The 57,671-nt window shown below is 39.6% G+C and carries 51 protein-coding genes and 2 other annotated features (1 of these 53 only partly in view); of the genes, 3 read left to right on the top strand and 48 right to left on the bottom strand.

Features of this window, described 5'->3' with window-relative positions; translation table 11 throughout:
• Positions 1-38 precede the first annotated feature (38 nt).
• The 24 genes from uvrC to ACI48O_RS07950 form a co-directional block, all read right to left on the bottom strand.
• Positions 39-1,811: an excinuclease ABC subunit UvrC gene (gene uvrC / locus ACI48O_RS08065; RefSeq protein ID WP_435561217.1), complete on the bottom strand. Its 1,773-nt coding sequence runs from the start codon at positions 1,809-1,811 to the stop codon at positions 39-41.
• Between the two features lie 2 nt (positions 1,812-1,813).
• Positions 1,814-3,292, bottom strand: coding sequence for a hypothetical protein (locus ACI48O_RS08060; protein ID WP_435561216.1), 1,479 nt, complete (start codon positions 3,290-3,292; stop codon positions 1,814-1,816).
• A 76-nt stretch (positions 3,293-3,368) separates the two neighbouring features.
• Positions 3,369-4,295, bottom strand: a complete 927-nt coding sequence (locus ACI48O_RS08055; protein ID WP_435561215.1) for an FTR1 family iron permease — start codon at positions 4,293-4,295, stop codon at positions 3,369-3,371.
• A gap of 31 nt (positions 4,296-4,326) precedes the next feature.
• A complete protein-coding gene (locus ACI48O_RS08050) occupies positions 4,327-5,091 on the bottom strand; it encodes a hypothetical protein (protein ID WP_435561213.1) in 765 nt (254 codons plus the stop codon).
• Positions 5,092-5,856, bottom strand: coding sequence for a glycosyltransferase family 2 protein (locus tag ACI48O_RS08045; protein ID WP_435561212.1), 765 nt, complete (start codon positions 5,854-5,856; stop codon positions 5,092-5,094).
• Positions 5,849-7,324 (bottom strand): alkaline phosphatase family protein, encoded by a 1,476-nt coding sequence (locus ACI48O_RS08040; protein ID WP_435561211.1) that lies wholly within the window; start codon positions 7,322-7,324, stop codon positions 5,849-5,851. The genes ACI48O_RS08045 and ACI48O_RS08040 overlap by 8 nt, the downstream gene beginning before the upstream one ends.
• The gene (locus tag ACI48O_RS08035; protein WP_435561210.1) at positions 7,321-8,262 is read right to left on the bottom strand and encodes a lysylphosphatidylglycerol synthase transmembrane domain-containing protein; all 942 of its coding nucleotides are present in this window, start codon (positions 8,260-8,262) and stop codon (positions 7,321-7,323) included. Before ACI48O_RS08035 ends, ACI48O_RS08040 begins: the two co-directional genes overlap by 4 nt.
• Positions 8,249-9,196: an NAD-dependent epimerase/dehydratase family protein gene (locus tag ACI48O_RS08030; RefSeq protein ID WP_435561209.1), complete on the bottom strand. Its 948-nt coding sequence runs from the start codon at positions 9,194-9,196 to the stop codon at positions 8,249-8,251. The genes ACI48O_RS08035 and ACI48O_RS08030 overlap by 14 nt, the downstream gene beginning before the upstream one ends.
• Positions 9,197-9,276: 80 nt before the next feature.
• On the bottom strand, positions 9,277-10,452 hold the full coding sequence (locus ACI48O_RS08025) for a hypothetical protein (RefSeq protein WP_435561208.1): 1,176 nt from the start codon (positions 10,450-10,452) through the stop codon (positions 9,277-9,279).
• A 201-nt stretch (positions 10,453-10,653) separates the two neighbouring features.
• On the bottom strand, positions 10,654-11,964 hold the full coding sequence (locus ACI48O_RS08020) for a UDP-glucose dehydrogenase family protein (protein WP_435561207.1): 1,311 nt from the start codon (positions 11,962-11,964) through the stop codon (positions 10,654-10,656).
• A 152-nt stretch (positions 11,965-12,116) separates the two neighbouring features.
• Positions 12,117-12,431: a thioredoxin gene (gene trxA / locus ACI48O_RS08015; protein ID WP_435561206.1), complete on the bottom strand. Its 315-nt coding sequence runs from the start codon at positions 12,429-12,431 to the stop codon at positions 12,117-12,119.
• A gap of 185 nt (positions 12,432-12,616) precedes the next feature.
• Positions 12,617-13,594 (bottom strand): electron transfer flavoprotein subunit alpha/FixB family protein, encoded by a 978-nt coding sequence (locus ACI48O_RS08010; protein WP_435561205.1) that lies wholly within the window; start codon positions 13,592-13,594, stop codon positions 12,617-12,619.
• A gap of 61 nt (positions 13,595-13,655) precedes the next feature.
• Positions 13,656-14,429, bottom strand: a complete 774-nt coding sequence (locus ACI48O_RS08005; protein ID WP_435561204.1) for an electron transfer flavoprotein subunit beta/FixA family protein — start codon at positions 14,427-14,429, stop codon at positions 13,656-13,658.
• An 87-nt stretch (positions 14,430-14,516) separates the two neighbouring features.
• Positions 14,517-15,290 (bottom strand): enoyl-CoA hydratase, encoded by a 774-nt coding sequence (locus tag ACI48O_RS08000; RefSeq protein ID WP_435561203.1) that lies wholly within the window; start codon positions 15,288-15,290, stop codon positions 14,517-14,519.
• Positions 15,291-15,332: 42 nt separating this feature from the next.
• The gene (locus ACI48O_RS07995) at positions 15,333-15,917 is read right to left on the bottom strand and encodes a TetR/AcrR family transcriptional regulator (protein ID WP_435561202.1); all 585 of its coding nucleotides are present in this window, start codon (positions 15,915-15,917) and stop codon (positions 15,333-15,335) included.
• A 461-nt stretch (positions 15,918-16,378) separates the two neighbouring features.
• Positions 16,379-18,082 (bottom strand): long-chain-fatty-acid--CoA ligase, encoded by a 1,704-nt coding sequence (locus tag ACI48O_RS07990; RefSeq protein ID WP_435561201.1) that lies wholly within the window; start codon positions 18,080-18,082, stop codon positions 16,379-16,381.
• A gap of 354 nt (positions 18,083-18,436) precedes the next feature.
• A complete protein-coding gene (locus ACI48O_RS07985; protein ID WP_435561200.1) occupies positions 18,437-18,844 on the bottom strand; it encodes a DUF350 domain-containing protein in 408 nt (135 codons plus the stop codon).
• 17 nt (positions 18,845-18,861) lie between these two features.
• Positions 18,862-21,219 (bottom strand): endonuclease MutS2, encoded by a 2,358-nt coding sequence (locus ACI48O_RS07980; RefSeq protein WP_435561199.1) that lies wholly within the window; start codon positions 21,217-21,219, stop codon positions 18,862-18,864.
• Positions 21,220-21,388: 169 nt separating this feature from the next.
• Positions 21,389-23,101 carry a DNA polymerase/3'-5' exonuclease PolX gene (gene polX / locus ACI48O_RS07975; protein ID WP_435561198.1) on the bottom strand — a complete coding sequence of 571 codons (1,713 nt, stop codon included), beginning with the start codon at positions 23,099-23,101 and terminating at the stop codon, positions 21,389-21,391.
• Positions 23,102-23,199: 98 nt separating this feature from the next.
• Positions 23,200-23,733 (bottom strand): CvpA family protein, encoded by a 534-nt coding sequence (locus tag ACI48O_RS07970; RefSeq protein ID WP_435561197.1) that lies wholly within the window; start codon positions 23,731-23,733, stop codon positions 23,200-23,202.
• A 14-nt stretch (positions 23,734-23,747) separates the two neighbouring features.
• Complete coding sequence (zapA, locus tag ACI48O_RS07965) at positions 23,748-23,999, bottom strand: cell division protein ZapA (RefSeq protein ID WP_435561196.1); 252 nt, start codon at positions 23,997-23,999, stop codon at positions 23,748-23,750.
• A 162-nt stretch (positions 24,000-24,161) separates the two neighbouring features.
• Positions 24,162-26,576, bottom strand: coding sequence for a phenylalanine--tRNA ligase subunit beta (gene pheT / locus ACI48O_RS07960; RefSeq protein ID WP_435561195.1), 2,415 nt, complete (start codon positions 26,574-26,576; stop codon positions 24,162-24,164).
• A gap of 18 nt (positions 26,577-26,594) precedes the next feature.
• Entirely contained in the window at positions 26,595-27,638 is a 1,044-nt protein-coding gene (pheS, locus tag ACI48O_RS07955; protein ID WP_435561194.1) for a phenylalanine--tRNA ligase subunit alpha, read from the bottom strand.
• A 264-nt stretch (positions 27,639-27,902) separates the two neighbouring features.
• Positions 27,903-28,168 (bottom strand) — a binding site (T-box leader).
• Positions 28,169-28,223: 55 nt separating this feature from the next.
• Positions 28,224-28,982, bottom strand: coding sequence for a TrmH family RNA methyltransferase (locus ACI48O_RS07950; protein ID WP_435561339.1), 759 nt, complete (start codon positions 28,980-28,982; stop codon positions 28,224-28,226).
• A 123-nt stretch (positions 28,983-29,105) separates the two neighbouring features.
• Here ACI48O_RS07950 and sspI point away from each other — a divergent pair, with 123 nt between their 5' ends.
• Positions 29,106-29,315, top strand: a complete 210-nt coding sequence (gene sspI, locus ACI48O_RS07945) for a small acid-soluble spore protein SspI (RefSeq protein ID WP_435561193.1) — start codon at positions 29,106-29,108, stop codon at positions 29,313-29,315.
• Between the two features lie 51 nt (positions 29,316-29,366).
• Here sspI and ACI48O_RS07940 read toward each other — a convergent pair whose 3' ends face one another.
• From ACI48O_RS07940 to ACI48O_RS07920, 5 genes are all read right to left on the bottom strand, one after another.
• The gene (locus ACI48O_RS07940; RefSeq protein ID WP_435561192.1) at positions 29,367-30,452 is read right to left on the bottom strand and encodes a M42 family metallopeptidase; all 1,086 of its coding nucleotides are present in this window, start codon (positions 30,450-30,452) and stop codon (positions 29,367-29,369) included.
• 76 nt (positions 30,453-30,528) lie between these two features.
• A complete protein-coding gene (locus ACI48O_RS07935; RefSeq protein ID WP_435561191.1) occupies positions 30,529-31,020 on the bottom strand; it encodes a dUTP diphosphatase in 492 nt (163 codons plus the stop codon).
• A gap of 15 nt (positions 31,021-31,035) precedes the next feature.
• Entirely contained in the window at positions 31,036-32,643 is a 1,608-nt protein-coding gene (locus tag ACI48O_RS07930; protein ID WP_435561190.1) for an aminotransferase class V-fold PLP-dependent enzyme, read from the bottom strand.
• Positions 32,627-33,199, bottom strand: coding sequence for a glycerol-3-phosphate acyltransferase (locus ACI48O_RS07925; protein WP_435561189.1), 573 nt, complete (start codon positions 33,197-33,199; stop codon positions 32,627-32,629). The genes ACI48O_RS07930 and ACI48O_RS07925 overlap by 17 nt, the downstream gene beginning before the upstream one ends.
• A 172-nt stretch (positions 33,200-33,371) precedes the next feature.
• Positions 33,372-33,647, bottom strand: coding sequence for a DUF1294 domain-containing protein (locus ACI48O_RS07920; protein WP_435561188.1), 276 nt, complete (start codon positions 33,645-33,647; stop codon positions 33,372-33,374).
• An 85-nt stretch (positions 33,648-33,732) separates the two neighbouring features.
• On the opposite strand from ACI48O_RS07920, the gene ACI48O_RS07915 reads away from it, so the two are divergent.
• Complete coding sequence (locus ACI48O_RS07915; protein WP_435561187.1) at positions 33,733-34,647, top strand: nuclease-related domain-containing protein; 915 nt, start codon at positions 33,733-33,735, stop codon at positions 34,645-34,647.
• 742 nt (positions 34,648-35,389) lie between these two features.
• On the opposite strand, the gene rplT is transcribed toward ACI48O_RS07915, so the two are convergent.
• From rplT to ACI48O_RS07820, 19 genes are all read right to left on the bottom strand, one after another.
• Positions 35,390-35,749, bottom strand: a complete 360-nt coding sequence (gene rplT, locus ACI48O_RS07910; protein WP_435561186.1) for a 50S ribosomal protein L20 — start codon at positions 35,747-35,749, stop codon at positions 35,390-35,392.
• Positions 35,750-35,786: 37 nt separating this feature from the next.
• Positions 35,787-35,987, bottom strand: coding sequence for a 50S ribosomal protein L35 (gene rpmI / locus ACI48O_RS07905; RefSeq protein WP_318508081.1), 201 nt, complete (start codon positions 35,985-35,987; stop codon positions 35,787-35,789).
• Between the two features lie 16 nt (positions 35,988-36,003).
• On the bottom strand, positions 36,004-36,507 hold the full coding sequence (gene infC, locus ACI48O_RS07900; protein WP_435561185.1) for a translation initiation factor IF-3: 504 nt from the start codon (positions 36,505-36,507) through the stop codon (positions 36,004-36,006).
• A gap of 154 nt (positions 36,508-36,661) precedes the next feature.
• Positions 36,662-36,794 (bottom strand) — a sequence feature (ribosomal protein L20 leader region).
• A 144-nt stretch (positions 36,795-36,938) separates the two neighbouring features.
• Positions 36,939-38,873, bottom strand: a complete 1,935-nt coding sequence (thrS, locus tag ACI48O_RS07895) for a threonine--tRNA ligase (RefSeq protein WP_435561184.1) — start codon at positions 38,871-38,873, stop codon at positions 36,939-36,941.
• Positions 38,874-39,342: 469 nt separating this feature from the next.
• Positions 39,343-40,200, bottom strand: coding sequence for a putative sporulation protein YtxC (gene ytxC / locus ACI48O_RS07890; protein WP_435561183.1), 858 nt, complete (start codon positions 40,198-40,200; stop codon positions 39,343-39,345).
• Positions 40,201-40,331: 131 nt separating this feature from the next.
• Entirely contained in the window at positions 40,332-41,270 is a 939-nt protein-coding gene (dnaI, locus tag ACI48O_RS07885) for a primosomal protein DnaI (protein ID WP_435561182.1), read from the bottom strand.
• 7 nt (positions 41,271-41,277) lie between these two features.
• Positions 41,278-42,684 carry a replication initiation and membrane attachment family protein gene (locus ACI48O_RS07880; RefSeq protein ID WP_435561181.1) on the bottom strand — a complete coding sequence of 469 codons (1,407 nt, stop codon included), beginning with the start codon at positions 42,682-42,684 and terminating at the stop codon, positions 41,278-41,280.
• A gap of 58 nt (positions 42,685-42,742) precedes the next feature.
• Positions 42,743-43,201, bottom strand: a complete 459-nt coding sequence (gene nrdR / locus ACI48O_RS07875) for a transcriptional regulator NrdR (protein ID WP_435561180.1) — start codon at positions 43,199-43,201, stop codon at positions 42,743-42,745.
• Between the two features lie 163 nt (positions 43,202-43,364).
• A complete protein-coding gene (locus tag ACI48O_RS07870) occupies positions 43,365-44,396 on the bottom strand; it encodes a glyceraldehyde-3-phosphate dehydrogenase (protein WP_435561179.1) in 1,032 nt (343 codons plus the stop codon).
• Positions 44,397-44,724: 328 nt separating this feature from the next.
• A complete protein-coding gene (coaE, locus tag ACI48O_RS07865) occupies positions 44,725-45,345 on the bottom strand; it encodes a dephospho-CoA kinase (RefSeq protein ID WP_435561178.1) in 621 nt (206 codons plus the stop codon).
• A 23-nt stretch (positions 45,346-45,368) separates the two neighbouring features.
• Positions 45,369-46,001, bottom strand: a complete 633-nt coding sequence (gene ytaF / locus ACI48O_RS07860) for a sporulation membrane protein YtaF (RefSeq protein WP_435561177.1) — start codon at positions 45,999-46,001, stop codon at positions 45,369-45,371.
• Between the two features lie 87 nt (positions 46,002-46,088).
• The gene (mutM, locus tag ACI48O_RS07855; protein WP_435561176.1) at positions 46,089-46,919 is read right to left on the bottom strand and encodes a DNA-formamidopyrimidine glycosylase; all 831 of its coding nucleotides are present in this window, start codon (positions 46,917-46,919) and stop codon (positions 46,089-46,091) included.
• Between the two features lie 242 nt (positions 46,920-47,161).
• On the bottom strand, positions 47,162-49,798 hold the full coding sequence (gene polA / locus ACI48O_RS07850; RefSeq protein WP_435561175.1) for a DNA polymerase I: 2,637 nt from the start codon (positions 49,796-49,798) through the stop codon (positions 47,162-47,164).
• Positions 49,799-49,986: 188 nt separating this feature from the next.
• Complete coding sequence (gene pnpS / locus ACI48O_RS07845; RefSeq protein WP_435561174.1) at positions 49,987-51,759, bottom strand: two-component system histidine kinase PnpS; 1,773 nt, start codon at positions 51,757-51,759, stop codon at positions 49,987-49,989.
• Positions 51,756-52,472 carry a response regulator transcription factor gene (locus ACI48O_RS07840; protein ID WP_435561173.1) on the bottom strand — a complete coding sequence of 239 codons (717 nt, stop codon included), beginning with the start codon at positions 52,470-52,472 and terminating at the stop codon, positions 51,756-51,758. Before ACI48O_RS07840 ends, pnpS begins: the two co-directional genes overlap by 4 nt.
• A 237-nt stretch (positions 52,473-52,709) precedes the next feature.
• Entirely contained in the window at positions 52,710-53,648 is a 939-nt protein-coding gene (gene mdh, locus ACI48O_RS07835) for a malate dehydrogenase (protein WP_435561172.1), read from the bottom strand.
• A gap of 148 nt (positions 53,649-53,796) precedes the next feature.
• Positions 53,797-55,065 (bottom strand): NADP-dependent isocitrate dehydrogenase, encoded by a 1,269-nt coding sequence (icd, locus tag ACI48O_RS07830; RefSeq protein WP_435561171.1) that lies wholly within the window; start codon positions 55,063-55,065, stop codon positions 53,797-53,799.
• 185 nt (positions 55,066-55,250) lie between these two features.
• A complete protein-coding gene (gene citZ / locus ACI48O_RS07825; RefSeq protein WP_435561170.1) occupies positions 55,251-56,366 on the bottom strand; it encodes a citrate synthase in 1,116 nt (371 codons plus the stop codon).
• A gap of 481 nt (positions 56,367-56,847) precedes the next feature.
• Entirely contained in the window at positions 56,848-57,315 is a 468-nt protein-coding gene (locus ACI48O_RS07820; RefSeq protein ID WP_435561169.1) for a DUF441 domain-containing protein, read from the bottom strand.
• Positions 57,316-57,453: 138 nt separating this feature from the next.
• On the opposite strand from ACI48O_RS07820, the gene ytvI reads away from it, so the two are divergent.
• Positions 57,454-57,671, top strand: the 5' portion of a protein-coding gene (gene ytvI, locus ACI48O_RS07815) for a sporulation integral membrane protein YtvI (protein ID WP_435561168.1). Its footprint extends 892 nt past the window's final position; the window shows 218 of its 1,110 coding nt (coding positions 1-218); it begins with the start codon at positions 57,454-57,456; its stop codon lies off the right edge, out of view.

Below are 57,671 nucleotides of genomic sequence, written 5' to 3'. Positions count from 1 at the left end.
TTTAACATTATAGCATGTGTAAATATTATTTAGCAATACTAAGAATTTAATTTTTCTAAAAGCTCTTCCGCAACATTTGCAGGAATACCTAGGGAAACAATTTGTTCGATACTGGCTTCTTTCATTTTTTTCACTGACCCGAAGCTTTTTAACAAAAGCTTCTTTCGTTTTTCACCGATACCCTGGATATCATCAAGCAAGGATTGAAACGCATTCTTTCCTCTAAGCTGACGATGAAAGGTAATGGCGAAACGGTGAACCTCGTCTTGAATGCGCTGCAATAAATAGAACTCTTGACTATTTCGGGCAAGTGGAACAATTTGCAGCGGATTTCCAAATAAAAGCTGGGATGTCTTATGCTTGTCATCTTTAACAAGACCGCTGATCGGAATATCAAGCCCAAGTTCATTTTCTAAAACATCTCGCACTGCTTCAACATGCCCTTTTCCACCATCAATTATGATTAAATCCGGCAGAGGAAGATTTTCCTTAAGAACTCTCGAATATCTTCTTCTCGTAACTTCTCGCATTGATTCATAATCGTCTGGACCGGTTACTGATTTTATCTTATATTTTCTGTATTCGTTTTTCTTCGGTTTCCCGTCAATAAAAACAACAAGTGCAGACACGGGATCTGTTCCTTGAATATTAGAATTATCAAAGGCTTCTATTCGATGAGGAGTAAAAATCCCCATCGTCTCCCCTAAATTTTCCACTGCCAGGATTGTCCTTTGCTCATCCCGTTCAATTAACGAAAACTTTTCCTTCAACGCGATCGACGCGTTTTTTTCAGCTAATTTGACAAGGTCTTTTTTCTGACCGCGCCGTGGTATTAATACCTTTATACCGAGGAGCTGTTCCGCCAGATTGGTATCAACTGTATCGGCAACTAATATTTCCTTTGGTTTAAAATGATTCGTCTTCTCATAAAATTGACCAAGGAAAGTTAAGATTTCCTCTTCTGGCTCATCAAAAATCGGAAACATAGAAACGTCACGTTCAATTAGTTTTCCTTGACGGATAAAAAATACTTGAACACACATCCACCCTTTGTCAACCCGATAGCCAAATACATCACGGTCCGTAAAATCCGTCATCGTCATTTTTTGTTTTTCCATAATCGTTTCAATATGGATAATTTTATCCCGAAATTCTTTGGCCCGTTCAAAATCAAGCAATTCTGCTGCTTCCGACATTTTTTCAGTCAGCTCTTTTTTGATCTCCTTATATCCACCGTTTAAAAAACGAGTGATTTCATCGGTCAATGTTTTATATTCTTGTTCACTTACATCCTTTATGCAAGGAGCTAAGCACTGACCCATATGGTAATAGAGACAAACCCGATCTGGAAGATTGGAACATTTTCTAAGCGGGTAGATTCGATCCAATAATTTCTTTGTTTCATTAGCCGCCTGCACATTAGGATACGGTCCAAAATACTTTCCTTTATCCTTTTTCACCTTTCGAGTGGTGATAAGGCGGGGATGACGTTCTGCTGTCAGCTTTATAAACGGATACGTCTTATCATCCTTTAGCATGACATTATATTTAGGATCATATTTTTTTATTAAATTAATTTCAAGCAGCAATGCCTCAATATTTGAAGAGGTAACAATATATTCAAAGTCCTCAATTTCATTAACAAGCCGCAATGTCTTTCCATCATGCGACCCCGTGAAATAGGAGCGGACACGATTTTTTAAAACTTTAGCTTTCCCAACATAAATGACGGTTCCTTGTCTATCTTTCATTAGATAGCAACCAGGTTGATCAGGTAAAAGGGTGAGCTTATTTTTAATCATTTCGTTCATTACTATTTCACCCCAGGATGTTTTTTCCAGCGATAAATCGTTACTTCATTATAAATAGGATCAAATAATTCATTCGAATGAAATTCTTCTATCTTTTCGATCTGTTTATCTACTTTGATTCCTTGTTGCCTAAAACCAGCGACCACTTTATCTGTTAATAAAACAGTATGGTCGGAATAATTGGAAATATCCTGTTTGAAAACCTCATATGTTTGAATCCGTTTATGAAGGAATGGGACATCAAGGTATTGGAAAACCCTTGTTTCTTCCCAAGTATAGACGATAAACGGATCTTCAAGCTTGCTTAAAAATTCTCCTGCTTGGTGTACTGCTGGAGTCTTCGTCGCTTGCTCCTTGATTAACATGGTTGAATATCCTGTTTGTACGATTAGTATGACAATGGAAAGAGCAACGAGCAAGCCCTTTTGTTTACTCTTATACAATAGAAGGAAAACGATCCAAACCCCAAATCCTGCCAATGGAAGGATATGTCTTGGTTTATCAATATTTTGGGCAAGGTAAGCCCAAATAAAATAACATAAAAATAGCAAGATTGGAAGATGAAAATGAACATCCCCAATAAAATCCTTCCACTTCAATTTTTTGATAAAAACGATAAATAATAGCAAATACAAGGATAATAATAGTTTCGAATGTGCTGAGAAACCACTCCACAAAAGGTTTTCCAAGATAAGTGCTTTCAGCCGAATGAACATGGATGGATCCACTGTCGATACCGTTCCGCCCCAATCGTTAAAATGCCCGCTCGTAAAAGCAAGAGCCAGTTTGATGAACCCTATCAAACCACCCTCAGAAATGGCAATCGCCCCTACCCATATTCCTTGAAACAAAGCAGCTAAAACGACATATACTAGCAGCATTTTATTCGTTAGTTGTCGTCTCTTCCACTTAATGATAAACAGATAGACAATACCGACTGCAAACGGAAGATAGGAAAGGCGAATCCCTAACAAAACACTGAAAAGCCACAACGGTAAAATGACTGGAAAAATATTGCTGCGCCCTAACGCAAATTGGATACTCCAAACAAACCACCATAAGCAAGCAATGGCCGCACCCTCTGACATCGGTTGATTGACCATCGTTACCGTATAGCTTCCAGTATAGATGATCGCAGTTACAAGCAGGCTATACTTTTTTGTAACGGTATTTCTCATCAACAAATAAATGGGAACGATAGCACTGCCATACACTAAAATATTAAAAACAGTTAATGCCTCTGTTGGGTTTTTTATAATAGTCGAGACCAGCATGCCGCCTAAAATAAAATAAGGATAGCCTGGAAAATGCGGCTGCATTGCCATAATATCGTACCTGACTAAAGCAAGTGCAAAATCCACTTGATCCCAAGAGGCTGCATAGGTATTTCTAAATTGTAATTGAACGATCAGCAAATAAAAAATCATCAAAACACTTACTAGTTGAATTAGTCTTAAAAGTATCTTTCCTTCGGGTTTCATCGAGTCACCTCCTGCTTTGAAAAAATTCCTAATATGCAAAGAGTACAAGGGTCCTCCTTGTACTCTTGCTTGCAGATTATTTTCTTGATGTATTCGTTTTTAACTCCATTACACTATGATTACTTAAAGCCTCTTGTTCACCTTGATTATTTTGAAAGGAGGTTAATAGGTAAATCCCAACAAAATAGCCGATATAGGCAATGACTTCCTCAATCGATGGCATCGAAGAATATCCAAATAGGGCTTTTAGGAAAATTCCAACATCCCCAGAAAGCAGCGGTTCGACCCCATGATCCCGGATATAATGGTCATAATCGATTGGATGTTCTGGCAGAAGCCAGGTAATATCATAAACATGTGGAATAACACTGCCGATCAAATTGATATCCTGCATCATCGAAATGGCTTGAACCAATAATCCAGCAGAAATTAAAATAATGAAAGCTCCCGTTACCTTAAAGAAGGTTTTAAGCGGAATATGCATCGTTCCCCTAAAAAAGAAATAGGAAATCACTGCTGCGATGATGACTCCAGTGATGGCGCCCCAGCCTTGCATCGCCGCACCAATATTTCCACCTGTAATGGCAGCAAAGAAAAAGACGGTTTCCACACCTTCACGTAAAACAACCAGAAATGAATGGATCACCATTCCAACAACATTCCCGGTTGAAATAAATTTCTCCATCTTTCCTTCCATATTGCCCTTTAAGTCACGACTGTGCTTCGCCATCCAAAAAACCATTTGCGTTAACAATATCGTGGAAATCACCATAATTCCAACTTTTAAGTAGATTTCACTGCCCATTGCCGCAAAGCCCGTGAAAACAACTTGAAAGAGCATGGCTACACCAACACTTGCTAAAACTGCAAGACCAGCTCCAAGCCAAACATATTTCGTATATTGCTTGTGATCCATTCTTTTTAAGTAAGTAGTGATAATCCCAACGATTAATAACGCTTCTAAGACTTCGCGAAAGGTAATCAGCAGAGCTTGAATTTCCACAGTGTATTCTCCTCCCTCACCTGTTGTCCGTTCAACCTTTTTTCTTTTTTCTTACAAGAGTAAAACTAACAATTCCAACCATTACACCAATAATAATCAATAATGGAAGCCAGTTCTTTAGGTTCGATAAATCGGTCCAATCCTTTTTACCAGAGTTTGTTTCTAATTCTGTTGCTCTTTCGCTAAAATGACCAACCTCAAGGCTTTCCATATTAAACTTAGCTTGGAGAGCAGCAAGAATCTCTTCTTTACTTGACTTAAAAGCCTCCAAATCTGATTCTTGTTTGCCAACACCGAACAAACCAGGATTTCCAAGCGATTTTAAGGCGAGCTCGAATTGTGAGCGGATCGTTTGATCAAGCTCAGGGTCAGCTGATTCCACCTTTGGTGAAAGAGCCTCATATGTAGCAAATCCTTTTGCCAGAAGTTTTTTACTTGTGTCGTATTCAGCGAACTTCCCTTCAATACTTTCCAGTCTTCTAGCAATATTTAATACTAATAATTTTTCCATATTATTAATAACATTTTCTTTATCCTCTTCCTCGATATTCTTTAAAATTACCTCGGAAGGTTCTTTTCCCATATGCATGTCGACTTCTTCTTGTACCGTTCCATAAACTTCTTTTGCTGCTGCATAATCTGGAGGGTTTTTATCAAGCTTAAGCTGCATTTCTTTATATACTTCCGCAATCTTTTCCTCGTTTGGATCACCATAAGAATAGGCAAAAGCATGATGAAGGAAGATTTGGTTTACAAGGACAAACACTAAAACGCTAAGCAAAGTGAATTTTTTCATTTAGTAACCTCCTACATCACCATAGCGTTCAATACTATGATGATCCTGTGATTCTATTTTTACCTTTTTTACCGGTCGAACCATCTCTTTTAGAATGGCCGGGAGGACCGATCCAACATATGACTTAAACTTGATAAATGATTGCCCAGTCGTTCTTACATGATAATGGATTGGAATTTCTTTCACCCGAAATCCTTTCCTTACTAGATTCAGGGTCAGAACTTGGGCGTAATTATAATCATGAATAATCTCTGCATTTTCCATTGCTTGTTTTGAAAAGGCTCGCATTCCGGATTGTCCGTCGACAATCCACTTTCTCAGCAAAATCGATTGTAAAAAAGTAAAACAATAGTTGCCAATTCGACGATGGAGCTTCATTCCGTTTATCGTACCTAGAAACCGGGACCCCATCGTGTAATCCGCATGATCTTCCAAAATGGGTTTAATTAAATCTGGGATTTGTTCAGGAGGATATTCCCCATCCGCATCAATCATTACGCCAACATCGGCACCAAGTTTGACGCACTCATGCAGACCTTGCCTTACCGCAGCACCTAGGCCCCTGTTTTTTTCAAAACGAACAATAAACTCTGCGCCTGCATTTTTAGCTTCGTTTACGGTATGATCCGAAGAGCCATCATCAATGACTAACACCTTAACATCGATAAACGGGTGAATTTGCCTAGGGATACGAGAAATTACCTGGGCTATGACCGCTTCTTCATTAAAGGCTGGTAAAAATACGACTACTTTTTGCTTACGCACGTTTCTTCACACCTCCACTCAGTTGATTTTCAACCGCTTCTAGCAGCACCTTGCCCCTTGAATGACTCGGATAGGGCGCTCCCAATAAATAAGAAATCGTTGGCGCAACAGAAACAAGACTGTGCTTCTCCTCAACTATTTTCCCTTTTGCAATGCGCGGTCCGTGTAAGAAAAATGGAACATAACGTTCCCCTTCATCTAAGTGGCCATGTCCGCCAATCCCATCGGCCTGACCATGGTCGGCACAGATCATTATCGTAGTATCCTTCATCTTTCCTTCGGCCTCTAACCAATCCACAAACTGGCGAACAAGCTCATCTGCTTCTTGGATTTTTTGAATATACTCATCATACAAAACCCCCTGGCTATGCCCGGTTTGGTCCGTTCCAATCAGTTGAACCACCAGTAAATCAGGGTCTTGTTCTTTCATTATTTTCTTTGCTCTATTGATAATATTGGGATCAGCTTCATCTTTGTTCATCACAGCAGTTACCGTTTCAACATCATCCCCCATCGAATCAACCAAATGAGCAATCCCTAGTAATCTACCTTTTTTGCCAACCTTCCGAAGCGAGTCAAAAATACTTTCAACCTTGATTCCCAATTTCCATACCATATTCGATTTAATGCCATGCTCAAACGGATAAGTCCCGGTAAACATAGAGGAAAAACAGACGACTGTTCGGGCGGGATAAACCGTCTCCATATTCGTATACTCCGTTCCGTTTTCCTTTAAATAATCCAAAAATGGCGTTTTCGCTTCGTAAAAACGCTCTTTCCTCATTCCATCAATAACGATAACTACAACCTTTTCTGTTAGTGTTTTTGTCGGGAGCGGCGCATTATTGGTTCTTTCTTCGATTACTTTTGGTTTCCAATCAAATAGATTACGATGAAGAATGAACGAGTATACTAGGACTGCCCCATAAAAAAGGATCAGAGACCACCCTGCTTGACCAGTTAAACCAGCAAGCTGCTGATATACCATTTCCCAAATCGAGAGAATGAGGAAAAATTTTGGCAGCTGTTCCTGAGCATTTCCACTTGTTGAATCACTATTTTTTAAGACAAGCTTCCAAAAACGAGTAAAATTCAGCCAAGATGTACCGATTCTAAGGTGGTAATAAAGGGTCCCCCAAAAAAAGACTGTAAAAAAGAAATATAGTCCTGCAGAAAAGAAAAGGAGGGCAACATTCACTTGATTCCAAATAATTAAAAATGCAACAAAAGGAATCCACAAATAATTTCGCAGGAATAATGGGAAATCATAAAAATAATAAATAACGAGCAGAGGAAGTACTGTTAAAAAAGACAAGAACAGTAGTTTACTATGGGCTAGCTCCGATAAATCCGAAATATGAAATAGAACCATCACCCCAACAACAAAAATCGGTGTAAACGGCTTCCCTTCGTTAAGTAAATTCCAGCAGCGGGCTGCTACCTTTTCAAATTTCGATGCGCTTTTCATGTCCGCATCACTCCTTTATGTTTGATCCAAGCTCTAATTCGGTCAAGCGGGACCGGAAAAGAGAAAATAGCATATGCCCCAGCAAGATAAGAAAATAAAAATTTTATCCCGTGAGTCATAATCGCGATGGCATACCCATCTTTCAATGAAAAACCAATTGCTCCAAGTGCAAAGGTCATAATCGTTTCGTAATTGGCAATCCCGCCGGGGGTTATTTGAAAAATTTGCCCGGCAATCGTGAGACTGTTTACCCAAACAGCTGCAACGATGGATAATTCTTGATTAACTGCCAGGACGGTTCCAAACAATACCGCAGCTTCTATTACCCAACTTATTAAAGTGAGCAGCACGATATACAATCCATTTATTCCAAGTAAGGCTGATTTTAATTGCTCTAATTGCCGTTTATAAAAAGCTGAAAACTTCCGTTTTAACAAGAGCAGCAAGACTCCACCACCGATCAGTCCCGCAAACAATAACCAAAACGGAATAGAAATATTTATGTGTAAAATGACTAAGCCAATCATCGAAAACAGAAACAGACTCATAATATCAAGGCTTCTTAATATGACTACCGAATGAAGGGCATTCTCTATGCTAATGTCATCATCTCTAGCCGATAACAGCCCAGCCCTTACAAAATCTCCAGCTTTTATCGGGGAAATATGATTGATCAAAAGGCTATAAAGGATTCCTAATAAACATGACTTAAATCTTGGTTTGTTATTTAAATAAAGCTTCCACGCCCAAGCCTTTAAACAAAAGGACAAAAAATAGAAAAGCATGATCAAAAAAACGAGCACAGGACGGTTCCATATTTTAATCATCAGCCCCCATAGACTAGAAAGATTAAAAAAATAGGCTGATAATAACATAAACACTAAAAGAATCACAACGGATAAAAAGTATTTAACGAAACGAAAGTTAAATCGGTCCATCTTGTTTTGCCCACTGAATCGTTCTTAATAATCCAGTTCTAAAATCTATAACCGGTGCGTAACCTAACAGCTGATTTGCTTTTTGAATATTTGCCCACGTTTCTTGGACATCTCCTCTTCGGTCCGGCCCCCAGTTCACCTTCATATTGGGGAAAAATTGATTCAATTCCGTTAAAAGCTGTACCATTGTAATCGGCCGTCCCGATCCTAAATTATAAACATCGCTCTCCTGCCTTTTTGTCATAGCAAGATAGATTCCATTCACAATATCTTCGACGTATGTATAATCTCTCGCTCCGCCTTTTCCAAATACGGTAATTTCCTCTGACCGTAATAGCTTTTCAATAAAATGAGTGATTGCCATATCCGGCCGTCCCCACGGACCGTATACCGTAAAAAACCTTAATACTTTCACTTTATAACCATAAAGATGCTCATATACATGACAAAAAGCTTCCGCAGAATATTTTGAAGCGGCATATGGTGAAATGACTTTTCCATTAGCCATATCTTCATGACTTGGCTCTCCCTGTCGATTCCCATAAACGGAGGAAGATGAGGCAAAAATTACTTGGGAAGCACCCGAAACGCCAGCTGCTTCTAATACGTTTATGGTTGCTTTTATGTCGTAATCCACATATTCCAAGGGCTGCTCTATTGAGTATGCTACTCCTGGCAAAGCCGCCAAATGGATGACAACATCTGGAGAATAGTCTTTAAAGATCGCCATTGTCACATCTTTCTCTAGCAGGTTTACCTTTTTAAAGGTAAATCGCCCCTCTTTGTTTAATCTTTCAAGCTGCTGTTTTTTTCGATCAATAGAGTAATAGTTGTGCAAACAATCAAGAATAAGTACATCATGTTGCTCTAGTAACAACTTCTTAGCCAGGTGGCTGCCAATAAAACCGGCTCCTCCGGTCAGGATAATTTTCACAATTAACACTCCATTTCCAGTAGTTAAACACGGAAAAAACCTTGCTTTCATTACAAGGTCTTTTCCGAGTAGGTTAAGGATTACTTGGCTTTTTCGATTACAGTTTGTAAAGTAGCCTCGATTTCCTTTAAAGTAATTTCCCCTGCAGCTTTATCCTTTGCTTTCGCAGCGTCTAAATATTTTTGTGCTTTTTCCGTTAAAGCGGTGTATTCAGCTTCTCCAATTAGCCCTTTAATATCTTGCCCGATAATATCAATGAATAACGCACCCTCTAAAGCGGTGATAACAGATTTGTCTTCGCCCCAAGCTTCGATGCTTTCCTTATACTCATCTATAGCAACCTTTGAGAAACCACGAACAAATGCTTTATTTACTGCAGCAGGGTCAAGTTGCGTTACATCCGTTTCTAAATCAAATTGACTTAAAATATAAGCACCTTCTTCAGCCGCATGCTTGTTAATGTAAGTATAAATAGATTGGTAGAATGCCCATCCTTCTGCTTGTTCAACCTTCGCTTCTTCTGCATTCTCTTTTGCTGCAGCTGCCGCTTTTGTAGCATACCCGTTAGGAATAGCTCCTGTTGCAAAATAGAAGGTTTTCATTAACGTCTTATCAACAACTTGTTTACCTAATTGGAATGCAAGTTGGTCATTACTATCAACCGCCTTCTCCATTTCTTCAAATCCACCGTTAATCACATCAACCATCGTAGTGCCATTAGCTGCATCGCGTTTTTGAACCGTTGTTGACAGAATGGAATAAAATACTTTAGCCTCTTCAATTTCTTCTTTTACTTCTTCCGTCTTACCCCAATTTTCAGCCACTTCAACAAATTCATGCTTCATTGTGGTATAAAAAACTTTTTGCATCAGCTTATCAAAAATTTGTTTTACGACTACTTTGTCCATCGTTCCTTCTTTTCCAGCTTCAAGCGCAGTTGTAATATGCTGGTCAATTGTATCCTCAAACTCCTTGTCACGCTCTTGGACTAAACCTTGAAGATTAGTAGTATATAAATCAATCACTTTATCGTAATCTACATCTTTTCCTTCGCTGGCTTTAGCTAGTTCTGTTACTGCCTCTTGAAAAACAGCTGGATAATCCACTTCATTTTGCGCTTCTTTTTCGGTTTCCTTTGTTTCTACTTGAGTTTTTTCTTCTTTTTCAGCAGTCTCTTTGCTTGTATTACAACCTGTTAAAACTGCACTTGCAATTAAAAATCCTGCAAATATCTTTTTCAGTTCTCGTTTTTTCACGTATGTACCCTCCAAATGTTATTAACTATGTAATTGATAATGAATTTCAATTACGATTATAAGTGATAACGATTATCAATGTCAATGGAGTATTTTAAAAAATGTTACAATACTATGAACAAGAATCAGTAATTCTTGTTTCCTTCTAAAAAAAAATCATCGAACCGAAGTCCAATGATTTTAGTAGACAGCAAAGATATTTCAAATAAGGAGCGCTTTTCGACCAATTGAATGGTACTCAATTGGATATTTTTCAACTTCAGTCAATTTAAAGCAATTGCGGCCATCAAAAATTATCGGCTGCTTCATCTGTTTTACAAATACCGATAATTCCGTACCTTTAAATTCCTCCCAATCGGTTAGGATAAACGCCATATCGGCACCCTTTATCGCGATTTCGAGCGTCTCCACAACGTTTATTACAGTCGGAAATATTCTGCTTGCCTTTTCACCCGCAACTGGGTCAAATGCGACAACCTCTGCACCTTCGTTTACCAATTCAGCTGCCATAACTAATGAAGGCGATTCCCTCATATCATCCGTATTCGGCTTAAAGGCTAATCCTAACAATGCCACCTTTTTTCCGTTTAATGACTGAAACCTTTCACGTGCTTTTTTCAGCAAAATTCGCTGCTGCTTGTTATTGACGTCGATCACCGCTTTTAATAAATGAAAATCATAGTCGACATCTGCTGCAATATAGCTCAACGCTTTTGTATCCTTTGGAAAACAAGAACCCCCATAGCCAATTCCGGCTTTTAAAAAATGGGGACCTATCCTTTGATCCATTCCCATTCCAACCGAGACAGATTCAATATCCGCCCCAACCTTTTCACAAATATTGGCCATTTCATTTATAAAGCTTATTTTTGTTGCCAAAAAGGCATTTGAAGCGTATTTAATCATTTCTGCACTTAAGATATCAGTGTGAAAAATTGGTACGCCAAACGGTTTATTTACCTCACTCATAACATCTGCGGCTTGTTGATTATCGGCACCGATCACAATTCTGTCAGCATGAAAGGTATCATAAATAGCCGACCCCTCTCGTAGAAATTCAGGATTTGAGATGACTTCGGCCTTAATATGAAGCGGAAGAGCTTGATCAAGTTTAGCTTTTATCATATGATTCGTGCCTACTGGTACAGTACTTTTTACAACCACGATTACATTTTTTGTAATACAGGCTGCTATCTCATTAATCACCATTTCCAGATAATCTAAATTGACTGAGCCATTTTCCAGCGTTGGCGTCCCTACAGCTATATAGATAATTTCTGCTTCCTCTAGCCCTTCTTTTGCCTCAAACGTAAAGCGCAGCCGGCGATTATTTATCGCTTCTTGGAGCATGATTTCTAATCCCGGTTCATAAATTGGTGATATACCTTTTTGGAGAAGAGCTAGTTTTTCCTTGTCCATCTCAATACAAGTAACGTCATGCCCGATTGAAGAAAGTGAGACGGCTGTCACTAAGCCAACATAACCCATTCCTACAACACTGATTTTTCTCATATATAAACTCCTTAAACGAAAGGGATTTTACTTTCATTATGGATGAATCTTCATCATTTAGTCAGCAATAAAAATAAAAAAGGTTGATCAACAGCGTTTCCTACGCTTTAGATCAACCTTACTTGTATAGTAAGCTTTTTCAAATACTATTCTTAAATATGTTTTGCAAGAACTCCAGCTAGTGCTTCTTTCGGAGAAAATCCAACCACTTTATCGACAACTTCTCCTTCTTTTAACACAAGTAATGTAGGGATGCTCATAATGCCGAATTGGCCTGCTGTTTCTGGGTTTTCATCTACATCGACTTTGACGATCTTAACCTTTTCTCCTAATTCTTGGTCAAGCTCTTCTAATACTGGTGCAATCATTTTACAAGGGCCGCACCAAGGTGCCCAAAAATCAACCAGCACTGTGCCGGAACCAGTTTCAGCTTTAAAGGTTTGATCTGTCGCATGTGTAATTGCCATTGTATATCCTCCTAAAATTAAACTAAAAATCTTACCGTCAGTATAACACCGTTTGAACCATCAATGCTAATGATATGTTTCGTTCGTACTTTTCCCCTTTTACTAATTAATATACGGATCCCTTACATTATTTTACCATACAAAAAGTCACAAAAAAACGAGCGGAAAGTCCGCCCGTTAATCGATTAAGAAAGAACTTTTAACTTTTTAAATTCCTCTGTTAATAGTGGAACTACTTCAAAAAGGTCGCCAACAATACCATAGTCTGCTACTTTAAAGATGTTGGCCTCTGGATCTTTGTTAATCGCGACAATTACTTTTGAGTTAGACATACCTGCTAAGTGTTGAATTGCACCTGAAATCCCGCATGCAATATACAAATCAGGTGTTACTACTTTACCTGTTTGGCCGATTTGTAAAGAGTAATCACAGTATTCTGCATCACATGCACCACGCGATGCTCCAACTGCACCACCAAGTACGTTTGCTAATTCTTTTAATGGTTCAAAGCCTTCCTCGCTTTTAACACCACGGCCTCCGGCAATAACCACTTTTGCTTCTGAAAGATCGACGCCTTCACTCGCTTTGCGAACTACTTCTTTAATAACAGTACGCAAATCTTTAATTGCTACAGTTAAGGATGATACATCACCTGTTTTTGATTCATCCTTACCTAAAGGAGTAATGTTATTAGGACGAACAGTGGCAAAAATAATGCCTTCCGTTACGATTTTCTTTTCAAATGCTTTACCGGAATAGATTGGACGGGTAAATACGATATTACCTCCCGCTTCCTCAACTGCAGTTGCATCTGAAATTAACCCTGAAGATAATTTACCAGCTAATTTCGGAGCTAAATCTTTACCTAGAGCAGTATGCCCCATAATAATTCCTTCTGGAGATTCTGCATCAATTACAGCCAACAATGCTTGAGCATAACCGTCTGAAGTATATTGTTTTAATCCAGCATCTTCAACAACAACCACACGGTCTGCACCATTTTGAATTAATTCTTGTCCTAACGCGCTTACAGCATCTCCAATTAGTACACCTACAACTTCTCCGCCTTCAGCAACAGTTTTTGCAGCTGCAATGGCTTCAAAGGAAACATTACGTAATGAGCCTTCACGTACTTCCCCAATAACCAATACTTTTCTTGACATTATTACTACCTCCCGCAGTGTTTTTCAATCAATGAACGAGCGCTCAATCAATTAATTTCCATTAAACAACCTTTGCTTCAGTATGAAGCAAGTTTACTAGTTCCTTCACTTGATCTTGGATATCGCCAGCAAGTACTTTTCCTGCTTCTTTTTGAGGCGGTAAATAGATTTCAATTGTTTTTGTCTTTGGTGCAACATCATCTTCTTCAAGATCAAGATCATCAAGCTCCAATTCTTCCAGCGGTTTTTTCTTTGCTTTCATGATTCCCGGCAAGGAAGGATAGCGTGGTTCATTTAAGCCCTGTTGAGCTGTTACAAGAACCGGTAAAGTTGTTTCAATTGTTTCAGAATCACCCTCAACATCTCGAACAACCGTAACATTGCTGCCATCAATAGTTAACTTTGTAATTGTAGTGACATAAGGGATTTCAAGTAGTTCAGCCACACGAGGACCGACTTGACCTGAACCGCCGTCAATTGCCACGTTACCTGCAATGATTAAATCAGCATTTTTGTCTTTTAAATATTCAGCGATAATTTTTGCAGTTGTGTATTGATCGGATGCTTCTAAATCATCTTCAGTATTAATTAAAACAGCCTTATCCGCACCCATTGCCAATGCTGTACGAAGTTGTTTTTCAGTCTCTTCATTTCCAACAGAAATAACCGTTACTTCTCCACCATTAGCATCGCGAACTTGGATAGCTTCTTCGATTGCATATTCATCATATGGGTTAATGATAAATTCAGCACCGTCTTCATTAATTTTTCCGCCGGAAATGGCAATCTTCTCTTCTGTATCGAAGGTTCTTTTCATCAATACATAAATATTCATTATTTTCCCTCCAAAAATGTCGTAAATTGTCGGAACATTGTATAGTTTTTAAAGATTCAAAAAATTTATCCCAAAAATTTTTGTTGGTTACTTACCAACGAAATTTGGTTCCCGTTTATCAATAAATGCACTAATACCCTCTTGTCCATCAGCAGATTCAAAAACTTGTCCAAACAGCACAGCCTCACGCTCTACCCCTGCATGAAACTTCTCTTGCTTGGAATAACTGAAAAGCTCAAGGATAGCTTTAATCGCGATAGGGCTTTTCTTAGCAATTTGTCCTGCAATCTTATAAGCATTTTCTAAAAGTTCTGCTTCAGGATACGCATGGTTGGCAAGTCCTGCTTTTACAGCTTCCTCACCAGTTATCGGTGTGCTTGTAAGAAGCATTTCAGCCGCTCTTGGAGTACCCACTAAACGAGGTAAACGCTGACTTCCCGCAAATCCAGGAATTAAACCAAGCTGTAATTCCGGCAAACCTAATTTAGCATTATCACTAACAAGACGGAAATGACATGCCATCGCAAGTTCCAATCCTCCACCAAGAGCAGCACCATGAACAGCCGCAATAATTGGTTTCGGGAAATTTTCCATCCGCTCAAATAAATTTTGACCTAATCTAGCTAACTCACTAAATTGTTCGCCATTTTCAATCGTTGTGAATTCTTTAATATCTGCTCCCGCAGAAAAGAATCGACCTTCACCATTGATTAGGATTACTCTAACATTTTCATCATGCTCCACTTCGTTTAACACAAGTGCCAATTCCTTTAATACTTGAGAAGAAAGAGCATTTGCCGGTCCTTTAGTGATCGTTATCGTAGCGATGCGATCGGCTATGGACGTTTTCAAAAATTCCACCTTTTTTCCCCCTTCTATTGCTTTACTATTCCAATTTTCATGCTAATGCTTCCCACATCCATTAAGCAATAAATGATGAACTTTTGGAGCTAACGCTTTCAGATCATATTTATGTTCATTCATGACCCAGGTGGTTATTGTTTCGTCAATTGTGCCAAATATCATTTGACGAGTTAGCCGGATGTCAATTGCTTCTGTAAATTCTCCATTGTCTATCCCTTCTTGCAATATTTGATCAACAACCTTTAAATATCCCCTCAGTACATCACTAAGCTCATGCCTTAGCTCAATATTGGCTTGTCTAAGTTCGAGCTGTGTTACTTTCGCAAGGTGGTGGTCATTTGATAGCATGTCAAAATGGGATTCTACCAATATAAATAATTTCTCTGCTGCCGAACTAAATCCTGCTATTTTCGACTCAATCTTTTCTACAAAATTCCCCATTTTTTCCCGAAAAAGAGAGATAAGAATGTCCTCTTTGTTCTTAAAATATAGATAAATTGTACCGTCAGCCACTCCTGCTTGTTTCGCAATTTTCGACACTTGCGCTTGATGATAGCCATTTTCTGCAATAACAATAACAGCAGCATCGATAATTTTTCTGTATTTTGGTTTATCTTTTTTCAAGGCCAATCTCTCCCTTCAAGAGATTTAGTTCGGGGAATACTGGAAGTGAATGAATCACCATTCATTAAGTTTATAATAATATTCTGAAAATTATCTGTCAAGGCTTTGTATAATATTATTACTATAAAGGTTATATGTATAATCACATAAAAAACGCTGTTGATTCTGATTTCAGCAGCGTTTTCTTATGTGATTAATGCTGCGCGTTTAGATTATGCGGACATGGAGTACGTTATTTTAATAAAAACGGGTATTTTGGAGGTAGATGCGGACATCAGGTACGCTATTTGTTAAAAATACACGTCTAATAGCTCGATTTTAGCCTAATAACGGAACCTATGTCCGTTTGTCCTCTTAAACGACCCTTTTTTCGAAAAATAACGGAACGTATGTCCTTTTCAAAAGGGACAGCATATTTCGATAATCCTGCATCGTTTTTTGCCCCCCGAATCTATGAATGATTATGCTCGCTTTTCTTGATCTTCTTCAAGACGCTGCCTTTCTTCTTCGATTAAGGATCTTCTTAAAATTTTGCCGACTGCAGTCTTGGGAAGTTCTTTTCTAAACTCATATATTCTAGGAACCTTGTATGCTGCTAAATGCTTACGGGCGAATTTATCAAGCTCTTCTGCTGATAGATTTGCCCCCTCCTTAACCACCACATATGCTTTTACCGTTTCACCTCGATATGGATCCGGGACGCCAGCAGCTACCGCCTCAACCACATCATTATGTTCATAAAGCACTTCCTCAATTTCCCGTGGATAGATATTAAACCCACCTGCAATAATCATGTCTTTCTTGCGATCAACCACATAGAAATATCCGTCTTCATCCATGTATCCGAGATCTCCTGTTAATAGCCAACCGTTTTTAATCGTCTGTTCCGTTTCTTCCGGCCTATTCCAGTACCCCTTCATAACTTGTGGACCTTTAACAGCAATCTCGCCGATTTCTCCAACTGGCACAGGTTCCCCGGTTTTTAAAGACAAAATAGCGGCATCTGTATCCGGCCATGGAACTCCAATACTTCCCTTAACACGAGGTCGATCCCATAAAAAATTCGAGTGAGTCACTGGGGAAGTTTCCGTAAGACCGTATCCCTCAACAAGCTTTCCCCCGGTTACCTCTTCAAATTTCTGTTGAATCTCTATAGGCAACGGCGCTGATCCGCTAATACAGCTGTCAATAGAGGAAAGGTCATATTTCTTTATATCTGGGTGATTTAATAAGCCAATATATATCGTGGGTGCTCCCGGAAATAAGGTTGGACGTTGTTTATCAATTGTTTTTAAAACAGCTTCTGGATCAAACTTTGGCAATAAGACCATTTTGTGAGCGCCCATTATCGATAAAAGCATCACGGTTGTCATTCCATATACATGGAAGAAGGGTACTACCCCAAGGATTGTCTCATTCCCTGATTTGCATTTATAAAGCCAGGCCTTACACATTGTGGTGTTAGCGGCTAAATTTTTATGGGTCAACATGACCCCTTTAGGAGATCCAGTTGTTCCCCCTGTGTACTGGAGGACGGCAATGTCTTCAGCAACATTTATTTCGGGAATAATCCTTTTTCCTAGTTTGGTCTTCATGATTTCGGTAAATAAATGATAATTGCCTTTGTGTTTTACATTGACGACAAGGCCATATTGCTTTTTTTGAATAAACGGGTAGATAAGATTTTTTGGAAAGGGGAGATAATCTTTAATAGAAGTCACAACAACATGTTGCAAGTTGGTCTTATTCATTACTTTAACGACGCGAGGGAACAGAATATCTAGGCATATCAATATTTTTGAACCTGAATCATTCATTTGATAGGCTAATTCTCTTTCTGTGTAGAGCGGATTGGTTTGAACGACGACTCCACCTGCCATTAATGTACCAAAATAGCTAATGACCGATTGAGGCGTATTAGGCAGCATGATGGCTACCCGATCTCCTTTTTCTAAACCAAGATGTTGTAAATAATTTGCAAACTTTAACGCTTCCTGATGAATCTTTTTATAAGTTAATTCTTTTCCCATAAAATGAATGGCAATTTTTTCAGGAAATTCAGCTGCGGCTTGCTTTAAATACTCTTGTATTGGAAAACCCTCGTAATGGAGGTTGGCCGAAATCTCTTTTGGGTAGCTTTTCAACCAAGGTCTCGGGTCTGTCAATTCATTCCCTCCTTTTTATATTAAGAGATTTTAGAATATTCAATTTAATTATATTATACTACAGGCTATGTGGCAATGAGGGGAATAGTTAATTTCAATTATGGCTGTGTTAAAGGTTCAATGTTGATTTTGAACACTCTGTTGATCTTCGCTGCAGGTGCGAGACTCCCCCGCGGAAAGCGAGCACCTGGAGCGGAAATCAACAGCCAGATACAACAGTGACTTAATTATAAAAGGCTGACCACTTGCCAGCCTTCTACTTTTTTACAACAACAAATAAATGATCCCGATGATGATAAATCCCCCGCAAAGGGCCATTAATACCTTTGCTAATGTTTCCATTTAAACCTCTCCTTACGATATCCCCGCACCAATAACATAAGATAATCCGATTGAAATGACCATTGAAATTAAGCCGACAGCCCGATTATCCTTTTGAATTTCTTCATCAATTTTAAAGGTTGGCGTCAAAAACTCATAAATAAAATAGCCTGCTAACAAGAGTAAAAAACCAAAAACCCCCCAGCTAACCATTGTAACAAGGGAATCATGCTGAGAAATAGAATGCCTAAAAATATTGGCAAGCCCAAAAATTTTTCCTCCTGTTGCCATTGCCACTGCTAAATTTCCCTTTTTTATTTCTTCCCAATTTTTATATTTAGTGACAAGCTCGAATATGGCTAAAAAAACAACCAAACAGAGAATTACTACGCTATAATAGGCTGCTGACTGCACAAACTGATTTTCCCAAAATTGGTTCATCCCCATTTCTCCCTCTGCTATTTAAATTCAACAATGGTCACTCCAGTGCCACCCTCGCCGGCATCGCCAAATCGAATTTTCTTCACGGAACGGTGATTTTTTAAATATTCTTGGACACCTTGCCTTAGTGCTCCTGTCCCTTTTCCGTGAATAATCGACACCCTTGGATACCCGGCAAGTAAAGCATCATCGATATACTTTTCAACTCGCATTAACGCATTTTCAAAACGTTCCCCGCGCAAGTCAAGCTCAAGGCTTACATGATAATCCTTGCCCCTTACTGTAGTAAGATGGCGCTTTTCTACTTGTTTCGGGCTATTTATATATTCTAAATCTTTTTCGTCGACCTTCATTTTCAAAATCCCGATTTGAACCTGCCATTCTTGCTCGCTAATTTTCTCGATTAACAAACCCTTTTGACCAAAGCTTTGCACCATCACCTCATCCCCAGGACTAAAGGAATGCTTTTTCTTTGCCTGATTCATCACTGATTTCTTTGCCGTTTTAGCAGGTGCGGCTTCTTCCAACCGCTTTCTTGCTTCAATCAGCTCATGCTCCTTCACTTCGGCTTGCTTGTCGATTCGCAGTTGTCTTAACTCACGAATAATTTTCTCCGATTCCGATTTTGCCTTTTCAATAATGGCTGCTGCTTCGTCTGCTGCTTTCTCAACCATTTCATCCTTTTGCTTGTAAAAGGCGACCATTTCCTTTTGCAGGTCTTTATGGAGCCGTTCAGCATTCCGGAGCAATTCTTGTGCTTCTTCCTCTTCCGTTTCTGCCTTGCGCCGACTTTCCTCTAACGATGCAATCATATTTTCGATTTGGTTCGTATCAGCACTAATATGGGTTCGCGCATTTTCAATAACTCGTTCATCTAAACCTAGGCGTCTCGATATTTCGAAGGCATTGCTTCGCCCTGGAACGCCAATTAACAGTTTATAGGTCGGGCTTAGTGTTTCGACATCAAATTCTACACTCGCATTGCTCACACCCTCACGGTTATAGCCGTATGCTTTCAATTCTGGATAATGCGTGGTGGCAATCACCCTGGCGCCACGCTTATAAACCTCGTCTAAAATCGAAATGGCGAGAGCTGCCCCTTCTTGCGGGTCCGTACCAGCGCCAAGTTCATCAAATAAGACGAGACTGTTGGAACCAACCCGTTTTAAAATATCAACAATATTCACCATATGAGATGAAAAAGTACTTAAGCTTTGTTCAATGGATTGCTCATCGCCAATATCAGCGTATACTTCGTCAAACACAGCCATTTCTGATCCATCGTAGGCCGGAACTTGTAAACCGGCCTGAGCCATAAGCGTACAAAGACCGACTGTTTTTAAGGTAACCGTTTTTCCGCCTGTATTTGGACCCGTAATGACAATCGTCGAAAAATCAATGCCTATTGTAATGTCATTCGGGACAACCTCATCGATTGGAATTAACGGGTGCCTTGCTTTCGTTAAGGAAATTTTCCCTTCGTCATTCATCAATGGTTTTGATGCTTTTATCCGTTTCGCATAACGAGCTTTAGCAAACATAAAATCGAGTTCAGCTAAAACAGTGACGATCACTTCAAGCTCTGCCTGGTTTAACGCAACATGACCGGTTAATTGAATTAAAATTCTTTGAATTTCTTGCTCTTCTTTTAAACGGATTCCCTGAAGCTCATTGTTTAACTCCACCACTGATTGCGGCTCGATAAAGAGGGTTTGTCCTGAAGCACTTTGGTCATGAATAATTCCCCCATAATGACTGCGGTATTCTTGCTTGACGGGGAGAACAAACCGATCGTTTCTAATCGTAATGAGCGTATCAGATAACATCTTTTGCGCATTCGACGAACGAATCATGCTTTCTAATTTCTCCCTTACCCGAGCCTCTTTTGTCCGCAATTGATGTCTTAAAGAGCGGAGTGTTTCACTGGCTCCATCTAATACTTCACCGTTATCATCAATCGCCATTTTAATCGATTGCTCAAGTTCCGCCAACACGATGATTCGTTCAGAAAACTCAACCAAGATCGGTATACTTAATTCCTCTTCAGCACAATCTTCGATAAATCTTTTCATACTTCGGCTCACGTGGACAGTGCTGGCTGTCTGCATTAATTCATACGGGCTTAACATCCCGCCAATGGCAGCTCGTTTAATATGAGCCCGAATATCGAAGATTCCACCCAGTGGAACATTTCCTTTTATGCGAAGTACATTTGCTGCTTCATCCGTTTCCTCCTGCAGCCTTACGACCTCAGCAAAGTCAGTGGATGGCTTTAATTCTTGTACTTTATCTCTTCCTAATGAAGAGGAAACATGTTCCTGTAACTGTTCTTTAATTTTATCAAATTCCAAAACTCTCAGTACTCGTTCATGCATGGAGAGACCTCCTTATTCGAAAAGCGCAAGCGCCCGGTCAGCGACCTATGGACTGGAGCACACCGACTGAGATAAAGGAAACACGAAGCGCGTAAGCGATTCGATGTTGACTTATCGTAGGGAGGTGGGCGAAGTCCATTTGGCGCTGGGCGCTGGAGCTAGACACTAATTATTTTTGTAGAAAAGCTAATAAATCCTCTATGTCCATCGCGTTTAAAACAGAGGATTTTTTGATCCAGCCTTTTTTAGCAGCTGCCACTCCAATTTCGATATGATTTAAAGTATCCATTTTATGAGCATCTGTATTAATAACAATCTTTACGCCCGCTTCCTGGGCTGTCTTTAAGTTTTCATAGGCTAAATCTAAACGATGCGGGTTGGCATTAAGTTCTAAGGCCGTATTCGTTTCCCTTGCCAATTCAATCAGCATCTCCATGTCCACATCATATCCGTCACGCCGCCCAATTAGTCTTCCCGTAGGGTGGGCAATAATATCGACATGTGCGTTCATTAACGCTGTTTTCAACCTCGCCATAATCTTTTCCCTTGGTTGGGAAAAGGCTGAGTGGATCGATGCAATAACAAGGTCCATTTCCGCCAGCATCTCATCATGATAATCAAGACTTCCATCAGGTAAAATATCCATTTCGACTCCTGCTAGAATCGTAAAATCATCATATTTTTCATTTAATCGGTTAATTTCCTGTCGTTGCTGCCGGAGTCTGTCTGCCGTCAAACCGTTGGCAACCTTTAAAAATTGCGAATGATCAGTTATTGCCATATAACGATAACCACGGGCTCGGCAGGCTTCCGCCATTTCTTCAATCGAATGGGCCCCATCACTCCATGTTGAGTGCATATGGAGATCACCTTTAATGTCTTCTAATGCGATCAACTCAACATCATTTGAAAAACTTTCAACTTCTGAACCGTCCTCACGAATTTCTGGGGGAATAAACGGCAAACCGAAATGCTGATAAAATTCCTGCTCAGTTAAAAAAGTAATGACTTCACCAGTCTCGACATTCTCCACGCCGTATTCACTAATTTTTTCTCCTCGTTCCTTTGCTAGCTGTCTCATTTTTACATTGTGTTCTTTTGACCCTGTAAAATGAAGCAGAGCGGAGGCGTATTGTTCCGGATTTACAATTCGGAAATCGACAGAAATATCATAAGAAAAAGCAAAAATCAGTGAAACCTTCGTATTTCCTGCTGCAATAATTTCTTTAATGTTCGGCAGGTTGAGAAGCTGCTCTTTCACGTTTTCTGGATTAACGGTCGAAATAATGAAGTCTAAATCCTTTACCGTTTCGTTCATTCTCCGCAAGCTGCCTGCCCTTGAAAATTTTTCTATTCCTGAGAATTTCGTTAATGCCGCTTCAATGGCTTCAGCAATTGGCAACATCATGGCAATCGGTAACCGTTCCGGACGCTTTCCTGCTTCTGTTATCGATGCAAGGATTTTTTCTTCTGTTTTTTTACCAAACCCAGCCAGTGCCTGAACCTTCCCAGCCCGACAGGCTTCTTCGAGATCCGCTACATTTTCAATACCTAACTCCTGGTATAGCTTGGCAATCTTTTTCCCGCCTAAACCTGGCAATTGCAGTAACGGAATTAATCCGGCAGGAACCTCTTCTTTTAATTGCTGTAGAACCGTTGATTGTGATGTTTCGATATATTCATTGATGACTGCTGCTGTTCCTTTTCCTATTCCTGCAAGCTTAGTAAAATCCGTTATTTCACTTAGGCTTCGGTCATCTGTTTCAAGAGCTTGGGCTGCCTTCCTGAAGGCTGCGATTTTAAAAGTGTTTTCGCCCTTCAGCTCCATATAAATTGCAATCGTTTCCAATAATCGGATGATATCCTTCTTGTTTGCATTCATTTGATACACCAGCCTTCCTTAACAGGTAAGCACTTAATCCTTTTTAACATACCCTTTTTAAATAATAGAAAAACTTCTCTTAAAAAGAGAAGTTATCGTTATACATCAATCCAAAGTTCTTTAATATCTTGAGATAATATCGGAGTATACTTGACAATACCTTCTGCTAATAATGAATTATGTAAGGCAGTTTGAATCATTTCTATAGGTATGAGTGCTGCAAAATATAACACTATAAATGTAATAAGGTAAACCTCTAAAAATCCTAAAATTCCTCCAGCCATCGTATTAAATTGTTTTAATAATGGCAAATTTGCTATAAAGTCAAGCATAGAACCAATTATTTGCAGAGCAATTTTAACCGCAAAGAAAATTATCACAAACGCAATTCCCCGATAGTAGGCATTCTCTAGATTACCATTGCTAACAATCATATCCATTGGCGAATCACTGCCAAAGCTTGGATAAGGAACCCAAAGAACAAGCTTATCGGCAAAATCATTTCCATACATTTTGGCAACAATAAACGCAATTATAAAACCAGTAAGATGAATAAACTGCAGAATGAGGCCTCGCCTTATTCCAATGAATAAACCGCTTATTAATAGAATCATAATCAAAAGATCAAGCATGAATTTTAAGCCCTTTACCTTTCAATTTCTTTCTCATGAAGCTCTAGTAAATCCTTTAGTTTTATTAAGTCGTTGACGGCATTTACTGCGGTCAAAACAGCCAATTTGGTCATATCTAGTGAAGGATTTGAGCTGCTAATTTCACGCATTTTTTCGTCAACCATTGAGGCAACAAGACGAATGTGGCTGGTGCTTTCTGTTCCAACAATCGTATATTGCTGGCCAAATATATCAACAGTTGTTCGATTTTTACGTACCTCTGACAATGTCTGCGCCCCCATTTCCTTGAAAGTCCTACTCTATACTATAACATGAACTTCAATCAACTGAAAAGTAATGTTGTCACAATCAGACAAAAAGGGACGCAAAAGGTGCGAATTTTCGACCAGATGCGTCCCAGTTTCATTTTCTTTCATTATTCTTTAAGGCTAGCCTCGTAAAACGGCTCCTGCTTGTTCTTTAACGGCAGTTAACACTTTGTCATGAGCCTTTGTAACGTCCTCATCAGTTAATGTCCGTTCCGGATCAAAATATTTTAATGAGAAGGCAATCGATTTTTTCCCTTGTTCCATTCGTTCACCTTCGTACAAATCAAACACATGAACGTCTTTTAAAAGCGTTCCGCCAGCTGCAACAATGATTTGTTCGAGCTCGAAAGCTGTCTTTTCTTTATCCACCACTAAGGCAATGTCCCGAGTAATAGAAGGATATCTCGGAATCGCTTCGAATGTTAGTGGTTCAGTTGCTGCTGCAAGGATTGCACTTAACGATAATTCAAAGACTAACGTATCTTTTAAATCCAAGTCCTTTTGCACACTTGGATGGATCTGTCCTACAAAGCCAATTTCTTGACCGTTAAGTAAAACCGCTGCTGTTCTTCCTGGATGCATTCTGTCTATTGCTGCTTGGCGATACTCCACCTTATCTGTAAGACCAAGTTTTGCAAATAAACCTTCAAGAATTCCTTTTAATACAAAGAAATCAACTGGCTTCTTTTCACCTTGCCAAGAATGAGCATGCCATAGGCCGGTAATCGCGCCGGCAACATGTTCCCGCTCTTCAGGTAAAACTTCGTTATCATTAGCTAAGAAAACGGCTCCTACCTCATATAAGCCAATGCTATCAATTTGTCGTGCTGTGTTGTATTTTAACGCCTCTAACAGCTGTGGAACAATGCTTAAACGGAGCATGCTGCGCTCCTCACTCATCGGCATTGCCAGACGAATTGGCTCTCGATTCTCAATCGCAAATTGAGCAGCCTTATCCGCACTTGTTAAAGAATACGTTACCGCTTGGTAAAGACCGGCTCCTTCTAAGAAACGGCGAACCACCCGACGCTTTTGCTGATAGTCAGTTAAGTAACCAGGTGCTGTTTCACCAACGGGAAGTGTCATTGGCAATTTATCATAGCCATAGAGTCGAGCCACTTCTTCAATTAAATCCTCTTCGATCGTAATATCACCACGGCGTGTTGGAACTGTCACGGTTAACAAATCATTATCAGTAACCACTTCGAATTTTAATTTTGCAAAAATATCTTGAACTTCTTCCAGCGTTAATTGTGTACCGATGACTTTGTTTATTTTTTCTAATGTAATCGATACAACCGCAGGCTCAGCAGTGTAAGTATCCACTTCGACTGTGCCTTCAAGAACTTCACCGCCGGCATATTCTGCGATTAACGCAGCCGCTCTTTCTGCAGCCAGACGGACTCGATTCGGATCGACGCCCTTCTCATAGCGGGTGCTTGCTTCACTACGTAAGCCGTGATCTTTAGATGCTTTACGGATTACACCACCGCTGAAGTACGCTGACTCTAATAGAACGGTCGTTGTATCTGCCTGAACTTCGGAGTTTGCTCCACCCATTACACCAGCTAGTGCAACTGGAACACTTCCGTTCGTAATAACAAGATGGTCAGCAGTTAATGTCCGTTTCGCATCATCGAGAGTGACGATTTCTTCACCTTGGTGCGCCCGGCGAACCAACACTTCTTTTGAACCGAAACGATCATAATCAAATGCGTGTAATGGCTGACCGTATTCAAGCAGAATATAGTTCGTGATATCGACAACATTGTTATGTGGTCGAATCCCTGCTGCCATTAGTCTTGTTTGCATCCATAATGGTGATGGGCCGATTTTTACGTTTTTAATAACCTTTGCTGTATAAATGGGGTTATCTTCGTTTGCTTCGACACTTACCTTAATATAATCGGAAGCTTTTTCGCTTGAAGCCTCTACTTTAGGCTGTGGCAGCTTCACTTCTTTTCCTAAGATTGCAGCGACTTCATAAGCAACACCGAGCATGCTTAACGCATCGGCACGATTTGGAGTTAAGCTAAGCTCTAAGATATGGTCATCGCGATTTAATAGTGCAAGCGCATCCTGACCTACTTCGGTATCACTTGGAAAAACAAAGATTCCTTCTGAATACTCTTTCGCAACAAGCTTGCTTTCAATCCCCAGCTCCTGCAAGGAACAAATCATCCCGTTCGATTCTTCGCCGCGAAGCTTTGCTTTTTTGATTTTAAAATTACCCGGTAATACGGCCCCAACAGTTGCAACGGCAACCTTTTGACCTTGCGCAACATTCGGCGCTCCGCAAATGATTTGGACCGGTGCTTCGCCACCAAGGTCTACCTGGCATTTGCTCAGTTTGTCGGCATTTGGATGCTGTTCGCGTTCGACAACATGACCGACGACAATGCCTTTCATTCCATCGTTAAGGAGTTCTACTCCTTCCACTTCAATCCCGCTTTTGGTGATTTTATCAGCTAACTCCTCGGCAGTCATTCCGTCTAAATCAACGTATTCCTGCAGCCATTTATATGATACGAACATGGTTCATGTCCTCCTTATTTATAGTGATTCGTGCAAAGAGAATTGTTTAATGAATCGTATGTCATTTGTATAATAGTGACGGATATCATCGACACCGTATTTGAGCATCGCAATTCTTTCCACACCGATTCCGAATGCAAAGCCGGTGTATTTCTTCGAATCAAAGCCGGCCATTTCAAGTACATTAGGATGAACCATTCCAGCACCTAATACTTCAATCCAGCCTGTTCCTTTACAAACATTACAGCCTTTACCGCCGCAAATTTTACAAGAGATATCAACCTCTACGGATGGCTCGGTGAATGGGAAAAAGCTTGGGCGTAAGCGAATTTCACGGTCTTCGCCAAACATCTTTTTCGCAAACAAATCAAGCGTTCCTTTAAGGTCGCTCATACGGATATTTTCATCGACTACAAGACCCTCAATTTGCATAAATTGATGAGAGTGGGTCGCATCATCGTTGTCACGACGATACACTTTACCCGGACAGATGATTTTAACAGGACCTTTGCCTTTCTTTTTTTCCATTGTCCGTGCCTGCATTGGTGAAGTGTGAGTACGCAGTAAAATCTCTTCAGTAATATAGAAGGAATCCTGCATATCACGGGCCGGATGACCTTTTGGCAAGTTTAGTGCTTCAAAGTTATAGAAGTCTGATTCCACTTCGGGACCTTCGGCAATCGTATAGCCCATACCGATGAAAAAGTCTTCTGCTTCTTCAATGATTCTTGTCAGTGGATGATGATTTCCGACTCTCACTGGTCTTCCTGGTAATGTTACATCAATGGTTTCGGCAGCAAGCTTTTCATTGATCGCTGCAGCTTCAAGTTCTTGCTGTTTTGTTTCGATTTTAGAAGCAATTTCTTCTCTGACTTCATTCACAAGTGCTCCCATTTTTGGGCGTTCTTCGGCAGACAGGCTGCCCATCCCTCTTAGTACTTCTGTGATTGGGCCTTTTTTTCCTAAATAGGCAACACGAATATCGTTGAGTTCTTTTAGATTTGCCGATTGCTCAATTTTTTCAAGCGCTTCTGTCTGCAGTTCCTTTAATCTTTCCTGCATGTTTATTTCCTCCTTTATATACATGGTTTTCTTTTTAGAAAGCTTTGTTAAATAGGGCTGTTGATTTCCGCTGCAGGTGCTCGCTTTCCGCGGGGGAGTCCGGGAGCCTCCTCGGCGCAAGCGCCTGTGGGGTCTCCCGTGACACCTTCTCCCGCAGGAGTCTCGCACCTTCCGCTCCAATCAACAGCGTGCTCAAAAACAACAATGTTCTTTAACACAGCCAAAAAATAATGCCATTTTTAAACACAAAAAAACCTCGCCCTGAAAAGGGACGAGGTTTGGTTCGCGGTACCACCCTTATTAACAAGCAACATTACGCTTGTTCGCTTCATTAGGATAACGGCTTGGGCCGATGCATCTTTACAACTCAAGAAAGGTAAGGCGACCTGCGCGATACAATCATGAATTGGTCCCGATGCCAACTCCGGAGGTGAACTTCACTTAAGCCTTCCATAAAAATGCTTCCAGTCTGCGGCATTTTCTCCCTAAATGGTCGGGTATGAGCTACTTTTCTCCATCAACGTTTTTTGTTCATGCAATTTGCTGTTAATTATAGTATATTTTACTAACAGTTTCAAATGATTATCAGCTTTTTTTCAAATAATAGAGTAAAATGCCTGTCGCTACAGCTACATTTAACGACTCACTCTTGCCGAAGATCGGTATGTATAAGTTTTTTGCCGTTTGTGCGAGAAGCTGTTTATTGACCCCGTTCCCCTCATTGCCCACAATTAACGCAAACGATTCAGCAGGAGCAGTTTCTGTATACACTTGACCATTTTCAAGCGAGGTTCCGTAAACCGGAATGTGATTCTCTGCCAATTTGTTAAGCCAAAATGGCAAGTCTCCATTGATAATCGGCAAGTGAAAATGGCTTCCCTGGGCGGAGCGCAGCACCTTTGGATTATAAATATCAACGCTTCCCTGGCCGACAATAACCGCATCTATCCCTGCAGCGTCAGCAGTCCTGATAATCGTTCCAACATTCCCAGGATCCTGAACTGCATCAATCAAAAGGAAGGTCTTCCCACTGATTTCAGTTATATCCTTTCTCGTTTGACGGCAAATCGCAATAACCCCCTGTGGAGTTTCTGTATCTGACAACGTCTTAATAATTTCTTCCGTGACAAGTGTTACCGGAATCGAGCCATCATTCCATGCAGGAGGCAGTTCAGTTTCCTCATTTACGATTAATTGTATGATAACATCCTCTTGTTTTAGCGCTTCTTCGACTAAATGAAATCCTTCTATTAAAAACGTTCCCGTTTTATCTCGTTCTTTTTTTGTTAATAGCTTCTTCCATTCCTTTATTTGCGGGTTTTTAACAGAGTGTATGTGTTTCACCATTGTCACTCCTTCCATTCTTCAAGTTCAATTTCTTTATTATATACTAAATTTTTTACATAAAAAAATGCAAATTTACAAATGCTAAGATTCGAATTGGAAATAGAAGGAGTGAATAGAAAGGTGAATTTAAATTTACGTCACGCTATTATTCAAAATGTATCAGGAAATTCTCAAGACGAGCTGCGCGACACGATTGTAGATGCCATTCAAACTGGTGAGGAAAAAATGCTTCCTGGTCTCGGCGTTTTATTTGAAGTCATTTGGGAAAGTGCTTCAGAACAGGAAAAAAGTGAAATGCTTGGGCTACTTGAAAATGGGTTAAAACGTTAATATAAAACATAAGTTGAGGGTACCGCGCATGATGCGGTACCCTCTTACTTTTTACTGATACGTAATTGTGTCAACCGTTTGTTGATCCAATCGTTTAATTACTTCAACGATTAATTTAACAGCATTCTCAAAGTCGTCACGGTGAAGCATCGCAGCATGAGAATGGATATAGCGAGTCGCAATTCCAATTGATAGCGCTGGAACACCTTTATGAGAAAGGTGGATGGCTCCAGAATCTGTCCCGCCACCTGGCATCGCCTCATATTGATATGGAATTTCATGTTCATCGGCTACATCCGTAACGAAATCCCGCAAACCTTTATGGGATACCATTGATGCATCGTAAAGAACAATTTGTGGCCCGGCTCCCATTTTTCCAAGTGCCTCTTTTTCCGTTACCCCTGGAGTATCTCCTGCAATCCCGACATCGACACCAAAGGCAATATCCGGTTCAATTTTATAAGCAGATGTCTTGGCTCCACGTAAGCCAACCTCCTCCTGAACCGTTCCGACTCCATAGACGACATTCGGGTGCTCTGTACCGTGAAGTCTTTTTAAAACCTCAATCGCGATTGCACAGCCGATACGATTATCCCATGCTTTTGCAAGCAGCATTTTCTCATTATTCATGACCGTAAATTCAAAATATGGAACGACCATATCTCCCGGCTTAACGCCCCATTCCTTTGCCTCTTCCTTGCTTGAAGCACCAATATCAATAAACATGTCCTTAATTTCAACTGTTTTTTTGCGAGCTTCTGCAGACAGGATATGCGGTGGCTTCGAACCGATAACACCCGTTACATCCCCTTTGCTCGTTACAATCGTAACCCGCTGAGCGAGCATAACCTGTCCCCACCAACCGCCTACTGGTTGAAAGCGGAGGAATCCCTTATCATCAATGTTCGTAATCATAAAGCCGACTTCATCCAAATGCCCGGCAACCATTATTTTCGGGCCGCCCTCTTTGCCTACCTTCTTGGCGATTAAACTGCCTAGATTATCGGTTGTCACTTCGTCAGCAAACGGCGCTATGTATTTTTTCATGACCTCTCGTGCTTCACGCTCATTGCCGGGAATTCCTTTGGCGTCTGTTAAATCTTTTAGCATCGTTAACATTTCATCTAATTTTGCCATCTATTTCGACTCCCTTCATTTAGTTTCGCTTGTTCCTCATTATACAAAACGGATTTTAGAAAGTAAAAAAACAGTGCTAATAGCCTTGTTGTTGTCTTTCATAATTTACTTCGTTTTTTTGAAGATATGCCTGTTCAATTTCGACATTTGTATAGCCTAGTAAATTGGCTAGACATAGGTAGGACTGAAACATGTCCTGATATGCCTGTAATGAACGGTTTGTACGGAACACATTGATGAGTCGGTAGATTTCTAAAAATTGTTCAGTTAACTCCACGATGTTAGCTTCGTTGTTATGTACTGTTACTTTTTCTGTAAAATCACAGACAATCCCTAAAGATAACATGAAATGGATCCCATCTACATATTCCTCAAGAATAACTTCTTTTGGCGATGGAGCTTTTAAACTCCAGAATTTAAAGCAACGTGTTTCATTCGCAAGCTCGCCCAGTTCAACAAGCAATGCCAAAACTTTGCGGTCAAACAAATCCTCTGTTTGTAAATTATGTTGTTCCTCAATGTGGCTGTCTAATCCTTTTTGCATTTCGAATAACTTTTTTAAGTTCATGACTGTTCTCCTAACTTACTTTTGTAATTCTAATAACGCATTATTTTCATAATCAAGGAATTTTGCAAATAAATTCAACATTTTATTAATGTCATCACCATGATAATCTCCTAATGTGGCGATTTGGAGCCAATTCTTTTCGCGTAAATAGCTGCTTTCATAATGAAGCTGAAAACCTTGATAGTAAAGAGTTTCCCCAAGTTCAACAGAGGAAATGTTGGATGGTATCTCAATTGTGAAAATCGTCGGTGATGCGTATTGTTCCGGTGTGACAGTTTTTAATTCCATTTCATTTAAACTATCTTTAATGGAGCGATAGGTTTGCTTTATTTTATCATAACGATCTTGAGGGTTAAAAAGTAACGCGGTATGAAGAGCCTCAAGTAAATTTGAAGAGTGTGAATATGGAATGCTGTTATGTTCACAGTACATTCCCAAATCAATATATTTTGGTAATTTACTAGAAGGTTGAACCGGATGCTGATGAAAAACAAAGGAAAGGCCAGTAAACGCTCCAATCGCTTTCCCGCTCACCCCTGATGCAAGGTATACTCCATTAAGATCGATCGGAACAGCGCCAATCGAACTAATGCAATCCATGCATAGCTTTATTTGGTTTTGGGCAGCTACTTCCTTCAACATATCCATGTCATTTAACATTCCGGTTGAAGTTTCACTATGGACAGCCCAAATCCATTCAGTATCTTCGCTGATATATTGGAGGAGCTGATTTCGAGTGAACGGCTGCCCCCATGCGTTTTCCAGCACATCAAACTCAAGACCCATTCTTGCTGCCTGCCCGGTTAATCTCGCCCCAAATTCTCCATTTACTAAAATTAATCCTTTTTTGTTGGGTAGCAGGGATAATTGGGCGGCAATCGCATCGTTTGCTAATGTACCTGAACCAAGCATAATTTTGACATACCGGCTATTCGTCAATTCACAGAGCTGCTTTTGGGTTAAGTGCATTTTTTCTAAAAACATTTCAGAGCGGTGTGAGATTGGCTCGCGCGTTAATGCGGCTTTAACATCTTCTCTGATCGGCACAGGGCCTGGAAGGAAATTTACCGTTGGCTTAATGATACGCCCTGCCACTGACTTCGCAAACGTTTCCTTTGTTAAGTACATCGGCTGATATTGGGCTTCCTCCGTACCAACGAGGCGGGAAAATGGCTGAAAACCCATTTGGCTGTAGAGCTTTAATTGCCGGACTGTTCCTGAAATGACGGTTGCATCATAACCTTTCTTCAAGCAGTAACGGGCCAAAAATTGAGCCAAACCAAGAAAAACCCGGCCATGACGGTAATCTTTATCCACTGATAAAAGCCGAATTTCACATAGTTTGTTTGTTTCGATTGGCAGCGAGTCCTCAACTGGACCGATTTTTTTATCTAAGGAAAAGGGGCGGACGTCGCGAATGGCAATCATGCCGACGACCTGTGTTTCTTTTAAACAGATAATATATGTATTTTCATTGTGGTAAGGGTCGACTAGTATTCCCTGCTCGTTTTGTTCATGCTGCGGGATTTCATTAACAAAGGTTTGATAATTTAAACGGTGGATTTGCTGAAACTCATGTGGTTGGGCGGCAATTTTAAATAGATAATCATGATTTTCGCTCATTTTTCTCCAGCCTTTCCTTTATATTATCGATATGTGCAGCATAAAGCATAATCAGCATCCCACTGACCAAGAGGATGCTCAGCCCAGAAAATTCAAGATAATAAAGGGTGACTGGTATCAACAGAAATGCTCCCAGTCCTGAAAGGGTAAAGCTTTTTAGGAAAAAATAAAGAAACAGAAATATGGCTATAATTGGCGGAACTACATATGGTTCAAATAGGATGATTCCGCCAATAAAGGTTGAGACCCCTTTTCCCCCTTTGAATTGTAGAAAAATGGGTTTTATGTGGCCGAGAATAGCAAGGGCCAAGCCTGCGAGTTGTACTTCTTCTGAGTAATGAAAAGTTCGAGCTATGATGATGACGAGTGCCCCTTTGGCAGCATCCCCAAGGAAGGTTAGGATAAATCCCTTTTTCCCATGAATGCGACCGGCATTTCGCGCACCGACGTTTCCGCTCCCTTGTTCGCGAATATCCTTTTCACCCAGTAGCTTGACGACGATATACCCTGTCATGATGCTTCCCAGAAAATAAGAGAGAATAAAATAGGTAATCATTCCATCACTCCTAACTAAGCCGTGAGCGGCCTAAAATACGCCCCTACTTTGATGATAATATTTTAGCGATGCGAAGGATATAGAAAAAATCGCTTAAATATTAAAAACATGCAAAAGGAGATTTTGGGATTGATTCTTATTGAATCAAAAAAAAGGGTGATTTTTTGGTTGCCTAAATTACAAAAAAATATAAATATAAGGCAAATTGTAAGAGTGCCAGAAGCGGAAAGCCGATTTTGAAGGCTTGGTGCTTAGTCTTGTGATGGAAAAGTTTCATTGCAATGGTCATCGCTGTGGCACCTCCAAAACCGGCCAATTGCCAAAGTGTTCGTTCCGAGATTCTGTATTGGTGTTGTCTTGCCCTCCGTTTATCCTCCCCCATTACAAGAAAGCCGATGAGATTAATGATAAATAAGTACCAATTAAGGATAGTTTCAGTTTCGTTCATAATTAAGTCCTCCTTGCTTAAATCTTGTCACTCTGTGAAAATTTACTTAAAATTAATTTATTAATATAAGGATTGGAGATGAAACATGGAAATTATTAAACCACTCGTTGTCCCCGATAAGTTAAAGCTCATGAGGTCATTAAATGCTCGAATGGAGTTATCAGCTAAAGATAAAAAATGCTATTCAGATTTAGAAAAAGGCTATCAGGGTGAGGTCATCTTTTGTGATTGGCTTGGGAGGCTTACAAATGATTTGCTCCTCCTAAACGATGTCACCCTCGAATGTAACAGCACCTTGTTTCAAACGGACAAATTCCTACTATCACAACATACATTATACCAATTTGAAGTAAAAAATTTTGAAGGTGATTATTATATCGAAAATAAAAATTGGTATGCTTACCCGAAAATAGACGTAAATAACCCAGTCCATCAGCTCGACCGCGAAGAAACCCTATTTCGGCAAATAATCCAAAGACTAGGCTATAATTTTTCAATTACTCCCTTTGTTGTGTTCGTAAACCCCAATTTCCACCTTTACAACGCCCCTATGAATCAACCGATTATATATCCAACCCAAATTAATCGTTTTATCCAAAAATTGAGTTCGACGCCATCAAAATTAACTCAACAACATTATAGTTTAGCTAATCAATTGACATCTCTTCATATTAATCAGTCACCTTATAAGTTTTTGCCCCCATATAACTATAATAGTTTAGAGAAAGGGACTTGCTGCGGGGTTTGTTATTCTTTGGATACCGAGATGACCCCTGTGAACATGATAGTGTGTAGTAATTGCGGTGCGTCAGAATCTGTTGAAACGGCTGTGTTGCGAAGTGTTGAAGAGCTTAGCTTGCTGTTTCCAGGGATAAAGATTACAACAAGCCTCGTACTCGATTGGTGTAAAATTATTGGTTCTAGAAAAACGCTGCGGAGAATTTTATTAATGAAATATAGTTTAATAAAACTTGGGCAGTCTTCTTATTTCTTGGAATAACTAACTTTGTAATGATTTTTGCGAACATGGGATCTTTGATTGATTGATTGATTTGATTGATTGATTATATTGATTTGATTGATTGATTGATGATTGTTCTCATGTTTGTGTTTGTTCACGGCACATTCACTAGCTGATTGTGCCCTTTTTCTTTGTTTGCGAGCACATTCACTTCCTGATTGTTCCCGCTTTGGCTTTTTTTGCACCTTCACGGGCACATTCACATCCCGATCGTGCCCGCTTCGGCCCTTTTTCCTTGTTCGCGGGCACATTCATTACCTGATCGTGCCCGCTGAGGCTTTTTTCACACCTTCACGGGCACATTCACTTCCTGATTGTGCCCGCTTTGACACTTTTTACTTGTTCACGGGCACATTCATTACCTGATCGTTCCCGCTGAGGCTTTTTTTTCAACTTCACGGGCACATTCATTACCTGATTGTTCCCGCTGAGGCTTTTTTTGCACCTTCACGGGCACATTCACATCCCGATCGTGCCCGCTTCGGCCCTTTTTCCTTGTTCACGGGCACATTCACTTCCTGATCGTGCCCGCTTTGGCCCCTTTTCGTCGTTCACAGGAACATTCCCTTCCTGATTGTGCCCGCTTTGGCCTTTTTTACACCTTCACGGGCACATTCACCTCTTTATCCCCCATTCCCCTCTGGCCATATCGAACTAACCGCATCCCGCCAAAACCAAAAAAGCCACTCTCACTAAGAGAATGGCTTTTTATCATCAAAAATTACTTATTATACTGAGCTTTAGCTGCATCAGCTAATTGAGCAAATGCTTGTGCATCAGTAATCGCAAGATCAGCAAGCATTTTGCGGTTTACTTCGATACCAGCAAGCTTTAAACCGTGCATTAAACGGCTATAAGAAAGACCGTTGATGCGTGCAGCTGCATTGATACGAGTGATCCAAAGTTTACGGAAGTCGCGCTTCTTTTGGCGACGATCACGGAATGCATATTGCAATGATTTCATTACTTGTTGGTTAGCTACTTTATATAAAGTATGTTTGGAACCGAAATAACCTTTTGCTAATTTAAGAACTTTTTTACGACGCTTGCGCGTAACTGTACCGCCTTTAACACGTGGCATGTAAATTCCCTCCTATATAAATCGTTCGAGTACGAGATTACTTAATGTTAGTTAATAAGAAACGAATGCGCTTGAAATCGCCTTTAGAAACAATTCCACTTTTACGAAGCTTACGCTTTGCTTTAGTAGACTTGTTTGCAAATAAGTGGCTAGTATAAGCGTGTGAACGCTTCAGTTTACCTGATCCAGTCTTTTTGAAACGCTTAGCAGCGCCGCGGTGAGTTTTCATTTTTGGCATTAGAGCTTCCTCCTTGTTACTTGTCGTTTTTAGGTGCTAAGACCATAAACATGCTACGGCCGTCCATTTTTGGATGTGATTCCACAGTTGCAACTTCAGTGCAAGCTTCCGCAAAACGAACTAATACACGTTGACCGATTTCTTTATGAGTAATGGCACGTCCCTTGAATCGGATCGATGCTTTTACTTTATCGCCTTTTTCCAAGAATTTAATCGCATTTCTTAACTTCGTGTTAAAATCATGCTCTTCAATTGTTGGGCTTAAGCGAACTTCTTTAGTCGTAATAATCTTTTGATTTTTACGAGCTTCTTTGTCTTTCTTTTGTTGCTCGAATCTAAATTTTCCGTAGTCCATGATACGAGCTACTGGCGGCTTAGCATTCGGAGCCACTAAAACGAGATCAAGATTAACGCGTGAAGCAATTTCAAGCGCTTCATTCTTTGATTTAATCCCCAACTGCTCGCCATTCTGGTCAATAAGACGAACTTCACGGGCACGAATACCCTCGTTTAACAACATGTCTTTGCTAATAGTTAGACACCTCCAAGGTTTTTTCAGCGAATACAACGTTTGGATCAAGAATTTAAGAATCGGAGAAAATATTTCGTCTCACCGGATCTCACCTTTTGATAAGACTCAAAGTTGAATCGGCAGCTTCAAAACCGCTTTTTTTACATATAAAAAAGTGTGGATGCGAACACACCCACACTTACGAAAACAATACATAAAAAACATGTTTATCCGTAAACCTGCCGACAGCGATCTTGCGTCAATCAGGTGAGAAGCGGGTGCTTCTTCTTTTTCTCAAACTCGTATTCAATTACCAGAGTAACTATATCACAAAGACTGTCACAGTGTCAAACTATTGTTTAACAACAAAGAGAATCTTAACAAAAGAACGGTTCTTTGGCAAGACCTTTTTTCTTTTTTGTTAAACGAAGTTAATACCACTAACGGCGGTATGCCTCTGCTATTACATTATTGAAAAATTGATCGAATGCAACAGTTTCAGAGTTCTGTTCGCCATATTTACGGACGTTAACAGACTTTGTTTCCACTTCCTTATCACCTACGACAAGCATATATGGAATTTTTTGCATTTGTGCTTCACGGATCTTGTAGCCGATTTTCTCATTACGGCCATCAAGTTCAACTCTGATGCCTGCCGCCTTCAACGACTCCTGCACTTCTTTTGCATAGTCAAAATGAACATCAGGAGAAACAGGAATGACTTGAACTTGTACCGGTGCTAGCCATGTTGGGAACGCACCTTTGTACTCTTCAATTAAGAAAGCAACGAAACGCTCCATTGTCGATACAACACCACGGTGAATAACAACTGGGCGGTGCTGCTTTCCGTCCTCACCAACATAAGTAAGGTCGAATCGTTCCGGCAACAAGAAGTCAAGTTGTACAGTTGATAGTGTTTCGTCTTTACCAAGGGCTGTTTTTACCTGAACGTCAAGCTTTGGACCGTAGAATGCTGCTTCGCCTTCTGCTTCATAGTAATCTAGGCCTAAATCATCCATTGCTTCTTTCAGCATACTTTGAGCTTTTTCCCACATCGCATCATCATCAAAATATTTTTCAGTATCTTGAGGATCACGATAGGACAAGCGGAAAGAGTATTCCTCGATTTTGAAATCTTTGTATACTTCTAAAATTAAGTTCACAACCCGTTTGAATTCATCCTTAATTTGATCAGGACGGACGAAAACGTGGGCATCGTTCAGTGTCATCCCACGAACACGCTGCAAGCCTGAAAGCGCACCAGACATTTCATAGCGGTGCATGGTGCCGAGTTCAGCAATTCTGATTGGCAGCTCACGGTAGCTGTGCATTGTGTTTTTGTAAACCATCATATGATGCGGACAGTTCATTGGACGAAGAACGAGCTGTTCATTGTCCATTTCCATCACAGGGAACATATCCTCTTGGTAGTGGTCCCAGTGACCGGATGTTTTATAAAGGTCGACGCTGCCCATGATTGGTGTGTACACGTGGTCATAGCCAAGGCTTACTTCCTTATCCACGATGTAGCGTTCGATTGTGCGGCGGATTGTTGCACCTTTAGGTAACCATAATGGTAAACCTTGGCCTACCAATTGATTGTTTGTAAATAAGCTTAGTTCTTTCCCGATTTTACGGTGGTCGCGTTCTTTCGCTTCTTCTAGAAGTCTTAAGTGTTCAGCAAGGTCTTCTTTTTTGAAGAAAGCAGTACCGTAAATACGTTGAAGCATTTTATTGTCGCTATCTCCGCGCCAGTAAGCACCAGCAATGCTTAACAACTTGAATTCCTTGATTTTGCCTGTTGATGGTACGTGGACGCCGCGGCAAAGGTCAAAGAAGTCACCTTGCTTGTAAAGTGTAACTGTCTCGTCTTCAGGAATGGCTTCAATCAACTCAAGCTTATATTCATCACCAATTTCCTTATAGATTTGCACTGCGTCGTTACGGCTTACTTCCTCGCGAACGACATCAATATTTTCCTTAACGATTTTCGCCATTTCTTTTTCAATAAGCGGAAGATCTTCAGGTGTTAATGATTGCTCGAGGTCAATATCGTAGTAAAAGCCACCTTCGATGACTGGTCCTACTCCTAGTTTTACGTCTTTATATAAGCGCTTGATCGCTTGCGCCATTAAGTGAGCAGTACTGTGGCGAAGCACTTCCAAAGCGTCCTGATGCTCAGGTGTGACGATTTCTAAAGCTCCATCTTCTTCAATTTGACGGCGAAGATCGACCATATTTCCGTTCAACTTACCGGCAATGGCTTTCTTTTTTAATCCCGGACTAATGGAAGCAGCGATATCTTCTGTTGTCGTTCCGCTTGGAAACTCCTTCACTGTTCCATCTGGAAACGTAATCTTTACAACATCTGCCATTGTTTTTTCCTCCTTTTTAATTTAACACACTAACGTGTCGGGGGACTGTCCCCCGTTGCTTTAGCGCGCTGTCGTGTTGGGGGACTGTCCCCCGCCGCTTTAGTGCGGTAAAATAAAAAAACTCGTCCCTCAAATAGAAGGGACGAGTTGTACACACGTGGTTCCACCCTAGTTCACATTTTTCCGACATTCCTAATAAGAACGTGCGGAAAACGACTTTGGCTCTGGTAACGGCAGTGGCCGTCAACTATTACTAATGAAAAGCTTAATACTTAATAAAGCTTCCTCACATTCACAGCTGAAGTTCAAAGGTGGTAAGCATTCAATTCGTGTTAGGAAGATTCCAGCCTTGTCTTCCCTCTCTTTAAACCGTGAAAGAATACCCATGTCCTTATCATCACAAAAATGAATTCAGTTATTATGTAGGTTATTATAGTTTTTCATTTCAGGAAAATCAAGGGATTCTTTGTTAATCTTTTAACGATTGATGCCGCCTCTCTTTAAAAACCGATAGACTATCGATAAGGACTCTCTCCTCAAATATATTCCGTATTGTCCGTATTAACGGTTGTTCCGGTTCTTTTGAATATAAATAAATGGATTCGGGGGCGATTGATAGCAGCGGTGCAATCGTAGTTGAATCAACGTAAACTGGGTGGTTAAAAAGCAGCTTACGATCAATCATCTTTGTTAATTCAATCCGCTTAATCTCAACAAATTGTTCATTAAAAAACATGACATCATCATCAACTAAGATATGAAGACTTTTCACTAAGGGCGCCCGTGCGGAAATAAAATTCCTTAACGTGTGAATAAACATTTGATATTCTTGCTCCATCTTATATTCATCAATCGAAAGCTCTACATATTTCTCAAGCCTAGCACAAAATTCTCGCAATCTAAATTTCACAAACGAGTCAAATGAAAAAGAAATATTTCGTTTTAAAACATGATTAATAGCATGCTTTAAAATCGTCTTCTCCTCACTGTCCTTAAGAAAAAATGCCAGTTCCTTTCGCTCGCCTTCTAAAATCGAATGGATAATTTCGAGTATTTGCTGGATTTCTTCTTCATCGGAATAATAAAACTGCTCAGTAATAATAGTCCGAAACCAATCATCACATTTATTATGAATAATAAATTGATAAAATAACTGTTTTATTTCATCAAAAGCTTGTGAAGTCAAAGCTTCTGTGATTATTTTTACAGTAAGTCGTTCTTCATCGAGAAGAATAGGATTATCGGGAAGAGAGGGTAATAGCTTCTTTATTAATAATTGATATAAGGGTTTTGCATCCTCTTTCCGCTGAAAATGGATTTCAATCAACCAAATCCCCCCTTTTTTGAAATCTCTGATTCTATGTATATGGGGGGATGTCCTAAAATAGAAGCATTCCACTAGCTTCCCAGGCCAAAAAAAATAAGCCAGTGAGCTTTTCACTGGCTTGTTGGATTCGACTATTGACGACGATTTGGTCCGTCCAGTCTAATTGGTTCCGCTAAATATTTTATTCTTTCCATAATCCTGCGCGCCTTCATTTTCTCTTCTTCGCCGCGCTGTGTATAGGTTAAATGATGTTCTAGCTCTTGAAAATCAAAATTTGATGTGAAAAAGGTCGGCAAATTCTCAAGCATACGATACTGCAATATCGGGCCTAACACTTCATCTCTTGTCCAACTAGACATCGTCTCGGCACCGATATCATCAAGCATTAAGATTTCCTGTTTTTTAAGTGTTTCAATCTTCTCATTTAAGGTCGAATCAGCAATTGAATTTTTCAATTCACGGAGTAACTCAGGAACATAAACAATCATCGATGGGATCTTTTTTGCGGCTAACTCATTAGCAATCGCGCCCAAAAGGAATGATTTCCCCACTCCAAATTGACCATATAAATACAGTCCCTTTGGTTTTATTCCTGCTGAATAATTTTCTACAAATAAGGTCGCTTTATTAAGCGCTTGCCCACGGCCGGGATTATTAGGACTAAAGTCAATATTTTCAAAAGATACATGTAATAAATCCTTTGGAAAATGCATGCTTTTAATTAATTTTTCATTCTTTCGCGTTTCATCGTACATGATTTGCTGAGGACAACGGTCGTATTGAATGTCAATCGAATTGGCCCTAATAACAAGCTCAGGATAATAACCTTTAATCAAATTATTACAGCCATCGAGACTTGAACAGTTTTTACAGGACTGACTTTGCGTTAAAAACTCATAAAGCTTCATTAAGCTTTTTTCAACCATGTCTTCGGTTATTTCGTGGCGATGCTCAGTTAAGAAGGCACGTACTTCAGGGTTATTGATAATTTCGCGCCTCATTTGCTGATACCGCTTTTGAAACGTCTCACTTCCCCCAAGTTTTTTAAGTGTTTGATTTATTTTTTCCAACGTGACATCACCCCTTTCTTAAATTTTTAATTCTCTCTTCTATTTCTCTTTTTTGAGCTTCAAAATCAGGATTAACTTCTTCTGCTTGATTGGTTTTTTGCTGTTTTTCCGATTCATTAAACCAATCCGGTAGCAATTCGGTGCGAATCGGCTTCTTTTGGGTCCGTTTTTTCTTATCACTGTCTCCGCTTGCCCATTGCTGGTATTGTTTATGCTCATTTAAAGCAAGCTCCATCGCAGCTTTTACCGTTTTTACATCCTTCCGTGCCCAGTGGCTTGCAATTTTTTCTACATATCCCTTTGTAAGCTTCATATCTGTTTTAAGCATTACATAATGGATCAAAACATTAACAACCCCTGGTAAAAGCTTTTGCTGAAAAATAACCCCCTCGATAATCGCTAAATCTGCTTTGGATGGTTCTGCTCCTCCAGATATGTCGCGCAGAAGCTTTCGTGGTGAGGTTGTTTCAAAATAATGAATCAGCTTTTCTTCTTTCGTTTTTGGTTCTGCTGTTTCCGTTCGATACAATGATGGCTGTGTTCGATCAACAAGCGCCGGCAGCTGATCTTGGTGATGAAATTGGTACCAGTCTCGTGCTGATTTCCTTAGTTCTTCAAGATCAATTTCATTTTCCTCTGTTACCGCACTTAATACGATATTCTTCATTTGGATCGCATCAACTTCATAAAGAAAGGCAAGATTACTAATCGCATCTTTTACTTTTGGGGTGAGAGATTTTTTGGGAACAAGTGATTCAGATAGCCCGGCCATAAGCAATTCAAAATTAAAGGTTGGGTGATCAATTTGAATGCCAGAGTTATCTTTTCTGCCGATATACGCTTGTCCAGTTTCGATCGACAAATCGGCTGCTGTTTCAGGATCAAATTTTAAAGCGTTAGGTGAGGATGAAGAGGAAAATACATCTTGAAAAGCTTTTGTCACTTCTTTATAGCCCTCGTGTGCACCCGTATTTTGATCACTGAAAAATCGTTTAAGTTTTGAAAATTGGTTTTTACCTATTTTACGATATAAATATATATTTAACATTCCGTCCAAAAAAAACTGTTCCGGACTTAGCGGTGGTTTAAGCTGATAAATGAACGAGCGTTCCCCATCTTCGTTGCGAACAAAGGCGCTAAGTAGGCCCATCCCTTCCAGTCTTAGTCTTGCCTCATAGATTTCCTTTAAATTTAGTCCCATTAAACTCATTAAGGCATGATGAGAGCTCGGCTCAGACCAAAGTCGATTCTCTTCAAGCTCGGCCCAAAGGGTCATATATAAACTAAAACTCGTTGTTCCAACGAGCGGTTGATACAATAAAGTCATCACTTTACGATCAAAGTCATGTAAAATACCGTTTGCGCATGCAACATACCGGTCAATTGGAATTAGCTCTTGCCAATGCTGGGCCATTCATATCATACCTTTCCTCGGTTCGACACAAAAAAGAGCTAAAGTTTTTTAGCTCTCATTATATTTCCTTTTTGATTAACTCTTTTAATTCTTCTATAAAAACATTAATGTCTTTAAATTGGCGATAAACTGAAGCAAAACGAACATATGCTACTTCATCTATTTTTGCCAACCTGTCCATAACCATTTCACCAATCATATCACTTTTGATTTCAGAAATCCCTTGATTCCGAAGTTCTTTCTCAACCTCATGAGTAATATTTTGCAATTGTTCGAGGGCAACAGGCCGTTTTTCACAAGCTTTAATAAGACCTCTTAAGATTTTTTCGCGATTAAATTCTTCTCTTGTACCTTCTTTTTTTACAACAATGAGAGGAATCTCTTCAACTTTTTCAAACGTAGTAAAGCGATAGCCGCATTGTTCACATTCTCGTCTCCGGCGAATCGACTTTCCTTCATCAACAGGTCGAGAATCGAGAACACGTGTATTATGGTGTTGACATGAAGGACATTTCATCCGTCAGCTCTCCAATTCTTAAAGGTATTTTTTACCCATTATCCATTATCAAAAACCTTCCAATACTATCTTATAAAAAAGAAGTGGTAAGGACAAGTAGGTGCGGTGCAAAAATAAAAAAATGCCTACCAGATTGGTAGGCAGTAAATCAAAATCAGTTTATTTATCCAACTTTAACAGCCGAATTATTTTCCATAACATTTGCAACATGCTTTAACAAATCAACGACACGGCAAGAATAGCCCCACTCATTGTCATACCAGGCAAGGACTTTAACTTTGTTGTTGCCAATAACCATTGTCGATAAACCATCGATCGTTGCCGAGTTTTCATTTGTATTAAAATCAACCGAAACTAAAGGCTCATCGGTAATGTCGAGGATACCCTTTAATGAACTATTAGCAGCCGCATAGAACGCAGCATTTACTTCATCAACGGTTACATCCTTCTTTAAGTCCACAACTAAATCCACCAAAGAAACATTTGGTGTTGGGACACGTAAAGACATACCATGCAGCTTACCAGCCATATGCGGTAGCACTAAAGAAAGTGCTTTTGCTGCTCCGGTAGAAGTCGGGATAATGCTTTGCGCGCATGCGCGGGCACGGCGTAAATCTTTATGTGGATTATCAATATTTTTTTGGTCATTTGTATAGGCATGTACAGTTGTCATTAAACCGTTAATAATACCAAACTCTTCATCTAGTACCTTTACAACAGGCGCTAAGCAGTTTGTTGTACAAGATGCATTTGATATAATATCATGCTTTTCGATATCTAACTTATCTTCATTAACTCCCATTACAATAGTAACATCTTCATTTTTCCCTGGTGCAGTTAATATAACCTTCTTCGCACCAGCTTCTAAATGCAATGCTGCTTTATCACGAGCATTAAACTTACCGGTCGCTTCGATGACGATATCGATACCAAGTGCTCCCCAAGGTAATTGCTTTGGATCACGATTCGCAAATAATTGAACGCGCTTTCCATTTACGATAAGAGAATCGTCATTCGGAATTACTTCGCCAGGGAATTTCCCGTGAGTGGTATCATATTTTATTAAATGGGCTAACGTTTCTGCCGGATAGCTGGCATTAATCGCTACCACATCAATATCGTCTTCAAGAATTGCCTTTCTAAAAACCATTCTTCCAATTCGCCCAAAACCATTAATTGCTACTTTTGCCTTCATATTATGGCCCCTTCCGTAATATGTTATACTTTATTCAACGTTTAGATGTAATTAGTATAACATATTAATCTGATTTTGCACTAATTAAAATGCTGATTTATTAAAAGTTTTACTATTCCCTCGTTAAATACAGTAAATATGAGAGCACATTAAAAAGAGGAAAGCATCCGCTTCCCTCTTTTTAGTATTTTATTTATAGGCTGTTGATTTCCGCTTCAGGTGCTCGCGCACCTTAGGGGGAGTCCGGGAGCCTCCTCGGCGCAAGCGCCTGTGGGGTCTCCCGTGACACCTTCTCCCGCAGGAGTCTCGCACCTTACGCTCCAATCAACTAAAAATCAACAGTATTCTTTAACGTAAAGCCCCATTTATTTAAGCAATCGTATATCTGCTGTTTTGTTTCTTCTATTGATCCATTATTGTTGATTACTGCATCTGCCCATTTTAATTTTTCCGAAAGTGGGAGCTGTGAAGCAATTCGAGACTGGGCTTCTTCCATCGAGAACCCATTTCGAGCCATTAATCTTTCAAGCTGTGTTTTTTCATCAACATAAACGACCATGACTTTATCCACCATGTGGGTTAACTTGCTCTCGTATAATAACGGGATGTCTAATACGACTAAATTGTGACCGTCGGTGAGGTAGTGATCCTTTTTTTGGACCATATTTTCTCTGACCGCAGGGTGGACAATGCTATTTAATATTTTTCTTTTTTCTTCATTAGGAAAGATGATTCCACCAAGCTTTGCGCGGTCAATGGAACCATCCTCCATTAATATCTCTTCCCCAAAATAAGCAACAATTTCTGAATAAGCCTTTTTTCCCTTCTCAACAGCCAAGCGAGCTTCCTCATCTGCATCAACGACAGGAATATTCAATTCCTTCAGCATGTTTGCTACTGTACTTTTCCCGCTGGCTATTCCTCCGGTTAATCCGATTATCAATGACATAGATTATCCCTTTCTTTGTCTAATCATAATTTCCATATACCGATTAAAATTAATAATACTCCTGGGATAAAGGAACATTTTTGCACCCACTCATAATGAGCAAAGAGAGCGCCTAATTTCATTCCCATAAACACAAACAATGAACTCATCACAGCAACACAAACTGCTAAAAATAGCGGAGAATAGCCTAACATCGCAGCGCCAATTCCAGCACCGAAGGCATCAAACGACAAGGCGAGTCCAAGCATCAATGCTTCTAGACCAGTGATGATCCCCGATTGGTCAAAGTCAGCGGACATAGGTTTCCTTAAAATATTAATAACTAGACCAAGAGATTTAATTTCAAAATTAAATATCATTCCTTCGTTAACCGGTTCTTTAACTTTTTCCGGACGAAAAAATTGAAATAATACCCATGAGCCCAGCACGATCAAAATCATTCCACCAAGGTTTTCAGCCACGTTCGAGGAGAATAAGTTCTCAAAAACATGACCAAGAGCCATAGCTGAAATTAGTACTCCTGCAGAGCAGCAGGAGATAATCAAAATGGACTTTAACGGAATGCGGACTCTTCTCAAACCATAGGTAAATCCAACACTAAAACTGTCTAGACTGACAGCAAAAGCTAACAGAAAAAGTGAGATCAGTTGCACCATTGAAATAGAGCTCCTTCCAGTCAATCGCTACGATAGTATATGGAATGAGCCTATCCAATGTTTATACGTAAAATATGGTTACTTATATTATGGACGCTTTTGACATACAGGACAAAAGTGAGTCCCTCTTCCACCAACGGTAATTTTTTGCAGTTCGGTTCCACATCGTTGACATGGTTCCGCTTTTTTTCCATAAACAAATAATTCTAGCTGAAACATTCCAATTTGACCTTGAGAATTTACATACGACCTAATCGTACTACCGCCTTTTTCAACTGCCTCGCTTAATGTCGCAATAATTTCTTGATGAAGAACGGTGACTTCTTCCCTTGTTAAGCTAGGAGCAGGCCGTTCAGGATGAATCCTTGCCCGGAACAGAGCTTCATCGACATAAATATTCCCCAAACCTACCACAATCGATTGATCTAATAGAAGCACTTTGATTTTACGATTGGAACGTGTCAGCTTTTCACTCAAATATTCTAAGGTGAATTCTTCGGAAAAAGGTTCAGGACCCAATTGAGATAATGGCAGATCAAGAAACTCCTTGCCTTTTGAATATAAATGCATCGTCCCAAATTTACGAACATCCTTATAGCGGAGCTCGGTTCCATCCGTGAAGTGAAAAATAACATGGGTATGCTTATCAATTGGATCGTCACTAGCAAATAGGCCGTATTTACCCTCCATCCTCAAATGGGATACGAGCGCATAGTCATCTGTATAAAAAATCAGGAACTTCCCTCTTCTTCCCATTTTAAGAAAGGTCTGTCCTTTAAGTGCATCTTGAAATTGGACCACATCATCTGGAAGCTTGACTATTTTTGGCCAAAAAACGGAAACATTTTCAATTTTTTTGTTAAGAACTAACGCCTCTAATGTTCTTTTTACTGTTTCAACCTCAGGTAGCTCAGGCAAGATGGTTCCACCTTTCTACAAATCCAGCTTCATCGCGCTTTTTGTTTTCGCCCTGTTAAATTTGTCTGTTGATTTCCGCTGCAGGTGCTCAGCGACCCAGCGGGGGAGTCCGGGAGCCTCCTCGGCGCCATAGCGCCTGTGGGGTCTCCCGAGACACCTTCTCCCGCAGGAGTCTAGCACCTTCCGCTCCAATCAACAGAGTGCTCAAAATCAACATTGTTTTTTAACAGAGCGCTTTGTGTTTATTTTGCATCAAACCAAGTCTTTCCATAAGCATAATCTACTTTTAACGGCACTTTGAGCTCAATTGCATGCTCCATTACCTCAGGAACGATTTTTTTCAAAAGTTCCACTTCGTTTTCGGGTGCTTCAAAAATTAATTCATCGTGCACTTGAAGCAATAGTCTTGTTTTGAGTCCTTCTGATTTCAGTCGTGCTGCCATATCAATCATTGCCTTTTTAATAATGTCTGCGGCACTTCCCTGAATCGGTGTATTCATCGCTGTTCTCTCAGCAAAGCTTCGTATGTTAAAATTTCGACTTGTTATTTCTGGAAGATATCTCCGGCGCTGCAGCAGGGTCGTAACAAACCCTTTTTGTTTAGCATCCACTACAATGTCCTCCATGTACTCCTTAACACCTGGGAAGCTTTTTAAATAAAGGTCAATAAACCTCCCTGCTTCCTTTCTGGTAATTCCAAGACTTTGTGATAATCCATAATCGCTAATGCCGTAAATAATTCCAAAGTTAACCGCCTTGGCTTGGCGACGCATATTAGAGGTTACTTCCTCTTTTCCTACATGAAAAACATCCATCGCGGTCTTAGTATGAATATCAAGCCCCTCATTAAATGCCTCGATTAATTTTTGGTCCCCAGATATATGGGCCATTACTCTCAGTTCTATTTGAGAATAGTCAGCAGCAAAGATTAACCAGCCTTCCTCCGATGGAACAAATGCCTCGCGGATTTTTCGGCCTTCCTCTAAGCGAATCGGAATGTTCTGCAGGTTAGGATCCGTCGAACTTAACCTGCCCGTTTGTGTAAGAGCTTGATTAAACCTTGTATGCACCTTTTTTGTCTTAGGGTCAATAACCTTTAACAGCCCTTCAATATAAGTGGATTGTAATTTTCCTAGCTGACGATAATGAAGAATTTCCTTGATGATGGTATGATCATTTTCAAGCTTTTCCAAAACATCAGCAGAAGTGGAATATCCGGTTTTTGTTTTTTTAATAGAGGAAAGGCCTAGTTTTTCAAATAAAATGACTCCTAGCTGCTTTGGTGAATTAATATTGAATTCTTCACCCGCTAATTCGTGAATTTTCTTTTCTAACTGCAAGAGCTGGTCAACATTTTCTTCTCCCATTTTCTTAAGGCGCGCTTCATCTATTTTTACTCCCTGATATTCCATATCAGCTAAAATAAGTGATAATGGCAGTTCCAACTCAGTAAACAGCTCAAATTGTTGATTTTCTTTTAACTCTTCGATAAGTTTAGGCGTTAAATTTGTCATTGCCCTCGCCTTACGGACAAGATGCTCGGCCAGCTGGTCTTGACCTGGAATATGCCGCTTGGCCCCTTTACCATAAAAAGCTTCATCCGTACCAACATCTTGAAATCCATATCGTTTGGCAATCGCAGCCACTTCATTTATTGCTTCTGCAGGGTTAATAATGTAGGAGGCAAGCAGAAGATCCATATGGATCCCGCTTAAGTGAATATCATGATGCCTTAATGCGACTTCAGAACGTTTTGCATCAAAGACAATCTTTCGATGATGCTCCGCTTCTGCCCATTTTTTAAATTCTGATGATTTTAGAGCATTTTCTAATGTGATAAAATAATTCCCGGTTTCATTGGCTAAAGCGATCCCTACGATGTCAGCCCGATGATAATTATCGTCCAGTATTTCAACGTAAACAGCTGTCTCATCTGTAATCATATCTGCATTGATATCGTCAATAATCTGATAGTCAATTTGTTCGAGTTCAACAGCTGTATGATCATCCGAATCAGTATTTCCAATCTTGTCTAGTAACGACTGAAACTCAAGCTCTTTAAAAAGATTCAAAACTTTGTCTTTTTGGATTCCCTCGTACTCTATTTCTGAAAGTTGCAATTCAACCGGTGCTTCAGTAGTAATGGTTGCAAGCTGCTTACTCATAATCGCTTGATCTTTAAATTCTGCTAATTTCTCTTTTAATTTGTTTCCGCTGACTTGGTCAATTTGCGTTAAGAGCTGTTCTAATGTTTGATGTTCCTTAAGAAGCTTAATCGCTGTCTTTTCTCCTACCCCTGGTACTCCAGGAATGTTATCAGAGGCATCTCCCATTAAGCCTTTCATATCAATAATTTGTTCAGGAGTTAAACCATATTTTTCTTTTATATGTAGAGGAGTATATTGTTCAATATCGGTAATCCCTTTTCTCGTAATACAAACAGTTATCTTATCAGAACTTAATTGGGTTAAGTCCTTGTCTCCAGAAATGACTTTTACCTCATATCCCTCTTGTTCTCCTCGACGAGAAAGCGTACCAATAATATCATCCGCTTCATAATTTTCAAGCTCATAACGCGGAATTCCGTAGGCATCCAATAGCTCCTGAATAAATGGAAATTGTTCAGATAACTCGGGTGGTGTTTTTTGTCTTCCGCCTTTATATTCACTAAATGTTTTATGACGAAAGGTTGTTTTTCCAGCATCAAAAGCTACCAGAATATGGGTAGGATTTTCCTCTTCAAGAATTTTCATCAATATCATTGTAAAACCATATACTGCGTTCGTATGTACACCTTTATTATTATTTAACAATGGTAAGGCAAAAAATGCCCGGTATGCGATCGAGTTCCCATCAATCAAGACAAGTTTCTTTTCCAATCATTTGTCCCCCTTTTTAATCTAGTACCACTATTCCCCATTATAAAGGAAAATACTAAAAAGCAAAAAGACGAAAGCGGGGGCAGCCTTCGTCTCAGCAATATTTATATTAAGGGGGGAATTAACTACAGTGTAACAATGAATTGTTAACAAATCATAAAAAGATTATTAAGTGATTGTTAACTTTTTCACTTACTAAGTAATTTCTTTTTCAGCGCAATCGTAAACGTACTACCTTTACCGGGCTTACTTGCAACTGTGATCGCTCCTTTATGGGCCTCAATTAAGTGTTTAACAATGGCTAGTCCCAGTCCAGTTCCCCCAGAATTACGGCTACGCGCTCGATCAACACGATAAAACCGTTCAAAAATCCTTGGAATTTCTTGCTTTTCAATTCCTATTCCGGTGTCAATCACTTTAACCAATACTTGCTCATCCGTTTCTTCAAGCTCTACCTTTACCTTGCCGTTATTTGAAGTATACATAATCGCATTATTAATCACATTAAGAAAGACTTGCTTTAACCGAGACTGGTCTCCCTCAATGATAAAGTTTCGATCATCCCGATTATATTCCAAAGTGATTCCTTTTTCTTCTGCTTTTCTCTCCAGCATCGTCATAACTTCATAAAGAATCGAAGAGAGATTAATTTTCTCTATATCCAGCTTAAACCGATGTTGTTCAATCCTAGAAAGTTCTAATAAATCTTCGATCAATGTTTGCAAGCGATCACTTTCAAGCAGAATAATATTTAGAAATGATTCCAATGTTTTAGGGTCCTCTTTAGCACCATCTAATAAAGTTTCAGTAAAACCTTTAATTGAAGTGATCGGCGTTTTTAGCTCATGCGATACATTGGCCACAAAATCTTTTCTTGTTTGCTCAAGCTTCTTTAATTCAGTAATATCATGAAAGACCAACAGGGTTCCTTTCCAAACATCATTCGTTCCAATGATTGGGGCTCCGAACACTTCAAAGTGCCTTAAATCAATCCCTAATGGAAGCAACATCTGCCTTTTTATTTGCTGCTCCGTAATAAATATTTCCTCAACTAAATCAGAAATCTCACGATGCTCAATCACCTCATAATACAGGCGGAATAAGTATTCTTCAGGTTTAACTTGGAAAATCTCCTTAAAAGCACGATTGATTAAAGAAACATAACCGCGATTATCGATTAAAATCAGACCACTTCCCATATTCTCAATCAAGGTGGTAAGTCGATCCTGCTGCATTTCCTTTGCTTTCATCATATCCTGAAGATTCCGCGCCAGGATGTTAATCGATGAACTAAGCATTCCCGTTTCATCAATATGATTCTCATAAGTTCGGGCACGATAATTTCCTTTTGCCAATTCGATCGCAACCTTTGTTGCAGATTCAATCGGCTTTGTGTAACGTGATGTGATGCTTGTTCCTAAAATAATTATCACAATCAAGGCAATGATAAAACTTACGGATAAAAGCCACCAAATTTGGCTATAAGCATTTTTTAAAACATCCATTTTGGTGCTAAGAAAAACATACCCTTCTATTTTCTCTGCTTTTTTAAGCGGATTCCAATAATAGTGGAGATCATAGCCATTAATTTTCTTTGTGATCTCCTGCTCGCTATTTCCTTTGCTGATCATCGAATTAATGATTTTTTGATGGTCTTTATTATTGACCGCAACCGATTGTTCACCACTATCAAATAATATAACCCCTTTCTCATCGGTAAGGGTTATTCTTGCATCTAGCAATTTACTAAGCCGTTCGATATTTTGCTTTTTAAAAGAGGCAATGCCTCCATTTTCTTCTATGTATGTCGTTACTAAACTGTTTTCCTTCTTAAGTCTCTCATTAAATGTATTGGAATAATAATTTTTAAAGATTTGACCTAACAGCAAGCCTAAGCCTACGAGCACAACAAATATAAGTGTGATTAAAGCTAACAGCAGTCTGGTACGGAATTTTGTCATTCCCCTTTTGGCTCCTCTAATTTGTAGCCTAAACCGCGTATAGTTTTAATATAAACAGGCTTCTTTGTATTAGGTTCAATCTTTTCACGCAAATGGCTAATATGAACATCAACAATCCTTGTATCTCCAGCAAAATCATAATTCCAAACAGCACTTAATAATTGGTCACGAGTCAGTACTTTTCCTTTATGCTTTCCAAGATGAGCGAGCAATTCAAATTCCTTTGGCGTTAACTCAAGCTGCTCGCCGTTAACAAATGCTTCAAATTGTTCTGGGTAGATCGATAAGTCCTTAATCTTAATAAGTCCCTCTTCTTCATTTTTAACTGGCTGAAAATTGTTCTGAATCTCCGATCTCCGCAAAATCGCTTTCACCCGAGCAACCACTTCACGAGGGCTGAACGGTTTCGTCATATAATCATCTGCACCAAGTTCAAGGCCAAGGATTTTATCAAATTCGTCGTCTTTAGCTGTTAACATTAAAATAGGTGTTAATATTTTTTGCTGTCTTAATTGTTTGCAAACCTCAATTCCATCCAAACGCGGCAGCATAATATCAAGAACGATAAAATCAAATTGCTGCTCTAAGGCCAAATCTCTCCCTGTTTCACCATCCATTGCTGTTGAAACCTTGTATCCTGCTTGCTCTAAATTATATTGTAGTAAGGTAACAATAGATTGCTCATCATCAACTACAAGCACTCTTTTTTCCATAATTTCCTCCGAATCGATTATTCCCCATTTTTCAACAAAGTTCTTCTTATTTTGTCCTCTACCTTCTATCTTATTAGAATTTCATCACTTCCGCCAAGAATATCAAGGAATTTTACAAAATTTTAACAATACTCACTATTACAAAAGAGGAATGTTAATTTCTGATCAAAAAGATCGACCGATTTCGGATTATAAAAAAAGATTCGAAGGTTTCCCTACGAATCTTTTTTTATATCATTATATTAATGCGCTCATTACATTGCGTACTGCCTCTGCAGAACGATCTAATGCAGCTTTTTCATCAGCAGTTAAGTCAAGCTCGATCACTTTTTCAATTCCGTTTCCACCTAGGATTGTCGGAACTCCAAGATAGATGCCTTCATAGCCGTATTCACCTTCAAGGTATGCTATTGAAGGAAGTACACGTCTTTGATTTTTAAGAATGGCTTCACACATTTCTACAAGAGACGCAGCTGGGGCGTAGTAAGCACTTCCATTTCCAAGAAGGTTAACGATTTCGCCGCCACCTTTACGTGTGCGCTCAACAATTTGCTCAAGACGATCTTGTGAAATTAAAGTTGTTAATGGAATGCCGCCAGCAAAAGAGTAGCGGATAAGTGGTACCATATCGTCACCGTGACCGCCTAAAACGAAACCAGTGATATCTTTAACGGATAAGTTAAGTTCATGGGCGACGAATGTGCGGAACCGAGCAGTATCAAGAACTCCTGATTGGCCGATTACGCGGTTTTTAGGGAATCCAGACTCTTTGAAAATAGTATAAGTCATTGCATCAACTGGGTTCGTTAACACAACAATAAATGCGTTAGGAGAGTATTTTGCAATTTCTTTCGCAACGCTCTTCATGATTTTTTGGTTTGTTTGAACTAAATCGTCACGGCTCATACCTGGTTTACGAGCGATACCAGCAGTAACAACGACGATATCAGAATCAGCAGTATCTTCATAATTAGAAGTACCAATGATTTTAGCGTCAAAGCCTTGAACCGGGCTTGCTTCTAACATATCTAGCGCTTTCCCTTTAGTTGGATTTTCCAATTGTGGAATATCAACTAATACTACATCTGCTAATTCTTTTTGAGCTAGCAGGAACGCAGTAGTTGCTCCCGTGAAGCCTCCACCGATTACAGATACTTTTTTACGATTGATTGCCATTTTAGTTCCCCCCTAAATGCTATTAACTCAAAATTCCCTGAAAAATCCACACCCCAAAAGGCGCTACCCCTTATATTAAGAAAAGCAGAGGCGCCACTTGATCCATACTTAATGGATCCGCAAGCGCCTCAGCTTAAGAGTAACAAAATTATTCCATATTCTTAATTAATTCATCACCGAACTCAGAGCACTTCACTTCAGTAGCTCCATCCATTAGGCGAGCAAAGTCATATGTTACAACTTTAGAAGCAATTGACTTTTCAATTGATTTAACAATCATATTAGCTGCTTCAGTCCAGCCTAAGTGTTCTAACATAAGAACGCCTGAAAGAATTTCAGATGATGGATTAACTTTATCTAGGTTTGCATATTTAGGTGCAGTACCATGAGTTGCTTCGAAAATTGCATGTCCTGTCTCATAGTTGATGTTCGCTCCAGGAGCAATTCCGATTCCGCCAACTTGTGCTGCAAGAGCATCAGAGATGAAGTCACCGTTTAAGTTCATAGTTGCTACTACATCAAACTCACGAGGACGAGTTAAGATTTGTTGTAAGAAGATATCAGCAATTGCATCTTTAACGATGATTTTTCCTGCTGCTTCTGCTTCTGCTTGCGCTTTATTCGCAGCATCTGCACCTTGTTCTTCAACTAATCTGTCGTATTGTGCCCACGTAAATACTTTATCGCCGAATTCTTGTTCAGCTAGTTCATAACCCCAGTTCTTGAAAGCACCTTCAGTAAACTTCATGATATTTCCTTTATGTACAATCGTTACTGATTTGCGACCTTCTTTAATCGCATAGTTAATTGCGGCACGAACTAAGCGCTTAGTACCTTCTTCAGAAACTGGTTTAATACCGATACCAGATGTTTCTGGGAATCTGATTTTTGAAACTCCCATTTCGTTTTGTAAGAAGTTAATCAATTTCTTAACTTCATCGCTTCCTTTTTGATACTCAATACCTGAATAGATATCTTCTGTGTTTTCACGGAAGATTACCATATCAGTGTCTTGTGGACGTTTTACCGGTGAAGGTACACCTTCAAACCAACGTACTGGACGTAAACATACAAACAAGTCTAATTCTTGTCTTAATGCAACGTTTAAGGAACGAATACCGCCACCAACTGGAGTTGTAAGAGGTCCTTTGATCGCGATTAAGTATTCGCTAATTAAATCAAGAGTCTCTTGTGGAAGCCATTCGCCTGTTTGATTGAAAGCTTTTTCGCCTGCTAAAACTTCTTTCCAAACGATCTTGCGCTCACCTTTGTAAGCTTTTTCAACAGCAGCATCTAATACGCGTGAAGCAGCTCTCCAAATATCCGGACCTGTCCCATCGCCTTCAATAAAAGGAACGATTGGATTATTTGGTACATTTAATACTCCGTCTTTTACTGTGATTTTTTCTCCTTGCATTTCTTTCTCCCTCCAAATTCATGAAACTGTGCAGACATGAATGCCTGACACAGTCCGGTTCTATATTAGCAAGCTAAATAAAACCGGACTGATAGTCGTTGCACTTATTCAAAAAATAACAAAAACTGTCCCCTATATATTACATCAGTTTTTGTTTAAAATGTAAAATCCAATGCATTTCTTTTTTATCTTTGTTCCACTGGAACGTATTTCTGCATGGATGGACCTGTATAATCCGCACGTGGACGAATTAAACGATTGTTTTCGTACTGCTCTAGAATATGAGCTAACCAACCTGATACACGGCTTACAGCAAAGATTGGTGTAAATAGGTCATGATCGATACCTAGGCTATGGTACACAGATGCTGAATAGAAATCAACGTTTGGCGGAAGTTTCTTCTCACCAGTTACGATTGCTTCAATTTGTGTAGACATCACATACCATTGTGGTTCGCCTGTTAATTGAGTTAATTTTTCAGACATTAATTTTAAGTGCTTAGCACGTGGATCGCCGAAACGATATACACGGTGTCCAAAGCCCATGATTTTTTCTTTATTAGCTAGTTTACCACGGATATATGGTTCAACATTATCTGGTGTACCAATTTCAGAAAGCATTTTCATTACTGCTTCGTTTGCACCGCCGTGTAACGGACCTTTTAACGCGCCAATAGCAGCTGTAATTCCGGAATATACATCAGATAAGGTTGCCACACAAACACGAGCAGTAAATGTAGACGCGTTTAACTCGTGATCAGCATGTAGAACAAGAGCCTTATTAAAAGCTTCTACTGCAATATCTTCTGGTTCTTTTCCAGATAACATGTAAAGGAAGTTTTCAGCAATGCTGAAATCTTTACGAGGTGCTACTGGCTCTAAACCTTTTCTAACTCTTGAAAATGCAGTAACAATTGTTGGTAATTTAGCTTGTAAGCGAATGGCTTTACGGTAGTTTGCATCCTCGTCCATTGAATCTGCTTCCTCATCATAAAGACCTAAAAGCGAAACAGCTGAACGTAGAGCAGCCATTGGATGTACTTGATTAATAGGATACATTTTAAAATGATCTAATATTTCTTGTGGTAATTCTGCATTTTCAGCAATTTGAGTTTTTAACTCCGCTAATTCCTGTGAATTAGGAAGTCTGCGATGCCACAAAAGGTAGATAACTTCTTCGAAGCTAGCATTCTCTGCTAAATCATCAATATTATACCCAACATAAGTTAGGGTATCATCAATAATAGAGCTGATAGATGAAGTCGTTGCTACTACCCCTTCAAGACCACGTGTAACTGTCATAAAAATCTCTCCTTTTCTAGATAAAATTTCCCCATTACCCTTTGTCTGTTTACATTTTGCCTAAATATACTGAAAAATCAGTCATTTCGAAGCAAGTCAGAAAGATACCCCTCTGTCTATATAGGAGTAGAAAAGTCTACTCTTATTAAAGTTAGCTGAAAACAGCCAAGCCACAGACCAAATAAAAGCTTTGATTGAGCGCTTGCTCAGAGCGTGTACACAATAGATAACAACTTTGATAGACTACAATGAAAAAAGAGCCCCCATCAACACACTGTACGAGGGATTAAAACATTAGAAGTTTTCATGTGAAGTATACCGAATTTGCAAAAAGTTGAAAAGTGAAAAGGTTTTCATTTTTTACAAATTCATTATAAGAATGGTTATAATGTTTTTTTGTAATGGTAGAACTTACAAATCCTATTATAAACAATTATCAGACTTTTGTGAACGAAAACAGCTTAATTTGTAAAAAAATATATTAATTTGAGATGAACATTTGAAGTATTTTCATTGCCATATAAGCAATTCCAGCCCCAATTAATGGCCCAACCGCCACTCCGTTAAACAGCGAGACCGATAGAATAGTACCCAATACGAGGGCTGTAGTAATATGGGGATCTTCCGCCAATAATGTAACGCCTCCCTTGGCCAAAAGTGCAACCGCCATACCGGAAATTAACGCCACCCAGGCAGCAGGAGATTTAAATGCTCCGGATAAATCCCTAAATCCTATATCACCTGAAGCAATTGGAGCCAATACCGCAATCGTAATAACCGTTACACCCCAGTTTATCCCTTTCGTTTGAAGATAAGAAAAAATTTTTGCATCCAGACCAATTGCTTTCAACAGTAACAAGAAAATTACGGCTATAATCATCGATTGATTTTTAGCAATAAATGCGATTGCTAATAATATTATTAAAAATAAAAATGGTTCGAATTTCATTCAAGATCCAATCCTTTGCTAAACGATTGCCAAAATAGTCAAGATTGTTGAATTATATACAAGGATTGCCAATAATAAATGCTATTTCTGCTATTAAATGTTAAACTACTGCTAACAGCAGTTAAAGGAGGTACTTCATTGAATAAAACAAATCTGTTCCGGTTCCTTAGGTTCCTTTTTGTAATCGGAATTGTTATTTTTTCGGTCATCAGTTTTTATTACTTATCAAAAGTCACCTATCCCTTTTTAATAGGAATAATCATCGCTTTTATGATGAATCCAACCGTAAATTTCTTAGAAAAGAAAGGGCGCATGCCGCGGGCTCTTGCGGTGTTAATTTCGTTAATTATTATTTT

It is taken from the genome of Neobacillus terrisolis (assembly GCF_051233475.1).
Taxonomy (GTDB): Bacteria; Bacillota; Bacilli; order Bacillales; family Cytobacillaceae; genus Bacillus_BU.
This window is presented reverse-complemented; position numbering and strand designations above follow the sequence as displayed.

Bases quoted from the DNA above. Each gene is read 5' to 3' on its own strand.
- uvrC (WP_435561217.1), bottom strand. From the start codon at position 1,811: ATGAACGAAATGATTAAAAATAAGCTCACCCTTTTACCTGATCAACCT.
- ACI48O_RS08060 (WP_435561216.1), bottom strand. From the start codon at position 3,292: ATGAAACCCGAAGGAAAGATACTTTTAAGACTAATTCAACTAGTAAGT.
- ACI48O_RS08050 (WP_435561213.1), bottom strand. From the start codon at position 5,091: ATGAAAAAATTCACTTTGCTTAGCGTTTTAGTGTTTGTCCTTGTAAAC.
- ACI48O_RS08040 (WP_435561211.1), bottom strand. From the start codon at position 7,324: ATGAAAAGCGCATCGAAATTTGAAAAGGTAGCAGCCCGCTGCTGGAAT.
- ACI48O_RS08035 (WP_435561210.1), bottom strand. From the start codon at position 8,262: ATGGACCGATTTAACTTTCGTTTCGTTAAATACTTTTTATCCGTTGTG.
- ACI48O_RS08020 (WP_435561207.1), bottom strand. From the start codon at position 11,964: ATGAGAAAAATCAGTGTTGTAGGAATGGGTTATGTTGGCTTAGTGACA.
- trxA (WP_435561206.1), bottom strand. From the start codon at position 12,431: ATGGCAATTACACATGCGACAGATCAAACCTTTAAAGCTGAAACTGGT.
- ACI48O_RS08010 (WP_435561205.1), bottom strand. From the start codon at position 13,594: ATGTCAAGAAAAGTATTGGTTATTGGGGAAGTACGTGAAGGCTCATTA.
- ACI48O_RS08005 (WP_435561204.1), bottom strand. From the start codon at position 14,429: ATGAATATTTATGTATTGATGAAAAGAACCTTCGATACAGAAGAGAAG.
- ACI48O_RS07985 (WP_435561200.1), bottom strand. From the start codon at position 18,844: ATGAACCAATTTTGGGAAAATCAGTTTGTGCAGTCAGCAGCCTATTAT.
- ACI48O_RS07980 (WP_435561199.1), bottom strand. From the start codon at position 21,219: ATGCATGAACGAGTACTGAGAGTTTTGGAATTTGATAAAATTAAAGAA.
- polX (WP_435561198.1), bottom strand. From the start codon at position 23,101: ATGAATGCAAACAAGAAGGATATCATCCGATTATTGGAAACGATTGCA.
- ACI48O_RS07970 (WP_435561197.1), bottom strand. From the start codon at position 23,733: ATGCTTGATCTTTTGATTATGATTCTATTAATAAGCGGTTTATTCATT.
- pheT (WP_435561195.1), bottom strand. From the start codon at position 26,576: ATGTTCGTATCATATAAATGGCTGCAGGAATACGTTGATTTAGACGGA.
- pheS (WP_435561194.1), bottom strand. From the start codon at position 27,638: ATGCAGGAAAGATTAAAGGAACTGCAGACAGAAGCGCTTGAAAAAATT.
- ACI48O_RS07940 (WP_435561192.1), bottom strand. From the start codon at position 30,452: ATGGCAAAATTAGATGAAATGTTAACGATGCTAAAAGATTTAACAGAC.
- ACI48O_RS07935 (WP_435561191.1), bottom strand. From the start codon at position 31,020: ATGAACTTAAAAAAGTTATTCGAAATGCAAAAAGGATTAGACAGCCAC.
- ACI48O_RS07930 (WP_435561190.1), bottom strand. From the start codon at position 32,643: ATGAGCGAAAATCATGATTATCTATTTAAAATTGCCGCCCAACCACAT.
- ACI48O_RS07925 (WP_435561189.1), bottom strand. From the start codon at position 33,199: ATGATTACCTATTTTATTCTCTCTTATTTTCTGGGAAGCATCATGACA.
- ACI48O_RS07920 (WP_435561188.1), bottom strand. From the start codon at position 33,647: ATGAACGAAACTGAAACTATCCTTAATTGGTACTTATTTATCATTAAT.
- ACI48O_RS07915 (WP_435561187.1), top strand. From the start codon at position 33,733: ATGGAAATTATTAAACCACTCGTTGTCCCCGATAAGTTAAAGCTCATG.
- rplT (WP_435561186.1), bottom strand. From the start codon at position 35,749: ATGCCACGTGTTAAAGGCGGTACAGTTACGCGCAAGCGTCGTAAAAAA.
- rpmI (WP_318508081.1), bottom strand. From the start codon at position 35,987: ATGCCAAAAATGAAAACTCACCGCGGCGCTGCTAAGCGTTTCAAAAAG.
- infC (WP_435561185.1), bottom strand. From the start codon at position 36,507: ATGTTGTTAAACGAGGGTATTCGTGCCCGTGAAGTTCGTCTTATTGAC.
- thrS (WP_435561184.1), bottom strand. From the start codon at position 38,873: ATGGCAGATGTTGTAAAGATTACGTTTCCAGATGGAACAGTGAAGGAG.
- ACI48O_RS07880 (WP_435561181.1), bottom strand. From the start codon at position 42,684: ATGGCCCAGCATTGGCAAGAGCTAATTCCAATTGACCGGTATGTTGCA.
- nrdR (WP_435561180.1), bottom strand. From the start codon at position 43,201: ATGAAATGTCCTTCATGTCAACACCATAATACACGTGTTCTCGATTCT.
- ACI48O_RS07870 (WP_435561179.1), bottom strand. From the start codon at position 44,396: ATGAAGGCAAAAGTAGCAATTAATGGTTTTGGGCGAATTGGAAGAATG.
- coaE (WP_435561178.1), bottom strand. From the start codon at position 45,345: ATGTCATTGATAATCGGATTAACCGGAGGAATAGCCAGCGGGAAAAGT.
- ytaF (WP_435561177.1), bottom strand. From the start codon at position 46,001: ATGGTGCAACTGATCTCACTTTTTCTGTTAGCTTTTGCTGTCAGTCTA.
- pnpS (WP_435561174.1), bottom strand. From the start codon at position 51,759: ATGACAAAATTCCGTACCAGACTGCTGTTAGCTTTAATCACACTTATA.
- ACI48O_RS07840 (WP_435561173.1), bottom strand. From the start codon at position 52,472: ATGGAAAAAAGAGTGCTTGTAGTTGATGATGAGCAATCTATTGTTACC.
- mdh (WP_435561172.1), bottom strand. From the start codon at position 53,648: ATGGCAATCAATCGTAAAAAAGTATCTGTAATCGGTGGAGGCTTCACG.
- icd (WP_435561171.1), bottom strand. From the start codon at position 55,065: ATGCAAGGAGAAAAAATCACAGTAAAAGACGGAGTATTAAATGTACCA.
- citZ (WP_435561170.1), bottom strand. From the start codon at position 56,366: ATGACAGTTACACGTGGTCTTGAAGGGGTAGTAGCAACGACTTCATCT.
- ACI48O_RS07820 (WP_435561169.1), bottom strand. From the start codon at position 57,315: ATGAAATTCGAACCATTTTTATTTTTAATAATATTATTAGCAATCGCA.